Source organism: Candidatus Zixiibacteriota bacterium (assembly GCA_040752815.1).
In the GTDB taxonomy this organism is placed as follows: domain Bacteria; phylum Zixibacteria; class MSB-5A5; order GN15; family FEB-12; genus JAGGTI01.
The window spans coordinates 1-57671 of sequence record JBFMGC010000015.1; the positions used below are offsets into that span (position 1 = coordinate 1).

At 57.7% G+C, this 57671-nt stretch carries 45 protein-coding genes (1 of these 45 running past the window's edge); 8 read left to right on the forward strand and 37 right to left on the reverse strand.

Annotation, left to right across the window (positions count from 1 at the left end; all coding sequences use genetic code 11):
- The coding region (gene rdgB / locus AB1772_05675) for an RdgB/HAM1 family non-canonical purine NTP pyrophosphatase (GenBank protein ID MEW5795831.1) at positions 1-568 on the forward strand (568 nt) is incomplete at its 5' end.
- A 198-nt stretch (positions 569-766) separates the two neighbouring features.
- On the opposite strand, the gene AB1772_05680 is transcribed toward rdgB, so the two are convergent.
- Genes AB1772_05680 through AB1772_05695 form a run of 4 tightly spaced genes read right to left on the reverse strand, consistent with a single transcriptional unit; the run spans position 767 to position 6410 of the window.
- Entirely contained in the window at positions 767-1885 is a 1119-nt protein-coding gene (locus AB1772_05680) for an isocitrate/isopropylmalate dehydrogenase family protein (protein ID MEW5795832.1), read from the reverse strand.
- Between the two features lie 20 nt (positions 1886-1905).
- On the reverse strand, positions 1906-2805 hold the full coding sequence (locus AB1772_05685) for a PorV/PorQ family protein (protein ID MEW5795833.1): 900 nt from the start codon (positions 2803-2805) through the stop codon (positions 1906-1908).
- Between the two features lie 9 nt (positions 2806-2814).
- Complete coding sequence (locus AB1772_05690; protein ID MEW5795834.1) at positions 2815-3795, reverse strand: PorV/PorQ family protein; 981 nt, start codon at positions 3793-3795, stop codon at positions 2815-2817.
- A gap of 11 nt (positions 3796-3806) precedes the next feature.
- Entirely contained in the window at positions 3807-6410 is a 2604-nt protein-coding gene (locus AB1772_05695) for a hypothetical protein (protein MEW5795835.1), read from the reverse strand.
- Between the two features lie 324 nt (positions 6411-6734).
- Between AB1772_05695 and AB1772_05700 the strand changes: the two genes are divergently transcribed.
- Entirely contained in the window at positions 6735-8156 is a 1422-nt protein-coding gene (locus AB1772_05700; GenBank protein ID MEW5795836.1) for a PKD domain-containing protein, read from the forward strand.
- Between the two features lie 295 nt (positions 8157-8451).
- Here AB1772_05700 and AB1772_05705 read toward each other — a convergent pair whose 3' ends face one another.
- Entirely contained in the window at positions 8452-9414 is a 963-nt protein-coding gene (locus tag AB1772_05705) for an electron transfer flavoprotein subunit alpha/FixB family protein (protein MEW5795837.1), read from the reverse strand.
- Positions 9415-9648: 234 nt separating this feature from the next.
- Between AB1772_05705 and AB1772_05710 the strand changes: the two genes are divergently transcribed.
- The 3 genes from AB1772_05710 to AB1772_05720 are packed head-to-tail and all read left to right on the forward strand — an operon-like array spanning position 9649 to position 13529.
- Complete coding sequence (locus tag AB1772_05710) at positions 9649-10344, forward strand: FHA domain-containing protein (protein ID MEW5795838.1); 696 nt, start codon at positions 9649-9651, stop codon at positions 10342-10344.
- The gene (locus AB1772_05715) at positions 10344-11072 is read left to right on the forward strand and encodes a metallophosphoesterase family protein (GenBank protein ID MEW5795839.1); all 729 of its coding nucleotides are present in this window, start codon (positions 10344-10346) and stop codon (positions 11070-11072) included. Before AB1772_05710 ends, AB1772_05715 begins: the two co-directional genes overlap by 1 nt.
- Positions 11073-11084: 12 nt before the next feature.
- Complete coding sequence (locus AB1772_05720; GenBank protein MEW5795840.1) at positions 11085-13529, forward strand: serine/threonine-protein kinase; 2445 nt, start codon at positions 11085-11087, stop codon at positions 13527-13529.
- Positions 13530-13768: 239 nt separating this feature from the next.
- Here AB1772_05720 and AB1772_05725 read toward each other — a convergent pair whose 3' ends face one another.
- From AB1772_05725 to AB1772_05800, 16 genes are all read right to left on the reverse strand, one after another.
- A complete protein-coding gene (locus AB1772_05725; protein ID MEW5795841.1) occupies positions 13769-14227 on the reverse strand; it encodes a hypothetical protein in 459 nt (152 codons plus the stop codon).
- 16 nt (positions 14228-14243) lie between these two features.
- Positions 14244-14471, reverse strand: a complete 228-nt coding sequence (locus AB1772_05730; GenBank protein MEW5795842.1) for a twin-arginine translocase TatA/TatE family subunit — start codon at positions 14469-14471, stop codon at positions 14244-14246.
- Positions 14472-14499: 28 nt separating this feature from the next.
- Complete coding sequence (locus AB1772_05735; GenBank protein MEW5795843.1) at positions 14500-14769, reverse strand: hypothetical protein; 270 nt, start codon at positions 14767-14769, stop codon at positions 14500-14502.
- Positions 14766-15479: a phosphoribosylformylglycinamidine synthase subunit PurQ gene (gene purQ / locus AB1772_05740; protein MEW5795844.1), complete on the reverse strand. Its 714-nt coding sequence runs from the start codon at positions 15477-15479 to the stop codon at positions 14766-14768. Before purQ ends, AB1772_05735 begins: the two co-directional genes overlap by 4 nt.
- Positions 15476-15727 (reverse strand): phosphoribosylformylglycinamidine synthase subunit PurS, encoded by a 252-nt coding sequence (gene purS, locus AB1772_05745; protein ID MEW5795845.1) that lies wholly within the window; start codon positions 15725-15727, stop codon positions 15476-15478. The genes purQ and purS overlap by 4 nt, the downstream gene beginning before the upstream one ends.
- Positions 15714-16478: a CDP-diacylglycerol--serine O-phosphatidyltransferase gene (gene pssA / locus AB1772_05750; GenBank protein ID MEW5795846.1), complete on the reverse strand. Its 765-nt coding sequence runs from the start codon at positions 16476-16478 to the stop codon at positions 15714-15716. Before pssA ends, purS begins: the two co-directional genes overlap by 14 nt.
- Positions 16465-17169, reverse strand: coding sequence for a phosphatidylserine decarboxylase family protein (locus AB1772_05755; protein ID MEW5795847.1), 705 nt, complete (start codon positions 17167-17169; stop codon positions 16465-16467). The genes pssA and AB1772_05755 overlap by 14 nt, the downstream gene beginning before the upstream one ends.
- Complete coding sequence (purB, locus tag AB1772_05760; GenBank protein ID MEW5795848.1) at positions 17166-18461, reverse strand: adenylosuccinate lyase; 1296 nt, start codon at positions 18459-18461, stop codon at positions 17166-17168. Before purB ends, AB1772_05755 begins: the two co-directional genes overlap by 4 nt.
- Positions 18458-19108, reverse strand: a complete 651-nt coding sequence (gene fsa / locus AB1772_05765) for a fructose-6-phosphate aldolase (GenBank protein ID MEW5795849.1) — start codon at positions 19106-19108, stop codon at positions 18458-18460. Before fsa ends, purB begins: the two co-directional genes overlap by 4 nt.
- 14 nt (positions 19109-19122) lie before the next feature.
- The gene (gene truA / locus AB1772_05770) at positions 19123-19881 is read right to left on the reverse strand and encodes a tRNA pseudouridine(38-40) synthase TruA (GenBank protein ID MEW5795850.1); all 759 of its coding nucleotides are present in this window, start codon (positions 19879-19881) and stop codon (positions 19123-19125) included.
- Complete coding sequence (locus AB1772_05775) at positions 19878-20684, reverse strand: energy-coupling factor transporter transmembrane component T (protein ID MEW5795851.1); 807 nt, start codon at positions 20682-20684, stop codon at positions 19878-19880. Before AB1772_05775 ends, truA begins: the two co-directional genes overlap by 4 nt.
- Positions 20685-21152: 468 nt before the next feature.
- Positions 21153-23387, reverse strand: a complete 2235-nt coding sequence (gene feoB / locus AB1772_05780) for a ferrous iron transport protein B (GenBank protein MEW5795852.1) — start codon at positions 23385-23387, stop codon at positions 21153-21155.
- 24 nt (positions 23388-23411) lie between these two features.
- On the reverse strand, positions 23412-23645 hold the full coding sequence (locus AB1772_05785) for a FeoA family protein (protein ID MEW5795853.1): 234 nt from the start codon (positions 23643-23645) through the stop codon (positions 23412-23414).
- Positions 23642-24091 carry a transcriptional repressor gene (locus AB1772_05790; GenBank protein ID MEW5795854.1) on the reverse strand — a complete coding sequence of 150 codons (450 nt, stop codon included), beginning with the start codon at positions 24089-24091 and terminating at the stop codon, positions 23642-23644. Before AB1772_05790 ends, AB1772_05785 begins: the two co-directional genes overlap by 4 nt.
- Positions 24092-24353: 262 nt before the next feature.
- Positions 24354-27173, reverse strand: a complete 2820-nt coding sequence (locus AB1772_05795; GenBank protein MEW5795855.1) for a M6 family metalloprotease domain-containing protein — start codon at positions 27171-27173, stop codon at positions 24354-24356.
- A 102-nt stretch (positions 27174-27275) separates the two neighbouring features.
- Positions 27276-30182: a S8 family serine peptidase gene (locus AB1772_05800; GenBank protein MEW5795856.1), complete on the reverse strand. Its 2907-nt coding sequence runs from the start codon at positions 30180-30182 to the stop codon at positions 27276-27278.
- A gap of 280 nt (positions 30183-30462) precedes the next feature.
- On the opposite strand from AB1772_05800, the gene AB1772_05805 reads away from it, so the two are divergent.
- Positions 30463-32664 carry a glycosyltransferase family 39 protein gene (locus tag AB1772_05805; protein MEW5795857.1) on the forward strand — a complete coding sequence of 734 codons (2202 nt, stop codon included), beginning with the start codon at positions 30463-30465 and terminating at the stop codon, positions 32662-32664.
- Between the two features lie 220 nt (positions 32665-32884).
- Here AB1772_05805 and AB1772_05810 read toward each other — a convergent pair whose 3' ends face one another.
- The 16 genes from AB1772_05810 to hutU form a co-directional block, all read right to left on the reverse strand.
- Positions 32885-35167, reverse strand: a complete 2283-nt coding sequence (locus AB1772_05810; GenBank protein MEW5795858.1) for a hypothetical protein — start codon at positions 35165-35167, stop codon at positions 32885-32887.
- Positions 35168-35185: 18 nt separating this feature from the next.
- Positions 35186-36196 (reverse strand): PorV/PorQ family protein, encoded by a 1011-nt coding sequence (locus AB1772_05815; GenBank protein MEW5795859.1) that lies wholly within the window; start codon positions 36194-36196, stop codon positions 35186-35188.
- Between the two features lie 38 nt (positions 36197-36234).
- Positions 36235-39585 carry a TonB-dependent receptor gene (locus AB1772_05820; protein MEW5795860.1) on the reverse strand — a complete coding sequence of 1117 codons (3351 nt, stop codon included), beginning with the start codon at positions 39583-39585 and terminating at the stop codon, positions 36235-36237.
- A 300-nt stretch (positions 39586-39885) separates the two neighbouring features.
- A complete protein-coding gene (locus tag AB1772_05825) occupies positions 39886-40725 on the reverse strand; it encodes a hypothetical protein (protein MEW5795861.1) in 840 nt (279 codons plus the stop codon).
- Between the two features lie 48 nt (positions 40726-40773).
- Positions 40774-43707, reverse strand: coding sequence for a sigma 54-interacting transcriptional regulator (locus tag AB1772_05830; protein ID MEW5795862.1), 2934 nt, complete (start codon positions 43705-43707; stop codon positions 40774-40776).
- Positions 43708-43811: 104 nt separating this feature from the next.
- A complete protein-coding gene (locus AB1772_05835; GenBank protein ID MEW5795863.1) occupies positions 43812-44087 on the reverse strand; it encodes a hypothetical protein in 276 nt (91 codons plus the stop codon).
- Positions 44088-44269: 182 nt separating this feature from the next.
- A complete protein-coding gene (locus tag AB1772_05840) occupies positions 44270-45538 on the reverse strand; it encodes a hemolysin family protein (GenBank protein MEW5795864.1) in 1269 nt (422 codons plus the stop codon).
- Positions 45535-45975 carry an rRNA maturation RNase YbeY gene (ybeY, locus tag AB1772_05845; protein ID MEW5795865.1) on the reverse strand — a complete coding sequence of 147 codons (441 nt, stop codon included), beginning with the start codon at positions 45973-45975 and terminating at the stop codon, positions 45535-45537. The genes AB1772_05840 and ybeY overlap by 4 nt, the downstream gene beginning before the upstream one ends.
- A 3-nt stretch (positions 45976-45978) precedes the next feature.
- Complete coding sequence (locus AB1772_05850; GenBank protein ID MEW5795866.1) at positions 45979-48222, reverse strand: HDIG domain-containing metalloprotein; 2244 nt, start codon at positions 48220-48222, stop codon at positions 45979-45981.
- Between the two features lie 21 nt (positions 48223-48243).
- Positions 48244-49227: a PhoH family protein gene (locus AB1772_05855; GenBank protein ID MEW5795867.1), complete on the reverse strand. Its 984-nt coding sequence runs from the start codon at positions 49225-49227 to the stop codon at positions 48244-48246.
- Positions 49228-49231: 4 nt separating this feature from the next.
- Positions 49232-51064, reverse strand: coding sequence for an aspartate--tRNA ligase (gene aspS / locus AB1772_05860; protein MEW5795868.1), 1833 nt, complete (start codon positions 51062-51064; stop codon positions 49232-49234).
- A 213-nt stretch (positions 51065-51277) separates the two neighbouring features.
- Entirely contained in the window at positions 51278-51739 is a 462-nt protein-coding gene (locus tag AB1772_05865) for a hypothetical protein (GenBank protein ID MEW5795869.1), read from the reverse strand.
- A gap of 3 nt (positions 51740-51742) precedes the next feature.
- The gene (locus tag AB1772_05870; protein MEW5795870.1) at positions 51743-52699 is read right to left on the reverse strand and encodes a PorV/PorQ family protein; all 957 of its coding nucleotides are present in this window, start codon (positions 52697-52699) and stop codon (positions 51743-51745) included.
- Between the two features lie 195 nt (positions 52700-52894).
- A complete protein-coding gene (gene lptE / locus AB1772_05875) occupies positions 52895-53395 on the reverse strand; it encodes an LPS assembly lipoprotein LptE (GenBank protein MEW5795871.1) in 501 nt (166 codons plus the stop codon).
- Positions 53396-53437: 42 nt separating this feature from the next.
- On the reverse strand, positions 53438-54706 hold the full coding sequence (hutI, locus tag AB1772_05880) for an imidazolonepropionase (GenBank protein MEW5795872.1): 1269 nt from the start codon (positions 54704-54706) through the stop codon (positions 53438-53440).
- Positions 54707-54966: 260 nt separating this feature from the next.
- Positions 54967-56622, reverse strand: a complete 1656-nt coding sequence (gene hutU, locus AB1772_05885) for a urocanate hydratase (GenBank protein ID MEW5795873.1) — start codon at positions 56620-56622, stop codon at positions 54967-54969.
- 114 nt (positions 56623-56736) lie between these two features.
- On the opposite strand from hutU, the gene AB1772_05890 reads away from it, so the two are divergent.
- Positions 56737-57279: a GNAT family protein gene (locus tag AB1772_05890; protein ID MEW5795874.1), complete on the forward strand. Its 543-nt coding sequence runs from the start codon at positions 56737-56739 to the stop codon at positions 57277-57279.
- A 166-nt stretch (positions 57280-57445) separates the two neighbouring features.
- A protein-coding gene (locus AB1772_05895) for a site-specific DNA-methyltransferase (GenBank protein ID MEW5795875.1) crosses the window boundary here: on the forward strand, positions 57446-57671 show its start. The gene runs 644 nt beyond the window's last position; the window shows 226 of its 870 coding nt (coding positions 1-226); it begins with the start codon at positions 57446-57448; its stop codon lies beyond the right edge, outside the window.

Consider the following 57671-nt stretch of genomic DNA (forward strand, 5'->3'; position numbering starts at 1 on the left):
GATAAGGCATCTACTCGACGATCTCCCGGTCACTATCCTCACCGCCGACGACTTTCTCGAATTCCCCGATCCCGAAGAAACCGGCGCGACACTCGAAGCGAACTCGATGCTCAAAGCAAAGGCGATCTCGGAGTTTTGCGATCTGCCGGCGCTGGCCGACGATTCCGGGCTGGAGGTCGATGCCCTCGGCGGCGCGCCGGGAGTATTTTCATCGCGATACGCAGGCGATAACGTCACCTACCGCGACAACAACGAGAAGCTCCTGCGCGAATTGAAAGGCGTTCCGCAAGACAAGCGCTCCGCCCGGTTCCGGTGCGTCATTGCGATAGCCTGGGACAAGGACCATATCGAAACAGCCGAGGGCGTGGCTGAGGGGTATATCGCCGAGGACATTGTCGGCGACAAGGGGTTCGGATACGACCCGGTCTTCTTCTATCCGCCGAAGGGAAAACGCTTCTCCGAGATGACGCTTGAAGAGAAGAACCTGATCTCGCATCGCGGCCTCGCGTTACAGGAGGCGCGGAAGCTGATCATTAAACATCTGAGTCGGAAGATCGAGTCAAGGTAGGGCGGGTCCGCTTCGAACCCGCCATTACTCCGCACCGGTACACGCGCCCGTGGTGCGACATTCCGTGCGCGGCCCGCCGACGGCGGGTCCTCGTCTACCCGTGTATCGAAGATGGACCTGGAAGGGGCAGACCGGGAGATCTGCCGTCCACGGATGTACGTTTCATGGTCGAAACCACAGGGGTCCCGACCTACAATGCTATAGTCTCGCTGCCACCGCCTCGGCGACTTCGAGAGTCGTGTTCTTGCCGCCCATGTCATAAGTGCGGACCTTGCCCTCATTCACCACGGCTGCAATGGCATCCTCCAGCGCTTTTGCCTTCGCTCCCTCGTTCAGCCAGTCGAGCATCAGCTTGACAGACAGCAGCATCGCCATCGGATTGACCTTGTACTGTCCGGCGTACTTGGGCGCAGAGCCGTGGGTCGGTTCGAACACGGCCAGCTTGTCGCCGATATTGCCCGACGCCGCGAAGCCCAGCCCGCCGACCAACTGCGCACACAAATCCGACACGATATCGCCGAACATATTCGACGTAACAATGACGCTGTAATCAAGTGGATTCTTGATCAGCCACATGCACATGGCATCGATATTCGTCTCCCAGAACTGAATACCGGGATAGTTCTTCGCCACTTCGCGGGCGGTGCGCACCATCAGGCCCGACGTTTCTCGGATGACATTTGGCTTCTCCACGATCGTGACGCTCTTGTACCCATGTTTCTTCGCGTACTCGAAGGCATCGGTCACGATATTGCGGCAGGCCTGGCGCGTGTTGATGCGCAAGGAAATCGCCATGTCCTTGCCGTCGACATCGTCAAATCGCGCCATCTTCTTATGATGTTTCTTGATGGTTGCGCGCAGTTCGTCCGGCACGGGGTGGAACTCGATCCCGACATATAAGTCCTCGGTGTTTTCGCGGAAAACCACGAGATCGATTCCCTCTTTGAAGTTCAGCGGATTGCCCGGGTAGGCTTTGCAGGGGCGAAGATTGGTGCGAAGGTTGAATTCCTGACGCATGCGCACGATCGGCGAATTGTAGACCAGACCCTTGCCGCGAAACTGGGGCGCCAGCTCGCGTTCCGCCTCTTCTTTGGGCAGCGACGTAATCGCGCCGAACAAGGCGCAGTCGCTGTTCTTGAGCAATTCAATCGTGCGATCCGGCAGCGGGTTGGCCTCGCTTTTCCAGAACTCCCAGCCGATGTCGCCGTGGGTGTACTCCGCATCGAGCCTGACCTTGTCGAGAACGATTCGAGCCGCTTCCATCACATCGTTGCCGACTCCGTCGCCCGGTAGCCAGGCAATCTTATGCTTCGCCATTGAAGGAAAACTCCTGTCTATTAGAGGGTAAATGTCAGATTGATCATGTGCGAGGTGCCGAGCTCGCCGGAGTGCGGTACGAACGCGTAATCCACGGTGACGTTTCGCCGCCTGAAGGATGCCCCGGCGGTGAAATCCTTCGTGTCATAGTTGACCATGTATCCGGCGCGCACAGCGAACATCTCGTGCAGCTCGGCCCGAGCGCCGAGAACCAGGTGCGTCTCGTCATCGGCATAAACTACGTCCAGGGCCCCCAGGTACCGGTCGAACCGGTATGAGCCGCCGACACGGTAGGTTGTCGGCAGCGTGATATCATCGGTGCCATGCTGTCCCGAGGCGGTCAGCGCAAGGGCGGAACCGAGGTTGGTCACCGATGCGCCGACGTACAACTGATCGCTCGCCCGGTAGAGACCACCGAGATCAATATTGAACGCCGAGCCGCGGTAGATATCGATCTTCTCGATAAACCAGCCCAGCGCTGCACCGAGTGCGAGACGATCATCGATTTCGTAGCTCAGGCCGCCCTTGAATGAGATATCGTAGGCCGAGAAGATGGCGTCGGGTTCGCTCGACGGAATCAGGCGGCTCTCGATATCGTCCACCGCCGCATACCGGATGCCTCCGTGCACGGCAGTGCGTTTGGTCAAGTTGGCCATGAAGTAGCCGGTTTCGAGGCGGATGTTTTCCCAGTAGGTATTGTGCCCGAACGAGAACGTGAACTTCTCCGTTCCCACCGCAGCGGCCGGATTGTAGAAAGTGGCATTTGGTTCGCCGGGGACAGAGACGGCGGCTCCGCCCATACCGGCCTGGCGCGCGCCGCTTTCCACTTTCATCAGGGCCAGACCGTCCTGTGCAAAAGAACCGGATGAAAGCGCAGTCACCAAACACATATAGGCAGTTACGATTCGACAAACAGTCATTATTTCCTCTTAGAACAGCAGATCGAACGAGAAGATGTGCTCGGAGCCTTCATCTACTTTGTCTGTCGAGAAGGCGTAATCGACCGAGAGCGCTTTCTTGCCCAAATGAAACAGATAACCGGTGCCGGCGGTCAGCCGCTTGTCCGAGTATCCCCCCCGCAGCATGAACTCGGGGGTAACGAAGTACTCTGCCCCGGCGTGGAATTCGGCGTTCTGTTTTTCGTTCTTGCGAAAATCTGACGCCACCAGCAGGTGGCGGTCGAGCAGCCGACCCGAAACGCCGATGCCCACTTCGACAGGCACTTTGTCTTCCTGCTGCGTGCCGACATCGCTGGTAGTATATTTCAGATTATATTCATCGCTGACAAAACGGAACTGCTTGGAGATGTTCTTGGCGGTGATCCCCACCTGCAGATCACGAATAGGGAGAGCGTCGCGCTTCTCCCGATCAAAAAAGTGCTCGATGTAGAGCATTGCTCCAAAATCGAACCCGACCGAGTTGGCGTCGATATCAGGCATATCCACGAGAATATAGTTCAAGTTAGCTCCTGCCGCGAGATACGGCGTCAACAGCTTGGCAAACACGACGTCGACATGGTGCGCATTCATGGAAAGGTCGTGCCCGGTCAGGTAACCATCCGAATCGCGCGCTTCCACCGAGCCTGACCCCGCATACAGCCAGTGAACACCCAGAGTAGACTGACCGCGGACCGGAAACACTGCCGTAACATAACCGAGCTTGCGATCGAGTTTCATCGCCCGATACGATGACGCGAGCATGGGCCGCTTCCGCCGGGCCAGGCCGGCCGGGTTGAACAGGGGCGCGGCGCCGTCATCGGACACCGCCAGGTACGCGCCGCCCATCGCGGTGGGCCTTGCGCCCGCCGGCACCTGGAGCCACGGGGCGGCGTAGCCGCCGTCACCGTCGCCGGCCACAACTCCACTCGCGAGAGACAATGCCAGGACAAAACAACCGAGAGCTCGTAACATTTGCGGTTCCTTTACGGTATGACGGCCAGTTTTCCCCAGCGCGGCTCGCCGGAGTCTATTTCGACCTTGAAGTAGTAAATGCCGACCGCAACCAGGTCGCCTTTGTCGTTGCGGCCGTCCCAGGTGACCCCCTGCGCTCCCTGAGCAGGGTAGATCCCGGCCGCATAGGCGACATTATCGATCGGCGTGGCCACCAGGTTCATGGCAAAGTCATAGACTTCCAGGGTGACATTCCCGGCCGTTTCAACCGTGAAGTGAAAATCGACCACCTGCCCCTGCCCCGGCCGGAACGGCACCGGGAAGGCGTAGACTTCGCCCGCGGCGGCGGCAGAATCGACGCGCTGGAAGAGCTCTTGCTTGCCGAGGTCGCTTCGGTTGAGCCTGACTATTCCGTCATCGGTTCCAACCCAGAGAGTCGAATCAACCAGTCCGACGCTATAAACTGGCGTGCCCGGCGCCACAAGAACCTGACCGGAAGAAACATCGGTGAAATCCACGGTCCCCCACACGGTGTTGAGGCTATCCAAAGGTCCCTCGTTGAGCAAGAGGCCGCGATTTGATGCCGATAGAATCGTGTCGCCGACGAACTCGAAATTCCAGGCGAAGTCGGCATCGTAAACCGTCTCCCAACGCAGCACCCCGCCCGGGTAGTAATCGCCGACCGATATCCCCTGCCCGCCGAAACCGGCCGGTCTGGCTCCGGCCCAGATACGCGCCACCGAATCCGCCTCACGATATTGAACCGCCAGAGCGGGAATAAAATCACCGGCCAGCCCACCGAACGAATTGAGATATGAGTGATTGACCACGAAATCGGCGGAAAGCGTATCGGTGTTGGCGCGATAGATCTTGAAAGTCCGGCCCCGGTTGTGCGAGATGGCGATACCATCGGAGGTACCGAATATCACCGTGTCCTGGCGCACCTCCATGACCGTGACAGAATCCTGATCGAGATTGTCGATAACGGTGCTGTCGGGATCATCGTTCACATACTGCCGGGCGGAGAAGAAATTGGTCATCTCCTGGCCGCGCGGGCTGAACCAGATAGCGGTCGCGCCCACCGCAAACACAGTATCGCTAAAGAAGCTGACATCGTAAACGTCTATGCCACGCCGCAGGTAAGTCCACCCGCCGGAGGCGTTTCGTCGACCCACCATTGGACGGCCGCTTACTGTGCGGGGGCGGTTGACAGTCCACACTATGGTTGAGTCATAGGTCCCCGGCACAGTGGCATTCTCGAACCGCTGCACTTTCACACGGACAATCCGGGTCGACGTGGAGTCGGTGTCCGGAAAATCATCATGAGTCGCCGACAAAATGTTTCCATCGCCGTCCAGGGCCAAGGTGATCAGACCCGAGTCCGTGCCAACAAGGAGCGTATCTTCGAAGACGGTTAGGGCGTTGGCAGTGCGCAGGGCAGGCTCGGAGAAATACAGATCGAGCGCAACCCCTGACCAGAATTGCCCCGTATCGGCCGACACAAACAGTCCCGCCACCTGCACGGCGGCGTAAATCCGTCCGTTCATCTGGGCAAAGTCGGATACTACTCGCCCAACCCCGGTCGCCCAGGGACCGATCCTCTGAGCGAAGCTCTCGCCTCGGTCATCGGATACATACAGGCCTGTGGACCCGCCGGTGTTAGGATTCACCGTACCGACAAACAGACGATCCCCGACACTGAGTATCGAGGCCGCCCGCGGACCTGAGACCGGAAGTCCGTCCACGGCGAATCGCGACACGATCGGCCCGCCGGCAGCAGAACCGAGGCTTACACCGGTTTCCCCGGCGATATACAAGCGCGATCCACCACCCGTAGAGCACGTATCACATAAGGCGATATCATGAATCCAGTGTGAATACAGCTTGTTCCGCGGAGGCGCAAAAACATATTGGAATACTCCTGACGCTGTGCCGGCCCACAGAAATATCGAGTCACCATGCGAGGTATCCGCCACGCACGAGAAGTACCGGTTGCGCAGCGACGGCGGCTCGTTGGGAAGATAGTACTGGATGGAATCGACCCGGGACGCGAAAATCCGTCGCCAGTGAATTCCGCCGTCCTGCGAGGCCAGAAGGCCGCCTGCGAACGCGGCGGCAAACAGCCAGTCGGTCGTGTCATCGACGCGGTTGTTCAAAAAGCCGGGATCATAGTGGCCGGTGATGTCGAAAATGGTGCGGTCTCCGCCGATCACGTACGGGATATTGAGGCCGTTCGGCCCGAAATCGAGTGTCGTCCAGGTCAGACCGTCATCGTCGGAATAACTGAGGCCGTCGGACAGGGTCATTAGCTGCCCCTGAATGTAGTCGTTGTGATTGCTGGCTATCCAGACGCGCCGTCCGATGGAAAAGATGGCTGAGAGGTTGTCCGAGGGAAGTCCGCTGGCCGAGTTATTGACGGACCAATGGGCGCCGTTATCGAAACTGTAATTGACCCCTCTGCCGGTCGCCAGCCATACGCCAAGGGAGTCGGTGCCATGCGCGATAACGTCGACAGCCACTTTGGATGCCACGCCGGCGAGACGACCGGCCTCGACATCAAAGGTCTCGGCAACTTCAGCGAGAAGCGGCACGGCGGACACCACAAGTATCACGAATAAATTGTAGATCAGTTTCACCTGGAACCTCGGTATGTGTCGGCCGCAATGCCCACCACATCGATGACCGGGCGGCGCGGCCGTTACGTCGAGACCGGACACCGGAAACACCCAGAACCCAATCCCGCTTCAAACTTCAGGAACCGAACATAACGAAATGCCCCGAGCGAGGCAACTTCTACTTCCCGCATGACCTTATATCGTTTCGACCGTCGCAAAGTTCTACCCTCGCAACGGGCTGTACGGGGAACCACGGGGACAATCGCCGTTTATAATTTGACACCGGTGTCCGCGTCGGGTATATACCCTTCTGCGACAGCGTTTCAGATACCCGAAAAGGCCGAAATGCCCAGAATATACCTGCTTATCCTCCTGCTTGCCGCCGCCATCGTAGTGTTTTCACCTGGCTGCGATGAACTGGTCACGGAAACGATCGAGGTCACAATCGCCGGACATCCGACTGCAGAATTCACTCCCAACCCGGATTCCGGATGTGTTCCCCTGATGGTAAATTTCGATGATGCCTCCACCGGTCCGGTGCGAACCTGGATCTGGAATTTCGGCGATGGAACACTGGATACGCTGAGGGCGTCCAGCGGCGATATCGGCGACGTTTCCCATACGTACCAGACTAGCGGTGTCTTTAACGTGACTTTGTCGGTCTTCGATAGCGCCGACGGCAGCGACGCCGAGACCAAGAAGCGGGCTGTGATTGTGGGCCACAACGTGGATAGTGTCAAGCTGTCGGACACGGTCGGCTGCCCGGGCGAGGAATTCACCTTCCAAGCGTTCAATCCGTACGGGGTGTCCACCTGGTTGTGGAATTTTGGCGACAATGATTCAACATCCGACACTTCCGTCATCCAGACCCACACCTATGCCGAGCCCGGCACCTACGAATTCAAGCTGCGGGTCACGGGCGCCTGCGGGCAGAAAGTCATGGTCGACACCGTGCGTATCATGATATGCGCCGAGCCGTATTTCACGGTGGATCCCGATGAGACCTGTCTTGGTTCGCCGCTATATTTCGTGGACGCCACGCCGCCGGCGATTGATACCATGGGTGGTGTTGAGGATACGGCTGTGGTGGTCAAATGGCACTGGAATTTCGGCAACGGCATCACGCAAGAGTACACAGTCGCCACAGACACGGTTGAGTACACGTATCCAGCCGCGGGCACCTTCCCGGTCACGCTCACCCTGACCACGGATGAGGGCGGCGTGACATCTTTTGTCGATACGGTGACGGTAGTCGCGGCCACCGACGCAGTATTTACCGCGGCGCCGTCGCAGGCCTGCCAGCTCGCCGGGCGCCAGTTTGTGACCCGGTTTACCGACAATTCCACCGGGGCGACATCGTGGCTGTGGGATTTCGGCGATGGGTATACATCGACCGACCAGCACCCGGCGCATGCGTACCTCGACCCCGGGGTGTACACGGTCAGACTCGATGTAACCGGTCCGTGCGGAGTCGACAGCTCCCTGCGGGCAGACCTAATCGAGTACTCCGATCAGCTTGATCCCACGATCGATTTTGTGCTTGACGACACCGTGGTTACCGTGAACATACCTATTACCGCTACCGATACCTCTCCGGCCGCGGCGGTCGTACACCGCATCTGGAACTATGGCGATGGCAGCACGCCGTCGACCTCCGAAACAGGGTTCCATGCCTACGAGGCCGCAGGCACTTATTGGTTCAAGCTTACACGGTATAACGTCTGCGACACGCTTTCAGACAGCATCCAGGTGACTGTGGAGCCCTAATTAGATCGGAAAACGCAGGGTGGGTTGGCTACAAACCTGGCCCAGGAGATCAGATTTTACGATACCAAAGTGTACGGACACTGAGGTCACCCTGAGCTTGTCGCAGGGTGACCCTGTGAGTTTCTGCATCGCTCTTCTCTCAACCCCATCCGCAATCAAGTGGGCCACCTAACCGAAATCAATGGCGGGCTTCGGCCTCAGCGGTCAGACGAAGCAGACCTACCCTCCCAGCCTTGTACCATCGACGGTCCGCGGTAGACGTCGCCGTCCACCACGATCATCCTCGCCGCGGCGACTACCCCAGCTCCGCTCGAAACTTCTTCGTCAGCGCCGGAACAATCTCGAACAGGTCCCCCACGATGCCGTAGTTGGCCACGTTGAAAATCGGCGCGTCCTTGTCCTTATTGATGGCGACTATCTGCTGTGACGAGCGCATGCCCACCAGGTGCTGAATCGCGCCGGAAATGCCGACTGCCACATACAACTTCGGGTTGACCGTACGACCAGTCTGCCCCACCTGGGTCGGATACTCGGTCCAGCCGGCGTCGACCACCGCGCGCGACGCGCCGAAAGCAGCCCCGAGAGCGTCGGCGAGCTCTCTTACCATCGGGATATTCTCGGGGCCCCGAACTCCGCGACCGGCGGAAACAATCCGATCGGCCTCGGCCAGATTTCGTGTCCCGCTGGATTCGGATTTCACTTCCTTGACCGTAGTCCCGGAATCGAAACAGGCAGCGGCCACGTTCTCAGCCACGACGTTGCCCGCCCCGTTTGAGGACTCAGCAAAAATCTTGGGTCTAACAGTGACGAAAAACGGCTTGGCGCCCTCTTTGGCCGAGTGCGTCGCGATTACCGAGCCCCCATAGCAGGGGCGAGAGACAGTCACCCGACCACCTTCGACAGTTATTCCAGTGATATCAGAGATCATCGTGCCGCCGACCATGGCGGCCAGTCTGGCAAACAAGGCCTTGCCGTAGGAGTTGGCCGGCCCGAGCACTAAGTGGGGCGTATGGCGGCCGACAAGCTCGGTCAGCGCTTTCGCATAAACCTCATCGTTAAAGTGCTGCAGCGCCGGATTGGAAACCGCCAACACCTTGCCACCACCTTTGGCGGCCAAGTGGGCGGCCAGAGCCGGGGCATCGGCGGCTAGGATCGCGGTCGCGATGTCACCGCCCAGTTGTTGGGCGGCATTCAAAAGCTCGAACGAAACCGGCATCAGTTGGGAGTTCTTGTGGAGGGCTACTACAAGTATGTTCATCGACTCACCTCGAAATGGGCAACATTTTGGCCGCCAATATATTGGCCGTGCGGCCAGGCGGCAACCGGAAACTGTGGCGGGCCCGGCCACGGTTCAGAAAAAAAGCGCGGTTGCCGACAATCATAGTCAGATCAGAGCCTTACCACCGTTATACAAGATAAGGCTGGTCCTTAAATTGTCTGCCGGCTGAAGGCTTAAGAGCAGCATTCTGTAAATAACCGAAAGGGCTCGGGTATGGCCGAAATCATAGTAAAGTTCGACGACAAGGTGATTGAACGGGTGGTTACCGAAAAGAAGCGGATTTCGATCGGACGCACCAATGATAACGACATCGTCCTTGAAAACCGGGGCGTCTCCCGCAAACATGCCACGATCGAGTTCAACAACAACGCTGCCGTTATCATGGACAACGAATCGCTCAACGGCACATTCGTGAACAACCGCAAGATCAGCGAGGAAGTCCTCCGGGACGAGGACACGATCACGATCGGCAAATACACCCTGGTCTATCACACCGAATCCAAGGCGTCCGACGACAAGATGACCGCGATGGACGGAACCATGGTGCTCAACACCAAGAAACAGAAAGACCTGATCGAACAGGATCGAGTGGAACGGCAGATTGTGGCCAAGTTCGGCGGCTCCGTTCTGATCGGCGAGGAAAACGCCGATTTCGCCGAGTACAAACTCGACCGTGAGGTCACCACGATCGGCAAAGCCAAGTTCGTCCATGTGCGGGCGAAAGGCTTCACCCTAGCCGGAATCCAAGCCAAGATTGTCAAAGAGGCCGACGGCTTTTATCTGGCCAATCTCGGCAAGTCGGGTAAAGTGAGCGTCAACGGTGAGCCGACCGACCGGGCCGTGCTGAAAAACGGTGACCTGATCCAGGTGGGCAAATCCATATTCAAGTTTGTCGAGGGTAAGGACTGATGCGCCTGGCCCTGATATCGGATATCCATGGCAACCTGGAGGCGCTTGAGGCGGTGCTCCGTGATGTCGCGGGCCAGAAGGCCGATCAGGTTCACTGCCTTGGCGATGTTGTCGGCTACGGCTGCGACCCGGTCGCCTGTCTGCACCTGGTAGGAGACAGTTGCGATATCAAGCTGATGGGAAACCACGAGTATGCCGCAATCGGCGTGCTTCCCACCGGGGCCATGAATCCCACGGCCCGGCAGTCCATGATATGGACAATGGCCCAGTTGACCGACCGCGAAATCTCTCTGATTTCCGGGTTTGAGATGACCGCCGAAAGAGAAAACTGCCTGCTCGTGCACGCGTCGCCGTTCGATCCGGACGAGTGGCACTATATTTTGTCACCGCAGGACGCTGTCGAGGCGTTCGCACATTCCGAACACCGGCTGATATTCCACGGCCATACCCATCTGCCGGTGATCTACTGCCGGCCTCCGGTCGGAAAAGTGCGGACCATCACGGCGCATGATTTTGACCCCGATGAAAACTCGCGGTACTTGGTCAACATCGGTTCGGTCGGCCAGCCCCGTGACAATGACCCCCGCGCCTGCTATGTCATCTATGATTCCAGCGAGGACACGGTCTATTTCCGCCGTGTCGAATACGATATCCAGGCGGCTCAGGCCAAGATGTGCCGGGCCGACATGCCCCAGATGCTCATCGATCGTCTCCAAGTGGGTAGATAGAGTGATGTTGATATGAACAAATACTCGCCTTACATTCTGTACCTGGTGATCGCCCTTTTGATGGTAGTCCTGGCGGTCAGCGACTTCGGCCCGGTGCAAAGTCTCCAGCGGTCGCTGGACGATTTCCTGTGCCGAATAACGGCGCCCGGCGGGCCCCGTCCCAACGTGACGCTGGTCGATATCGACCAATCGTCGCTCGATACCTACGGCCACTGGCCCTGGGATCATGACCTGATCGCCGATCTGACCGCCGCGGTAGCCGCCGGAGAACCCAAAGCGATCCTGATCAATCTTGATCTGTACGAAGACGCCGCCCAGGAAGCGGCCGGGCGCACCGATGTCCTTGCCGGACAGCTCGCCTGGATAAAACAAGCGGTTCTGCCCTACGATATCGCCGAGGCCTCGTTCCGAAGCAACAAGACCAGCAGCCCGGATTTTCTTTTCAACAATTCGGTGGCAATAGACAACCCGTTGGGCGTGATGGACGAGCAATCCAGCCTGCCGGTGCGGAAGGTCTTCCTGCCGGCCCAGAAACTGCTGCAGCATCACCCGCTTCTGGGATTCGATTACTTCCGCCCGGATGATGACCGCCTGGTGAGACACCAGCCGCTCATCATGAACTACGACGGGTATTACTATCCGTCCAACAGCCTGCTCGCAGCAGCCACCTATCTTGGGGTGGCGCCGGGCGAGATCAAAGTGGTGGAGGACGAGCGGATCCAGCTCGGGCCGGGTCGTTCTATACCGATCAATGAGCGGGGCGAATTCTACGTACGCTTTTCCGAGAACGTCCCTTTCGCCCGATACACCGCCGCGCAGATTCTCTCTGATGACTTCAAGCGTGACGTTCTGAAAAACAAGGCGGTGGTGATCGGACAACTGAGCGGCAGTGAGACGGAATACTTCAATACTCCCGTGCAGGAACGTGTCGCCGATGTGCTTATAAATGCTGCGGTAATCGAAAACATCATCAATGGCAGCATCCTCGCGCCGCGGACCGATCTCGTCAACATCTTCCTGATGATTCTGGTGGGGCTGGGCGTGGTGTGCGCCCTGGTTCTGCCCCGCGTCACCCTGATGTACCGGATGATCATTCTCGTCGGCGCCCTGTTTGTCCTGGCCAATGTTTCGTACCTCATGTTTTCGTCGTACGGAATGATGCTTCCCATCGCGTTTGTGGCGATCGAACTGGTGCTGTTCATGATCGCGTCGCCGTTCCTCGATACGGCGCTGCTTTCCGCCGGGCGAAGCGAGGAAAAGAAACCGTCGGCCAGGGCAGAAACGACCAAAGTTTCCCGGAAGACTCAGCAGGAGACACCTGTTCGCGAGATCCGGGCGACCGCTCATGACCCCGAGAATGTCGCGACCACCGCTTTGACTACCGACAGCGGCCGAACGGCATCGGCAGCGGCGATTGATCATCAGACCGTCAGCCTCGAAGAATCCTCGGATCGCCCGGTGTCGCGCCGGATCGAGCGCTCCGATTCGCCCGCGCCTGAACAAACCGCGCAACTTTCCGACAGCGATGCGGCCGCGCTCAAACGCGCACGCGAAAAGGATACGGAATACGATCCGGACAGGCAGTCCGATTCCGGCGACAGTTCGGGCGCCATGCTGACCGCGACCGACCTCAAGAGTCTCGGCCGGTACCAGATTCACGGAATACTCGGCAAGGGGGCCATGGGCACGGTATATCGGGGAGTCGACCCGGCGATCAATCGACCCGTCGCGCTCAAGACAATTCGTTTAGACTTTGTCAGCGATCCCGAGGAGCTCGCCGAACTGAAAGAGAGGCTGCACCGCGAGGCCCAGGCGGCCGGGAAACTCTCACATCCCAATATCGTGACGATCTATGATGTCGGCTCCGAGGGCAGCCTGCAGTATATCGCCATGGAGTACCTCGAAGGTCAGACCCTCGAGACGATGATCAAGAAGAAGACCCGCTTCAATTACCGGATTATCGCCCAGATGATCACGCAGATCTGCTCGGCGCTCCAGTACGCCCACGATCAGGGAATCGTCCATCGCGACATCAAGCCAGCCAATATCATGGTCCTGGGCGACTACCGAGTGAAGGTCATGGATTTTGGAATCGCGCGTGTTGATTCGAACTCGATGACCAAAACCGGTATCGCCATGGGTACGCCCAATTACATTTCGCCTGAACAGCTCCGTGGCCGGGAAATTGACCGCCGCGCAGATCTATTTTCGCTCGGCGTGATGATGTACGAGATGCTCCTGGGCAAACGGCCGTTCAAGGGCGAAAACCTGACCTCGCTGATGTACGCCATCCTCAACCACGAGCCGGAGAAGCCATCGAGCGTCAAACCGCAGATCCCGCTGCTGTTCGACCATATTATCGCCAAGGCGCTGAAGAAAGAGCCGGCCGAGCGGTATCAGAAGGCGTCAGAGATAATTGTCGATCTTCATGATTTCGTAGAATCGTTCGTTCACTGAGGGGAGAATGCAAAGCCGCCGTGCTTTCGGGCGCGGCGGCTTTTTTTGGTTACTCGTCCGAAGAAGCAACCGTCAAAAGCGTAGGGCAGAACCCAAGTAAAATCGTAGGGCAGAACCCGAGCGGAGCGAGCGTTAGCGAGCGACAGCTGTGGTTCTGCCACTCGCCCGCTTCACCGCACAAGGAGAAAACACCATCGGGCAGGGTCGCCCAACGGAGCGAGCTCCCTTTTTACTTTCTCTTATTTCTCCGCGTCGCCCTTATCGCCGCCGAGCACGTCCTCGGCCAGCGACATAGCCACCCCCGAAAGCATCACTTCGACACCCAGGGTTGTAAAGTCAGAGGAGATTAATTCCCGATTGATGGCGGCGTAGAGCGAGCACGAAGCCCCTTTTTCGACCACCAGCCCGGAAAGCTTGTTGGCGGTTTCGGCGACAAAAGTAACTTCACCGAGCTCTTCGGAGACCACATATCCGGAGCAATTGTGAAGCTGCAAGTGGGAGTTGCCGGTATAGACTACGACGAGCATGCCGCGCGTTTTACCCAGATCAACTTCCGGATATACCTCGAGAATGAGAATCCGCTTCTCTTCCTGATTGGCAACCTTGAGGCGGAAATGGTCTTTCTCGTCGGTAGCTTTCTCAGCCCCAAGCAGTCTGCTGATCCGATCCAGATCGTCGCGAGTGAATACAGCGCCCATATCCGGTCCGCTTTTGTCAATGCTTGTCGTTAGGTTTGTGAGGCAATTGCGACGAGTCCTCCGGCGGCTTGTTCTGCATATCGATCGGGCTTTTGATCTCGTCGCCGGTGTCTTTCATCGCTCTCTTGAATTCCCTGATACCCTTGCCCAATCCCTGCGCCAGCTCCGGCAGGCGCTTGGCGCCGAACAGGAGCAGAATCGCAAGGAATATCAGCAACAGTTCCCATGGTCCTAATCCGAACATATCTCAGACCTCCGTAGGCATATCTCGCCTACAAGTACCACCATCTAAAGTAAATGATCACTAATAAAATTATCAGCAGAGACATAAAGTTAACCTTGAAGTGGAAGCCCAGCGTAAACGAAATCGTATAAAAGTGGAACTCGCTGGGACCGATGCCGAGCTGGATCGACTTGGCGAAAACCGTTTTGGCGGCACCTTCGGGTAAAAATGTCCCGATAATGTCGCCCAGCAGTCCGCCAAGGACCGCCCCTAGAATCAGTGCCGTGGTCAGAAACACGACCTCACGTCGCTTCATCATATCGTTTGCCCCAGACTTGCGGTTCGGCACCGGCTTCGCAGTGATCGAAACACTTTGAGACCGTCTACCGAGCCGAGTATCTCTTCGACCGCCCGTTCGGGATGCGGCATCATACCGAGCACGTTGCCTTCGGCGTTGCGGATGCCGGCGATATTATTGAGCGAGCCGTTTGGATTGGCCGTCCCGGTTACTCGGCCGCTCGAGTCGACATAGCGAAACACTACCTGGCCGGCGTCTTCCAGTCTCCGGATATCTTCATCTAAATGACAGTAGCTACCTTCACCGTGGGCGATAGGAACCTTCAACACTTCTCCCTTGCGGCACTCACAGGTGAACGGCGTACTGTCATCCTCTACTCGGATGCAGACAAACTTCCCGCTGAAGCGAAGGTGGGCGTTGCGAATGAGCGCTCCGGGCAGAAGGCCGGCCTCGGTCAAAACCTGGAATCCGTTACAGATGCCCGCTACGATTCCGCCCGAGTTGGCAAACCGGACGACCTCCTGCATGATCGGCGAGAAGCGGGCTATAGCTCCGGCCCTTAGATAATCACCGTAGGAGAATCCCCCGGGGAGGATGATCACATCGCAGCCGAGTAAGTCCGATGATCTGTGCCAGAGAAACTCGACCTCTTCGCCGAGCACGTGCCTGACGGCGGCGTACGCGTCGTAGTCGCAGTTCGATCCCGGAAACGTGACGATGCCGAATTTCATGAAATGTGCTCGATCTCGAATTTCTCAATCACCGGGTTAGCCAGAAGCTTGGAGCAGACTTCCTGTATTTGCCGGTCGACACCGTCGGCTCCGGGCTGGATTTCCAGCTCGAAAAACTTCCCGGAGCGCACCGACACGAAATCGTGGTACCCCATCTGATTCAGGGCCTTTTGAATCGTAACGCCCTGGGGGTCGAGAACACCGTCTTTCAGTTTCACATAAACAATGGCGCGTTTATTCTGACTCATCAATGATCTTTCTATCGGTTTTGCGTCGCCCATACGGCCGCCCGGTCACTTTGCCGACACCGACATAAAAAAGCCGGTAGGCCTCGCGAGCCAACCCGAACAATATATATGCGGCCACCATCGGAAACAACAGCAGTCTTGGCCGGATCACCAGTCCAATTACCGCCACAACCAGGGCAAGAGCTTTGATGCGTTCCCAGCGCGTGGAGAAGGTCTCCGGCCAGGTGTCGTATTGTATCTGCGAAACCATCACAAACGAGAACACCGCAATCATGGTCACCAGTACGTCTTCGTAGCGAAGCTCACCCCAAAGGTTGTAGCTGAAGATGATATAGGAGACAAGTCCGAAAGCGGCCAGCGGAACCGGCATGCCCACAAAATCACGCTTCTCCTCGCTATCGGCCATGATATTGTACCGGGCGAGGCGGTATGCGGCGGCCATTATGTACATGATGGAAATGATCAGTCCCAGCTTTCCGAGCGCATTGAGACGAACCGAGTACACCAGCACCGCCGGAGCGGCGCCGAACGACAGAAAATCGGCTAACGAATCAAGTTCGACACCGAACTGCGAGGTCGCTCCGGCGATACGCGCCGCCTTGCCGTCGAGCACATCGGCCACTCCAGCCAGCACCACAAACCAGCAAGCCGCAGTGACATGACCTTCGAGCGCAGACAGAATAGACAGAAAGCCACAGACCACATTCCCCATCGTGAAAACACCGGGGAATATGCCTTTATAATTGTGCACGATCCCTCCCGGGGGGTTCCGGAGAAGCCGACGCTGGGGTGGCTGTGCCGAGGCAGCCCATTATGGTCGTACCGCCTTGTACATGGTCGCCGACCTTAACCGTGACTTTTGTGTCCGCGGGCAGAAGCAGATCGGCGCGCGAGCCGAACTTGATCATTCCGAACCGGTCGCCGCTGCTGACCAGAGTCCCCTCTGATAATCGGCAGACAATGCGCCGGGCAATAACGCCGGCAATCTGCTTGAAGGCGATACGCCTGCCCGTCTGGGTCAACATCCCAATCTCAGTCTGCTCGTTTTCTTCGGAGGCTTTGTCCTTGAAGGCCGCGATAAACTTACCGGGATTCCGCTTTACATATTCGATCCTGCCCGAACAGGGAACTCGATTGACATGAACATCGAAAACCGACAGAAAGATCGATACCTGTATTGTCCGCTCACCGACAAATTGATGATTCGCCAGCGTATCGATCTTTACCACACGGCCGTCCGCGGGCGCAACCAGCAGGTTCGACCCGGACGGAATAGCGCGTTCCGGATCGCGAAAGAAATATACCGTGAACAGTGTTGCGATGGCCAGAACCACGCTCGCGGCAAAAAGGCCGCGGCTGTCCCATCGCGTGGCCGCCCAGAGCGCGACAATCGTGAGCAGGAACCCAACCAGGATGAGCGTCCAGCCATCGCGGGCGATCATCGGCCGAACACCCTTCTGAAAATCTGCTCGACATGCCGAGTGTAATACTTAAGGTCAAAACATTCATCGATGTCCGGCTGGTTCAGGTACGACATCACCTCGGCGTCTTTCAAGAGCAGATCACGGAACAGCCCGTGGCCGCTTTGCGCGGCCATGGCGTTGCGCTGGACCATACGATATGCCTTCTCGCGCGAGCCCACCGGCCCGGTCAGTTTCAACAACACTCGCTGTGAGAACACCAATCCGCCGCGATAGTAGATATTCTCCAGCATCCGTTTCTCGTCCACTACCAGACCTTTAAGTACATCGGAGAATTTCTGAAGTCCGTAGTCAAGGATGATCGTCGCGTCGGGGATTATCACACGTTCGACCGACGAATGCGCAATGTCTCTCTCGTGCCACAGCGGTACGTTTTCCATCGCCGGCACCGCGTACCCGCGCAGAAGACGCGCAATCCCGCAAATCCGCTCAGCAGTGATCGGATTCCGTTTGTGCGGCATGGCCGAGGAGCCTTTTTGGCCCCTGGCAAAACCCTCGGAGAGTTCACCGATTTCAGTTCGCTGCAGATTGCGGATCTCCGTGGCGAATTTCTCCAGCGATGATCCAATCAGAGCCAGCGAACATATGTATTCCGCATGGCGGTCGCGCTGGATCACCTGCGTGGACACCGGGGCCGGTTTCAGGCCGAGCCGCTTGCAGACATCCTGTTCGACTTTGGGATCAAGATTCGCATAATTGCCCACCGCGCCTGAAATGGCGCCTACCGATATGGTTTCAACAGCTTTGAGGAAGTGTTCGCGTCGACGCTGCAATTCGGCGTACCAGACGGCGAACTTCAGGCCAAGCGTAGTCGGCTCTGCCAGTACCCCGTGAGTTCTGCCGATACAGGATGTGTATTCGTATCGCCTCGCGAGTCGTTTGATTTGCCGAAGCACGGCCACAAGTTTCTTATCGATCAGCGCCGAGGCCCGCTTCAACTGCAGAGAGAGAGCGGTGTCGAGCACGTCGGACGATGTCATCCCGAAATGAAGATACTTGGCCGGTTCGCCGACGAATTCCGAGACGGAAGTGAGGAACGCGATCACGTCGTGGTTGACTTCGGCCTCGATCTCATTTATTCGCTTTACATCGAACTTCGCTTTCGCGGCGATGGTCTTAGCCGCTGCGGCAGGAATAATCTTGTAACGTGCCATCGCGCGGGCCGCGGCCACCTCCACATCAAGCCAGGTCTGAAACTTGGACTGCTCGGCCCAGACCGCCCCCATTTCCGGTAGTGTGTATCGCTCTATCATCTTGCTTTGGGCGCTTTCTTGAAATCGTCCAAAAACTTTTGAAGTCCGATATCGGTCAGCGGATGCTGGATGAGCTGTCTGATCACACCAAGAGGCATGGTGCACACGTCGGCGCCGATACGGGCCGCCTCGACCACGTGCATCGGATTCCGCACCGAGGCTACCAGCACTTCGGTCTGAAAGACGTAGTTGGAATATATCTGCACGATGTCGGCGATAAGCGCCATGCCGTCCGATGAAACGTCATCGAGACGCCCCACGAACGGCGAAACATACGACGCGCCGGCCTTGGCGACAAGCAGGGCCTGCGACGGAGAAAACACAAGGGTGGCGTTGGTCTTTATGCCCCGATCATGAAGCGTCTTGATTGCCGTCAGGCCGTCCAGAATAGTTGGAATCTTGACAACGATGTTATCCGCGATCCTGACCAGCTCTTCGGCCTCACGGATCATTCCGGCGGCGTCAGTGGCGATGACCTCGGCAGAGACGGGGCCGTCGACGATCCTGCAGATCTCCGAGAGCAGCTCGCGGTACGGCCGCGTTTCTTTGGCGGCCAGCGACGGATTCGTGGTCACGCCGTCGAGAATGCCCATGGCGGCGGCTTCTCTGATTTCGTCGAGGTTGGCAGTGTCAATGAAGAATTTCAAAGCGTCTCCTTCGCTCAGTAGATCACCCTTACCAAGTACAGCCCGCAGGCCGGAGCGGTAAAGGCCACTCGTCGTCCGTTCGGAGTGGACAACATATCCGAAAACGTCTCGGGTGTCAAGTTGAGCTCGTTGTCGTCGGGATCAAGCGTCGTCTGGTTGAGCATCGCGCCGACCAGCGAACGGACCATGCCGTGCAGAAACCGATTCGCCCTGATTTCATACACCATGAGCGGACCATATCGATACCAGCGGGAATGCTCCACCCGGCAGACATTGTTTTCCTTGCGCGACGCTACCACACAAAAGGGCGAGAAATCGCGCTCTCCGAGCACTTTCGCCGCCGCATCCTGAAGACGCCCGAAGTCAACATGCTGCCGAAACTGGTACCGAAGATTCCGGTACAGGGCGGAAACTTCGTGCGACACGAGATAGCGATACTGTCTCGATTTGGCGCTGAAACGGGCATGAAAACCTTCCGGGACTTCGGCGGATGAAAGCACGCGTATATCGCCACGCAGGTAGTAATTCAGCGCGGGCGCATAGCGCTCCGGCTCGAGACGATGATCAATCAGGAAATTAGCAACTTGTCCCAGCGCGTGCACGCCGGCGTCGGTGCGCCCGGCTCCAATCAGGTTGACCCGTTGACCGGTGGTCCTGAAGATCGCGTCGGTGAGACGTCCCTGTATCGTGTCGCCGTTATCCTGAATTTGCCACCCGGAATACGCCGTGCCCTCGTACTCGATCAGGAGGCGGATGTTTTTGAGATCGCTCACGCGCGGGTTGCCCCAAAAAGGATCAGCAAAGCTACGGTGGTGCCCAGCGCAAAGAGGGCTGAACTCAGATCAAACCGGGTGCGCGTGAAGAACGTGCGCGGTTCGCCGCTCCGATAGCCGCGAGCTTCCATCGCCAGCGCCAGTTCATCGGCTCGGCTGATCGCGGCCACTAAAACCGGGATGATAATTGACGTCGTTTTTCGGGCGCGGGCGAGGAGGTTACCGCTGAAATCGACGCCTCGTATAATCTGCGCGTTGCGGATTGTGAGAAACTCCTGGTGCAGTATCGGTATGAAGCGAATCGCAATGAAAAGCACCAGGCCGATATCGTCCGCGGGCACGCGGAGTTTTTTCAAAGGCCGAAGTAGTTTCGCGACCGCCTCGGCCAGGTCCGACGGCGAACTGGTCAGCGTAACGAGAAACACCACACTGACAAATAACAGCAGGCGGAGCGAAAAGAAGGCCGCTCTGGAGAGCGCCTCCTCCCGCACTGTCCAGCCGAATAGCTCGAAAACGGGACGGCTGTCGTGTCCGGAAAAGATCAGATGATATACAAAAGTAATTGCCACGAGAATGAGCACGGGCCGGAAGTTTCGACCAATTACGCCGGGAGCAATTCCTGAGGCCATCAACCCGGCCAGCAAGGCAGACAACACCACAAGATAGAACAGGATCGAGTCGGTGAGCAGACCGAGAATCATGACTGCGACCACCGGCGCCAGCTTGGCGCGGGCATCGAGGCGGTGCAAGTACGAATCGAGCGGCCGGTAATGGCCGAGGAGCATGGGTGTGGCGCTAATCATGACTGGTGTCTAATGACGGTGCGCGGCAGACCTCCCGAGGCTGCCCGGTTGTATGAGACGGCGAAGAAGCTGGTCGGGACCCTTGTGGTCCCGACAAGAAGTCGTCGAGACCCCGGCGTTGCAACGCACCGTATCGACCCACGTTGCTCCCCGCAACGGTGAAAAGGCGCCAGGGACGGAACCCTGCCGGTCAGAGTTTGAGACGGAGTCACGACGGCCAGCAATCGGGCCTGATCCCGGGCGATCAGGGTCATTTCCATGCTGCGAATATAGCGGAGATTCAATTACGAAGTCAATTCGAGGACTGACTCGATCCGGACCCTTGGTCCCTAGGCGGCACCGCCTGCACCAGGCGGCACTCGGAACAGGCACGACGCCTCCTGTGCCAGGTGACAAAGCGGTGCCCCAGGTAGACCACAGCCCCTGCCAGCAAGGCCATCACCATAATGTTCTGCCAGAAATCTGCCATCACAGCCCCGCTCTGCTGAAAAGCTGATAGGTTGCCATCGCCGCCAGATACGCCAGCCCGGTCATATAAACAAACGCAATGACCGGGTACCTCCATCGTCCTGTCTCATGGCGGATAGTCACGAGCGTCGCGCCGCACTGTGCGCACAGCGCGAAGAAGACCATGACCGACAGCGCCACAGCCGGGCCAAACACCGGCATGCCCTCGCGCGGGCCTGATTCCCACCGCGCCTGACGCATCTTCTCGGTCAGCGGCGACGAAGTCTCGTCTTGCTCGGTCCCCAGATTGTAAATCGTGCCGAGCGTAGCAATAATCACCTCTCTGGCAGGAAACGACGCCAGCGTGGCCATGGTGATCTTCCAGTCCCAGCCCAGCGGCTCAAAAGCCGGCGCGACCAGTCTGCCCGCCCGGCCAAAGTATGAATTCCGGATGTAAGCTCCGGCCTGTTCGTCTTTCAGGGCAGCCAGTTCAGCCTGCTCGGCGGCGCTGCCCGCCTGACCCTGCGTGGCATAGACCTGTCGGACGGTCTCCGCGCGAGCCTCAAATGCCGGCGTGAGAGCTTCGGAACGCGGGTAATAGCTCAAAGCCCAGATGACAATTGTGATTGCCAGGATTACCGTCCCGGCCCGCTCCAGGAACGACTTCACGCGATTCGTGATGCGAATGAGTATCGAGCGCGGAGTGGGAATCGTGTACGACGGCATCGCCATCATAAAGGTTGCACGCTCCTGGTGATAAATCACCCGATTGAGAATAAACGCGACTATGATGGCTGTTACCATACCCAGGGCATACAACCCTGTCAGTACCAGGCCACGGGAATTAAATATGCCGAGGTAGGCTTCGTGCGGGATGAATGCCGCTATCATAATAGCGTACACCGGCAAGCGCGCGGAGCAACTCATGAGCGGCGCGACCAGGATCGTCATGATGCGCAGCTTGCGGTTTTCGATAGTGCGGGTGGCCATGATTCCCGGCACCGCGCAGGCAAATGATGAAAGGAGCGGCACGAACGACTTCCCGGACAGTCCGCACCATCCGAACAGACGGTCGACCAGAAATGCTGCCCGGGGCATGTAACCGGAATCTTCGAGAATGGCGATAAACAGAAAGAGAATGATTATCTGAGGAAGGAAGACCAGCACCGAACCGACTCCGCCAATTACGCCATCGACCAGCAGCGAGCGAATCGGCCCATCAGCCATCAACCCGCTCACATAGGCGCCGAGAGCGCCAAACTGAGAGTCGATCAGATTCATCGCCGGTTCGGCCCAACTAAAGACCGACTGAAACATGAACACCATGACCGCGAGCAGAATCAGCGGACCCAACAGGGGGTGCAGAAGGAACCGGTCCACCCGCTCCGATCGAGTAAGTCGCACAACCGCCGCTTCGCTTATTACCTCATGGGCAATCTGCGAGGCCCGCTCTGTCAGGGGGCGGGTCTCTCCCACCGACAGCGCACCAAACCGGGCGGTGACTTCGCTCCGGTATCCTTCAAGCACAGAGCGCTTGCCATCTCCCTCCGCGCTCAAAAACGACTTCTCAGCCGGGCCGCCGCGATCAAACAGTACCCGTATCCACTGGGCCTCCGTGCGATTGCCGTCGGTTGCAACCTCGCGGAGGCGGCTTGCCACGCGGAGAACTACTTCGTCGTAGGCATTCAGAGGGAGAGGTGTCTGTTCGGGGATGATCGACGCGATGACTGCCTTTAGTCGATCAATCCCCTGCTCTCTGCTGGCCACTACCGGCACAATCGGGATGCCGGGGAGCAACTGGCCCAGGCGAGTAGTATCAATCCGGGTGCCGTGGCGCTCGGCCAGGTCCATCATGTTCAGCGCCACCACCACCGGACGGCCGACTTTGACAACTTGAAACAACAAGTACAGGCCGCGTTCCAGATTGGTGGCGTCAATTACGCACAGGATAATATCCGGGCGGGCATCGCCTTCGATGTCGCCACTCAATACTCGGGTGGCGATATACTCGTCGGGTGAGAAAGCGGAAAGTGAGTAGCTGCCGGGTGTATCAACCAGGTTGAAGCGGCGGACGATCTGCCCCGGCACTTCAAACGCGCCGATTGTGCGTTCGACCGTTACACCCGGATAATTGCCGACCCGTTGGCTGAGGCCGGTCAGAGCGTTAAAAAGCGTAGTCTTGCCGCAATTGGGATTGCCGCAAATGGCAACCGTCGTCTCCCGGGACATGATATCTGGGGAAAGCCGGTGGCTCATGGCCGAAACGGCAGCGCCGGAGCGCTACTTCTCATCCAGTTCGACCATCACGAGCGCCGCCTGCTCGTGGCGAAGCGAAAGACTGCCCCGGCCGATCTGAATCTGGAGCGGGTCTTTGAGCGGGGCATCGCGCAGGTACTTAATCTCACGACCGGGGGTCAGACCGAGTTCCGCGAGGCGACGGCACACCGGGCCATCGGTAACATAGCCGATCACACGGGCGCTCTGGCCGGGGGCGAGTTTGTCAAGATATGTCATAGCTGTCCACTCTTTTCTACCGATGATCTCTTTCCAGCACGTACAGGAGCGCCGAGTTCATTCCTTCGGCGCTGCGTATCGCGGCACGCGGCACAATACCCCTGAATTTCGATCTTAAACCCCTCGGCAACAAAACTATGATTGCTGGCGGTTGTGGACAGGAAGTCGAGCACCTGGGCAGCATCGAACTCCACGAGACTTCGGCAGCCGAGGCAGTACAGATGGCCGTGTGGGGCGTCGCTGACCCGATCATAGCGGGTGACCCCGTCGCCGACATTCACCTCCGATGCCAGCCCCACCTGGCAGATCAACTTCATGTTGCGCCAGACTGTGCTGTAGCCGACCGACGCATCTTTCTTCCGCACCCTGTCATACAGCTCGTCAACCGAGACATGTTTGTCCATCTCGAAAAACGAGCGGAAGATGAGCTCTCTCTGGGAAGTCATCTTGTAGCCTTTGGTTCGGAGAAACTCTCGCATCTAACTCGGTCCGTCGCTAGTTGAATTCCGATTTCATCTCTTCTACCTAAATGAAAACGAAATTCATTTTCACTTAGCTCAAGATATATGGATCGGCGGGTTTGTCAAGACCTTGAGGGGAGATTTTATCCGGAGTTTTGCTAGGGAGATAAGAAAATGCTGCTCAATAGATTACGGCCGGCCAACTATCGGTTGACCGGCCGCTGTGAATACGTAGACCGGAAGGTAATTATTTCACAAGCATCATCTTCTTTGTCTGCGAATCCGCGCCGTAGGTAAGCCGGTAAAAGTAGACCCCCGACGCCACTTGCGAGCCACGGTCGTCTCTCCCCCGCCACTCGACTCGATACTGGCCCGGCCCCTGAACCTGATCCAGCAGCGTGGCAACACGCTGTCCGAGCACGTTGTAAACAGTAAGCGTCGTACTCCCCACTTCACTCAGTTGGTAACTGATAGTTGTGCTCGGGTTGAACGGATTCGGATAATTCTGATCAAGGGTGAACCCGGACGGCAGGAGGTTGTCGGTGGGCTGGTCGTCGACCGCGGTCGCCGCACCGCGCACGAAAAAGCGCACAACCCGGTTGATCAGCGAATCCGGCGGGGCCCATCCAGAGGCCATCAGGGCGCTGTCGAGATACTCGACCGCGAACGACAGAAACACGCTGCGATAACTGCCGTCGTAGATGATGCCGCAGTTGCCGAAGTTACCCGTACCGGTCTGCCCGATAAGCGTGAACACGGCCTGGCCGCCGTTCATCGGCTGCATTATCGGCGTGGTTTCATCCCATATGATTCCGTTGCGCGTGGTATATTTCAGGCCCCCGCCAACGATATTATTCACCGCACCGAGGAAAGTACGGGTGGTCACCGAACCGGCCGAGCCGGTCACATTTGCATGCAGGTAGTCGGCCATGAACGCCGAATCAAGCGTGCGGAGCTGCACCGGCGCCGCGGGACTGGCCATTAGAAGATTGCCGCCGTTGTCCAGCAGAGCTTTCAAATAAGTGACATCGGCGCTTGTCAGCGTCCCACCGTAGCTTTGCCCCGGCCAATACGATCCGGTCATCCAAAAGACTACCGGATACTGAGTCAGACTCGCATACACCGGTGAGCCCTGTACCTTTTTGTCCCACCGATCATACAACAAACCCATACGATCCAGCGCATCACGATAGGAACGGTCGATTCCATCACCGTTGTCATCATCCACCAAGAGCACCTGGGCGCCGGCGCCAATCCGGATTTCAAACTCAAATGTATTCCTAAATGTGTTGTCGTTGGTGCTCAGCGTGCTGTCCGAAATCACCGTTAACGTGAACGTGACCAACGATGAGATAAACTCATCGGGAATGCGCACCCGAATCGGCTCGAAGTTGCGGTTCGTTACGGTTGCCGGATTCAGTGCGACACCCATGTTCTTGTCGTTCGTCAGAATCTCCAGATCGGGATTGCTCACATCCAGATGAAGTGTTGGCCAGTAAGTCTCCTTCATGATGTTCCGGACTTCGAGATAGATGTCAAGCGTCTCGCCCTGACCGTAGATCCCGTCGCCGTTGCCGCCGGGGGAGTCGAATACGTCGAGCGAGTCACCGTCCAGAAGCAGCCAGGGTATGGCGTGATAAATATTGAGATCGGCGCGCATGTTCGGGCCGGAGTCGGAGATGTTCAGCACGCTGACCTGGGTGGCGCCGCTGTCGTTCGTTTTCGAATTCGGGGTTGTGTAATTGTGGAAATTCCGATTGTTGGTCGGAAACCCCGGAAACGGATCGCTTGCCTGGCCGCCGCTGCCGCCAAACGCCAGATCGCGGCGTCCATCGGCTTCCTCCACCGCCAGACGATACCGGTCCGGTGTCGACTGGCTGCCGTCGACATCGTAATGATAAATCAACAGTCCGCCCCCTGGCAGGAACGAGTCAAATCCGACCCGCTGGCGGTTTTCGACAATCCAGAATTGAGGATTTGGCCCGCTCGGGTTCATCTTGAGCATGAACACAGTCGGGGAGGTTTCCACCTGCGGGATCTCCGCCTGCCGGATGTTTTGAAGAAGTACCTGCAAGTTGGCAAAGCCGAAATCCTGAGTTCTCACCCAGCCGTTGGGGTGAGCCGGCCGGCGCCCGCCGTTGTTCCAGCTTCCGCCGGCCATAAGACACCAACTGCCGAGACCTTCGGAGCCGAGGTTGTAAGCCGGGTCGTAGTAATCCGCCGCCCCCAGCACGTGTCCCCATTCGTGGCAAAACACGCCCACACTGGAGATTTCGTCGCTGCCGACTGTTTCCTCCGGCTGCATGGCGTAACGGCTCAGACTTACGCCGTCGACTGACACGCCGGGGCTCATGCTCGAACTGTGCGACCAGATACCATAAGCGCGCTGCTCAGCTCCCGGTCCGGCATGGATGATTATTAGGCCACGAACGCTCGACCCACCGTTGCCGTAGGGCTGAAAGTTGACACCGGCATCGTCGGCTGCGATGACGGCATCGTGGGCCAGACGCGCGCCGCCACCACCGAGACCGCTACCGGAGCCGACATATGAGGCATACGTATCCGGCGCTTCTACCCACGGCTGCACGTCGCCCACGATGTAGTAGTTGCCGTAGGAGATTTCCAGATAGTATTCGGTCATGGAGCCGGTAGGGTTGAAGACTGAGTCCGTGGCCTGCTCCGAAAACAATAGAGAGTCAAAACGAAACGGAGTGCCGACGGTGTAGCAGGGTTGCGATCCACCGCCGGGGATGAAGTATTGGGCATCATCGTGTTTGAAATCGGGAAACTCGACCAGCAGCACGCAAACGCGAAAAGTTACCGGGTTGTCCGGACTGGCGACCGCGTTGGCGCGGAACATTTCTTTATGCGCGGCTGAACCGGATTCGTACCAATCCGGTGGGATTGACGTCTGAAAGGCACGCAGGATGGCCGCTTTCTCCTCCCAAGTACCTTCCGCAATGAACTTAGCTTTGGCCTCGGGTGACGGCGGCACGACCCCTTTGGCGGGGGCAGCCAGAATTGCAGCCATAGCTGCTAAACCGACGATGTGAATCCTGGACGACATAGTCAATTCCTTGGTCCGGCGGTATTTCTTCTCATCTTATTAACGAGATTAGAACCGCACCGTAGCAAAAATGTTCTGACGGCAAATATACCCGAGGGGCGCTTAGCGCAAAAGAACCATTTTGCGGCTCTGGACGTATTGCTCGGCCACAAGGCGATAGAAATAGACTCCAGACGCCACCTCGCCTCCGTGAGCCGCTCGACCGTCCCACTCAGCGCGATGGGTTCCCGCAGCCAGCCATCCGGAATGAAGCGTCCTCACCTGCTGTCCGAGGATGTTGAAAATCTCAAGTGAAACCTGGCCGGAGAGAGGAAGATCAAAGGCGATTGTCGTGTTCGGATTGAACGGGTTAGGATAGTTCTGGTGGAGCATAAACCCGCCGGGTAAACCATCACCGGGGTAGTCGACAATAGTCGGCGACAGATATATGTCGCGCGCTCGCACCGCCCGTTCGCGCAGCTCTGAGGACGACGCGGCCGCGACCAGCGCCAGCGCCACCTCGACCGAATCGCCCGGCGCCAGTCGGAACGGGCCGCTGTTCAGTATTGTCAGCAGGTCCCCTGCCCCTGAATAGTCGGTGTTAACAGGCGCGGAGATCAAACCGTAAAGCTGAGTCCGGGTAAAGCCCAGTTTGGATTGTCCGTTGGCCATAGTCGTATAGCGAAATGAATCCGAGACACCCACCAGTCCGACAAGCGGTCCCGAACCACCCGACTGAGTCAGCAGCCTGAGGGAGGCGTCGTATACCACTGTTTCGGAGCCGCCCGCCAGATCAAAATCCGACATGAAGCCGAAATACAGGTCTGTCAGAGTTGTCAGCGATGTGTTCACGAGCCGGTACCTGATGATGATAATGCCGTCCTCACCGACCGAGGCATAATCGGCCGTGTGCTGGGTGATAGCCACCGGGATCGACACTTCGGCGTAATCATCGACATACCGCGCCGAGCGATACAATGCGCCATCGGGGCCGGTCCACTCATCGGTGAGGGGCGTGGTCGGGGCAAAGTCGGACGGTGTGAATTCACCGCTTTGGTTGCGGATCGAAGACGACAACTGCAGGGCGTTCCGCCCGATAATGATGCCCGCTTCGTACAGCAGATTCTCGCTGCCGTCATAACGAAAACCCGCACGACCCAGGTTGTACACGGAGCCCGGCGCGAATCCGTATTGACCAAAGTCGGAGACCGTGAATCGCAGCGATCCGGCCTCATGAACGGCGGTCGCGCCGTGCGGAGGATAGCCTATCGGCAGGGCAAACGGCAGGTTGTCATAGATCTCACCGAATACGCCGGTGATTTGCAGCCCGAGGTGGGCGGTATCGCCGTGTATGAGCGACGGGTCAAACCTCAGCGTGAATGAGCCTGAACCTATCGACGTCGTCCCAGAAACGCCGAAGTAGAAGGTCACCGAATTGCTCAGCATGGTGACACCCGAACCGCTCGGAGCGATCACCGCTGCGTCCACGCTTTCCACCGAACCGGTCGTTCGGGTGAGGGTGAAACGAAGATCGAAAGTCTCGCCCGGCAGCCCGACCCCATCGCCGCCAATGGCATACCCGGCGAGACGGAAATGAGGGGCCACCGGATCAGTAAGATAATTGAGTATACGTGACGCGTCCGGCAGGCCGAAACCGTAGGCGTTGTCTTCACCGGCCGGTCCCAAGTCCTCGGCTGAATTGATGATGGCCCACTTGATCTCTTCCACCGTGGCATCGGGATTATACTGGCGGCAGAGCGCCACCAGCCCGGCGATAAACGGCGCGGCCATCGAGGTGCCGCTCATCAGCTTGTAACCGCCCGCTTTTGAGGCCGACCGCACGTTGACTCCCGGCGCGACAATCTCCGGCTTGACCTCGGTTAACCCGCAGCCGCCGGGACCGCGTGACGAGAAACTGGCGATGACCTTGGAGTTGTCCACCGCACCCACGGCGAATGCGTTCAGCGGCGATGAGGCGCGTGATGCCGGGTTACGTAGCGATGAACCCGCCGGGCCTTCGTTACCCGCCGAGAAGACACAGACGATCCCGGCCGCTTCGACGTTGTCAATCGCCGCAAAGAAAGTCTGATCGCAGGGGCTGAAGAGCGACGCCGGTACGCCCCAACTATTGAGGATGACGTCGGGGACATCGTCGGTAGTCGCCGGGTTGCCATCGGGATCCAGTGCCCACTGATAGGCGCTCAGAATGTCGGCGAAAGTTCCGGAGAGCGATTTCCCCTGATCGATCACTCCCGCGGTAATCCACTCGGCGCCCGGCGCGACGCCGATAGTGTCGGTGCCTTCGATACCGACCATCGTGCCCATAGTGTGCGTGCCGTGGTCAGCTTTGTCATAAGGGGTGTCATCGGGAGATATGGTCGAAAACCAGGCCGAGGAGAGCGGCGCGTGATTGCCACGCCAGTTGCCTGATAAGGCCGGATGGTCTTTTTCGACACCCGTGTCAAACGAACATACGAGCCGCCCAAGGCCGGTGATACCGCGACCCCAAAGGTACGGAATATTCATCAGGCGAACGTGCACAGAACTGGTCATTGCGGCCGACTGGGCCGACTTTATCTCGACAGGCTCAATCAAGTCAACAGGTTGATCCGGGACAATGTTCGCCACGTCCGGCATTGCGGCCAGCGTTTTGATGTCGCCTGGACTTAGAGTGACCTGATAGGCCGGGACGATCCAGAAGCGGCGGCTTTCCCCTTGCGACTTCTGACGGACAAAGTCAACGACAGCTTGTCCCTCATGTGTAACGAACGACTTGAGCCGTTCGCTGACCGATTTGATCCTCAGATCACGAGTCATCCGGGGCGAAGACAGTTTCTGTACCTGATCCGTGAGCCCTCGGTCGTCAAGAAAGACGAGAACAGTGATAGACGACGATGATGTATACTCCGGCTCGCCCAGCCAGGCCAGGTCGGGCGCTGCATCGACGCTTGCCCCTGAGCCAAAACAGAAAACGATCGTGGCGAGAGCCGTTATCCCAAAGCTGTTGATCGGCCGGCTGAAGAGTGTCATCGGGGCTCCTTTATCTTTTCCGGCCCTCCTCAGTGCAAAGGTGGTGCCGCCGGCGGCGGCGAGACAGTGCCCGCAAAGCGCTGCGCATGATGCCCGCGGTCTGCTCATATCTCGCTGTATGGCAACGCGATACAGCGCTGCGCGCCTCCCCATGTCTCACTACGTCCCCGTAACCGGATTGCAGCCCTATGCAAACCGCCGACTCTGGCGTCCGGCGCGCTTCACCCCTATGCTAACTTTTTGCGGATACAGACTCGGTGGAGAATCTATATTTGCAGTGATGGCGAATCTTCCCGGGAAAAGCTCACGAATCGGTTATTGGCTGGCCACCGTGCTTATACTAGCGGTGGCGCTTCGGCTCCTCTACCTCTTTCAGTATCACGAATCGCCGTACTGGGATCAGCTAACAGTCGATAACTGGTATCATCACCATTGGGCGCAGTCACTGGCCGACCGTAACGTTGTTGGCGACACCACGTATTTTCGCGCGCCGCTCTATGTTTACGGTCTGGGATTGCTATACGCGCTGTTCGGGACATCGCTCTGGGTGGGGCGTCTCTTCGGACTGGCGATCGGGCTTGCGTCGGTAACGATGACTTACCTACTGGGGCGGCGCCTGTTCGGCGGGACGGTTGCGCTCATCGGATCTCTACTCCACTCAGTTTTGCCGATAGCCATCTACTTCGAATCGGAGCTGCTACTCGATCCACTGTTCACGTTGCTGCTGCAAGTCGCCCTGTGGCGGTTTCTTATCTGGCTCGAAACCGAGAGTCCACGAGGCCTGTTCTTCACGGGGCTGGCCTTGGGACTGGCGTCAGTCTGCCGCCCGACGGCCCTCGCTGTTGCCGCCGCGACGATCGTTTGGGTGGTTCTGAAACAGCCGTATCATCGCCAGAGGCACCGTTCCTGGTGGCGGCTCAGGCGAACGATCGTGCTTGTGTCAGGTATAGCCGTGTGTATCGCACCGGTGTTCCTGCGAAACATCGCCGTAGCCGGTGATCCGGTGCTGGTCGCGTCGCAGGGGGGGATCAACTTGTATATCGGCAACAACGAGAGCGCCGATGGCCTTTCCGCGGTGCTGCCTGAACCTCTCGGTCATAACTGGCAAATCCGGCAGATCACACATCTGGCTGAGCAGGACCTTGGCCGCAAGTTGAAGCCGGGTGAGGTCTCGGCTTACTGGCGACAAAAAGCGGTCGACTGGATACTCGCCCATCCGAGTAGCTTCCTCTCGCTTTACGCACGCAAGCTGGTATACCTCATGGCCAATCGTGAGGTACCCAACGAACGCTCGCTTGAGGTCCACTTCGCCGCGTTTCCGCTGTTGGGCCGAAACCCGCTCGTGTTCGGCGTGATTCTTCCCCTCGCGCTGTGCGGAATCGCGCTTCGCTGGCGGCGGCAGCCCCTCGTGCGATTCGTGGCGGCGGCGATGCTTGTCTTCATGCTCGCGGTCGCGCTGTTCTTCGTCAACAGCCGCTTCCGGCTCCCATTAATGCCCCTTTACTGCATACTGGCTGCCGCCGGGCTCGTGCAAATCACAGTCTTAGCGAGAGCACGGCCGCTGGTTGCCTCAGTGCTGACAATGGGTATGGTCGGGGCGGGCTGGTTTACGTTCAATCCACCAGTAGATTATCCAGGGCACTGGACCGCACAGAGTCTGACCTCACGCGGACTGTACCTCTATTCGAACAGCGATTACGCCGGGGCGCTTGAACACTTCCGTAAGTCTGCCGCTATTGAGCCAGAATTCCCCGACGTCAATCTGAACCTTGGCGCAGCGTATTTGCGCCTGGGTATGGCCGATTCTGCCGCCCAGAGCTTCGAGCGTGAAGCCGATCTTCACCCGACGCGCCACAAGGCGTATCAGAACCTGGCGTCTCTTCGTCTGCTTTCCGGCGATACTCGTCAGGCATTGCTTATGGCCGATCGGTCGCTGAGCTTCGCTCCGTATGACCTGCTCTCCAATCTCGTCAAACTGCGGGCGCTTGGTTTCGACCCGCACATCGGTACCGCAACCGTGGTGAGCGAAGTCGGCCTGGCAGCAGTTCGCACGGACGATAATCTCGAAGTGCTTAACCAGGGCGCGGCGATACTGGTCAATCGCGGCGATATCGCAGGGGCGCTGGATCTGCTCTATCGCGCGGAAGTTGCGTCCCCGCCGCCGATCGAGACCGATGACGACGCATTCGGCCCGGGATTCAGGCATGGATATAAGGAATTCGAGCGCACGCGCGCCCAGACATTCTACCTGATAGGCTTCAGCTACGCGCTCCTGAACCGTCTGAACGACGCGATCGATTATACGATTCGGGCGATAATCGCCGACAGCCTGATGGTGGAAGCGTATCTCAATCTGCGCGCCGGTTACCTGGCTCAGGGTCGGCTGATGGAGGCGGACTCAGTGCTGCGCGAAGCCACCAAGCGATTTCCGGATCATGAGTTGGTCCGCGCGGCGGTTTCCACCGGTCACGGCACGAAGTAATGGACAAAAAAAAGAGGCTGGTTACCCGGCCTCTTTCGATTCAGTTCTAGTGCCCCAACAACTAATACCTGCTGATTCCGTGCGCGGCCCGCCGATGGCGGGTCCTCGTCTGCCCGTGCATCGAAGAAGGATGTGGAAGGGGCAGACCGGGAGGTCTGCCGCCCACGATTAAAAGAGGCCGGTTGCCCGGCCTCTTTCGATTCCAATTCAGAACGAGAAATCAGTAGGCGTTTTCGAGAAGTTCGTAGAACTTCTCCTTGTCGCCGTCAGCTTTCCAGTAGCACTCCCAGTAACGGTTGCCCAGCTCTTCGGCGAGGGCCGCCTCCTGACCCGACTTCTTGGCCACCTCAAGATCCTTCCAACTGTCGTACAGCCAGCTCAGCACGTCATTGACCATGGGCTGCATAGTGGCGCGTTTGAGCGCAAGGGGCGTGAAGTTGAAGTGGACCGTGCGGAAGAGGCCGCGATTCAGCCTGATTCCGACAGGGCGTCCCTGGAATGAGAGCTTACGGTCGAGAGCGTGCTCATTGCCGTAAAGCGACCGGTAAAGATACATCACTTCAGAATCAAAGGAACGCACAACCCAGCCTACCTGCGGTATGGACCCCAGGTTCGCCATGTAGGGTTGGAATGGGAACTGGGTCGGCGGGTTGAAGCAGTTTCGACCCTGCCAGCGATACCTAATTCGGAGAAGGCTCGTGTCGACCGCCAGTTCCGGCCATCGATCCTCGTCAAGAGACAATGTCCCGATGAAATCCTCAGTGCGCGGACAGCCGAAGTTGGTCGAATCGCGATAGAAAGGGCTGCTCCAGCCGGGAAAAGTGTACTGCAGCACACCAAAGTAGAATTGGTATTGCGAATTAGCCGGCACCTCACGGTAAGGTGATCCCGTCGGAAAGTTGCCAAAAGGCACGCGAGCGGTCACCCAGACCCTCATGCCGGTCTGCAGTGCGGTCAATACGTCTCGGTACTTCTGGCCTTGGTTGCTCCATGTTCCTGAAACTTCTGCGTCCTGGAAAACGACGATCAACTTGTACCGCAGGAGGTCAGCGAGGAATTCCCGCGGATATGAACCGCCGTAATCGCCGTGGTTATGAAAATCCTGGCCAGTAACGAAATCCAGCGTGTCGTGCCCCGTTTGCACCTTGAAGCTGTCAACAGCCTCTTGCCAAAACGCCAATGTTGAAGTCAACCGGGCGTTGTTTTCGGCGGCTGAAGCCTGGAAGTCGACAACCAGGATATCTCGCTCATGGCGCGGATTAATCACGGTAAACCCTCTCCAGGCCGGTGTCAAGTCGGGCACGAGTGCATCATCACGGCAGCGCACTACAAATAGGAACTTCGCGGCCTGGGTAGTATCGGAAGGGTAGTTCCGATACACATCGTATATGGAGTCCCGTGTCTCCGTGGTCCAGACATTGCCGAACTCATCGTGTGAACTATCCGCCACTCTGTACAAAGGGCTGCTTATGAAGTCATTGTCATATACACGCAGCAGCGTGTCCATGTTGCCGTAGATGTTGTTCCCCTTGAGCGTATCAATAAGGATAGTATCGCAGGTTTCCACCTCCTGGCCGTTTTCATACGTAGTGTCACACACGATCAGAGCCGTTCCCAAGACGATTGTGTCAATCGAGTCAATCTGACCAGGGTTGTCCGGATTCCAGAAAGTGTCATAGTACGTCTGAGGCGGAAGGCCGAAGCGAAACACACGGGCATCTGTGGTTATAAACACCTTAGCCAGGAATGAATCCAGCAGGCCAGTGTACTCAGCGTTGCTGTACGGCCCGAAAAGCTTCCATTCGAATTCGAACGGCGGCGGATCGGTGGGGTAATCGAGTACGTCAGTTCCCTGCCACCGAATGCGAATACCGGTGGCCTCGCCGGTCGGCAGGACTGAGTTGATAAACGGGACGCCATCAATGAAGCCGACTATTCGCGTAGCCGGCGGGTTGTCGTTGCGCAGGAAGCGCCTGTAGACCACATCGGACCCGAGGCCTTCCTCGTCGAAAGCCTGCACGAAGACAAACTGGGGAACATAAACCAGAACCGGATTGTCCATCTGGGCCGACATGGGAATGATGTTGCTGGTGTGTGGATCGGTGTAGTCCGCCCTCACCAGGAGCTTGGTCCAGAGCGAGTCATGCATGTTCATGAGATACCGACTCATGAATTGCTGGATTTCACCCGGCGTCAGCTCCTGCCCCGGCTCAGTGGGATCCCAATCGGACGGTTTGCCGAGCGAATCACCCATGACATCTTCGCGAACGACCATATATCGATAGAAGTCGATCTGACCGTCGCGGTCCTGTCCGTACCAGTTGACGATCGGGTTCACCGATGAGCGGGCGTTCTCCGGCGGGACGTTTACGAACCAGACAATCGGCTTTTCGTTGGCATAGACGCTGCCTTCCATCTTCTTGGCACAACTGCCAAGCCAGAATAAAAGCGCCGCCAGACCGGCCAGGATGGAGAATACTATGCTTGCTTTAACCTGTTTCATGTTACCGCCTTCAGCCCGTCAAAAAGCAAATCCGATGGTGAACCGATGAACTTCAGTGAGAATGCCGAAATCCTGGTAGGCGTAGTCAACGCTTATCTGGCCCTCTTCACCGTACGGCAGACGCATTCCGGCGCCGGCCGTCAAACCATCGGTATCGTAATTAAACCGCCCCCCCACGCGCAGGGCGAATCTTTCCATAAAGACATATTCCGCGCCGGCATTGTACTTCTCAAGGTTGTCCGACGGGTGCGATCCTTCGGCCACCACCGTGAGTACATGATTGGCGCCATCGAGCACGTTGATCGATCCCCCGAACTTGAAGTTGATCGGCAGCGGGGCGGCTTTCTCGATAAACTTCAAGTCGGGGCCGAAATTCGAGATCGCCATCGCCAGTTTGAAGTCACGATAGCCGGTGTTGTAGCTGGTACCGACATCCGCCGACCAACTGCTCGCCGAATAGTCGTGCACGAATTCGCCGATATAGCGGACGGTGAAGCCTATCGAGAAGCGATCGGTGAGATAACGGCCGTAGCCCACCGAGACGGCCAGGTCGTTCCAGGCGAACTTGCGCCCAGTGCCGTAGATGCCTTCGTCGGGGTAGTCCACACCGCGGGCGTAGGTACGCTCGATCATCGACCCGGATGTCAGAGCGTAGACACCGACTCCGAGCACGCCTCCGACCGATTCGAGCGGGAAGCCGATGGCGGCAAAGCCGTATTCGACGCCCGCCGGCATATCGATGTAGGTGGCCATGATCTCAGTGCCGAGAAGCGATGTCAAACCGGCCGGGTTGTAGTACACGGCCGAAACGTCGTTGGAAATCGCCGTAAAAGCGTCGGCCATCCCCATCGAGCGTGCCGATACTCCCAGCTCGAGGAACTGCGCCCCGGTGGTGCCGACTTTAGCCTGCGCAGCAGCCTGACCCGGCGCCAGAATGACAGTTGTCACCGCCAGGAGAAGTGACAGGACCGTTGCAATTCCCGGTCCGGAGCGATGCTGTCGGATCAACCGACTTGGATGTGTATGCATGTCTGCCTCGTATATCTTCATCAACTGACTTCCCCGTCTTAGATGCTCACCTCAAGCCCGAAGCGAATCTGACGGCCGTAGTCCCAGTTGTACGGGTTGTTGTCATAGTCGGTACCACCCAGGATGACTCCGTTCTGATTCTGCCGCGTGTCGGGGCGACCGGTGGAGCTTGGATCGTCAGCCATCGAAACTACGTTGCGACGGTTGAACAGATTCTCGACCCACAGGATGAACTGCCAGTCAAGACCGACCAGGCTGTACTCTTTAGTGAACCGGATATCGAACACCGCGGTCATGGGGAACCGAAGCGAGTTGCGCTCGGGATCGGTGGTAGACCCGGCCAGACCGGGATACCTGTTTGACGGCGTGAACGGAGCCCCGCTCTGGATGATGCTCTCGATCGAAAGGCTCCAGCCATTCGGAATCGGAACACCAAACATGCGCGGTTTGACCGTCTGCGGCATTACAATACCGATGCCGGCTTTGAATGTGTGGCGGTAATCGTTGTCCAGAGGCGCCTCAGTCAGAGGCTCGCGCGACTCCAGATCACGCTCAAACTGCTCCGCCGACTTGGAGTCTTTACCGAACGCGAACGCATACGCGTAGCTGACCTGCCCGTTGACATACCCGCTGCCACGGCGCTCAAGAGTAATCTCAAACCCGCGGCTGCGACCGTAGTCCTTGTTCAGGTACTGCTGGCGAGTCAATTCGCCCTCAAAGACGTTTCCGGAATTGATCTTGTCGAATTCGTCTTTAAAGTACCCTTCGACATCAACCGTGTAGTTCTCGTTCATGGCATACTTGATACCGAACGAATACTGAATGGTCTTCTGATAGTTTAGATTCGGGTTGCCGAGAACGTCGTTCTGGTCGGCGCTCGTGGTATTACGACGATACATGGCGTAGTACGACGGCAACTGGAAGAAGTGGCCGTAGTTGAAATACACCTTGGCCTTGTCCGAAATCGGGTACGAGAAGCCGATACGCGGAGCAAAGCGATGGCGATCGCCGAGAATCAGACCGCCGCGGTCGTCCCCCTTAAGCACACGAGCGAGGTCCTCGGTGTCCTGGAGGAAGAAGTCCCAGCGCAGACCGAGCGATGCCACCATCGAACCATACTCGATCTTATCACGGATATAGATCGCGCCCGAGACCGGCTCGTACTTGTAGAAATCGCGGAAGAGACCTCGGGTAGGATAAGCGTTGAGGGTATCAGCTCGGCCGTTATAAGATAGGTACGGTCTTTCAATCTCGCCGAAATACAGGTTTTCTCTTTGGAAGAAGAACCCGGCCTTGACCTCGTGACGGTTCATCTGCCGCACCAGCTTGACCTCACCCCGGTACCGCCTAACAGTGCGTTCGTTCCACAACGCGCTCTCGTCGTGCGTCCCCGGTTCAAGGAAGGTACTGGCGCCGCCACGGTCATATTTGCCGTTGCCGTTCACGTCGGTAAATGGCTCCCCTGGATCATAGACGTTATTTGGTGGGTCGTACAGGCCGTCGCCGTCACGATCGAGAAACGGCACACCCGGCGTCCACGTCGAACCCGGCCCGTCGTAGATACCGTTGTGGTTTAGGTCCTGGTTGGATGGTCCAATCCCGATGAAGAACACGTCGATGCCGGCATCATAGACGCCGTTTGCGTTCAGATTAACAAACGGCTCCCCCACCACCGAGTCACCGTCGACAAACGGCTCCTGACGGGGTGTCTGGACCGTGGGGATACGATCGGCATCCAGGATGCCGTTGCCGTTGCGGTCGTTCAGATAATCACCCTGATCCCAAACGCCATTGCCGTTCAAATCGACATACGGCTCCCCTTCGAGCGAATCGATCATCCCGTTGTCATTGAAACGGAAGTTGCTGATTATGGGCACACCGCCCTGCTGGTTGGTGTGGTAATTATATTCTCCGAAAGTGTACGCCGGTCCGTTGAATTCATTACCATAGTTGGCGGTGTCGCCGTAAAGGTTTATCAGCGGCTCGGGGGCGTCGTAGACTCCGTTACCGTTTCTGTCAGTAAAGGTCTCCCATTCGGATTCGAGGTAGGATTTGTCCGGATCGCGGGTCTTCCCAGGATTGTTCGGATCCCCCGGTTTCTCATTGTAGTCGTAATCGTAGACCGAGAGGATAACCTCATAGTTCATGTTGCGGGAAACCGTATGAGTGGTCTCCAGGGAAATGCTGGACTCGTCGATCCCGACAACCGGCGCCGTCAGGTTGGAATAGCGATACGCCCAGTTATCACGATTGAACAACGTTACTTTGGTGTACCACTTCTTGTAGGAGAGTACAAACTTCAGGTTCTGGCGCGGGCGAAACCGGAAATTGGATTCCAGGTGATATCGGTTAGCCAGGCGCTCCGGGACATCGAAACCGAGAATGCCGAACGACGGCCATTCGCGCGTGGTGGTCGGGGTGTTGAAATCCTGCATCTGATAGATGCCGTCGTGCTTGTCCACATCGGCATAGAGGAAGTACGTGAACTCCTGATCCTTCAGAAAGTTCAGCCCGATCGCCGGGAGCAACCGGTTGCTGATCAGCGGATCCGGCCCCGACAGGGTAAAGCGCATATAATCGTTATTGCGCGAGTATTTATTTAGATCCTGATTGCCGAAATCGTCAGTCAAGTAATACAGGTTTGCACGGGTGTTGGTCTTGTCGCCGGTGAATGAACGGATGTTGACAATGCCGGAGAGGGCGTTGCCATACTCCGGATCGAAACCGTCCTTGATGATCTGGATTTCCTGAATTGACCCTGACACGAGCGACAGATTCGCACCCACCTGGCCGCGTCCGCTTCCGAGCGGATCGCCGATCGGCACGCCGTCCACGATGTACGCCACCTCGCCCGCACGGCCGCCGCGCACAAACACTTCGCCTTCGGCGGTCGTCTGAACTCCCGCTACCTGCGACAGGAGGTGATCGACCGACTGCACCGGCCTCTGTTTGATCGTCTCGGCGCTGATGGTAACGCGGCTGTCGACTACGAATTTGTCCAGGATGTCCTGTGTGCCCACCACGGTGATGGTCTCGTCCAGATCGGTAATCTTTGGGGTCATTTTCTGGTTGGCCTCGAAAGTCTCGTCTATCTTTACGATCACATCAGACACTTCGACCGTAACAAATTCCAGGTGGGAAATACGCAGAGTATAGTTGCCGGGATCGACCCGGAGGATCTGGAAATACCCTTCCAGGTCGGTCATAGCGCCCTGAGTGGTACCCACAACCAGCACGGATGCGCCGATTACCGGCTCACCGGTGTCTTTGTGGGTCACACGCCCCTTAATCTGCCCGGTGGTCGCAGCAAAAGAATGTATGGGCAGTAGGAGCAGGCCTACCGCCGCCAACAACACACATGCAAGCAGCCTTTTGCCAATCCCAGCCATTATTCCTTCCTCCTAACGCGGCTATCACTCAAGTTGCAGGGTGCTCAGAGTGCCTGCGGGCAATACCCGGTGCCACCGCAACCTGGAATTGTAACTTTCTATCCTGCGATTCGTAACCAGTTGTATAAAGAGGGAGGCGGTGTGCTGAAACGATCCGTGAAGTCATGCCAACCTCTACATCCACATGCGGTTACGCCAAAGCATTGGGCCAACCATCGTATCATTGAAAAATAGTTGCGCCCGAACGGCCAAGTCAAGCGATTTCTTGAACTAATCCCGCGTGATACGCCTTTGTCCGTCTCACACCAATAGACTGTCCTTCCCAGTGTGGTGTTCAATGAGATCACGCCGCATCAGAGGGGCCTCCCTGATGGACCGCCACCGGTCCGTTAGCCCGACAAAAGCCTCCAAATCGTTTGCAGCACACATTTGTCCTTCAGCTGCCACCCCGAGGACGGCTGCCACCTCTCGTGCGAACTGTTCCGCCTTCCGCTCAACGTCTGATCTATCATGCGATTGCGGCAACCCTCCAAACGCTTTGGACATCGTGGGCAAGGCCGGGTGAAAAGCCACCCCGCGCAGTTTGATCGAACCGTGCTGAAGCACGGCTGACCCGATCTGGCGTTGTGCCGAGGCAAGTATCTTCTTCCCTTTGGCGAGCAGTTCATACCTCGCCGCCGAGACAAAACAGGGATGTTCAGCGTCCCACACTCGACTTACCGGGGCCAGGCCGGTGCGGCGCACGATCTGCGCCGAAACACCGATCTTCTCGAGAAACGAGCGCAAGCCCTCCGCGAGCCTCAGGTACACTGTGTTTACCGAGCGTGATTGACTCGGCAACGCTACTTCGTCGAGATTCAGCGCTACACAATAAGTGAGTTCGGACTCGTCGTGATAGACTGCCCTCCCTCCGGTGATCCGTCGAATAAGGGGCGTACCTCCGAGTGCCTCGATCCTCACTGCGCGCTCCAGCGATTGATTCACGCCGATTGTAATCGCGCCCGGCTGCCAGGTATACAGCCGAAGCAGTATCTGATCGGGCTGCCGGTTGACATGCTCAAGCATGCACTCGTCGAAGGCCATGTTGAAAAACGGATCGGCCGCGTGATGACAGAACCAGAAAGCAGTAGGCATATGCATAAAAAAAAACGCCCCGCAGGGCGGGGCGCAATCGGTTTCCTGATTCACTCAATGGACCGCGTCAAGCCGATCCAGATCGATATTGTATTCTTTGATTTTCAACCGAAGGGTGGATTCAGGGATATTCAGCATCGCCGCCGCATGTTTCTTAACCCCGTGGCGTTCCCTCAGCGCCCTGACTATGAACTGCCGCTCATGGCTGGCGAGATAGTCATATAAGGAATACCCGCTGCCGAACTCCACAGGGCGTGCATACGGCATCACCTGATCCACACCCGCCGGCAGCCTGCTGTCGGAGAGAATCTTGGTGGAGAGCAGTTCCGGCCCGATTGTATCGTTTGTCCCGGCAAGGAGAATCAGTTTCTTGATTTCATTGTCGAGCTCACGGACATTTCCCGGCCAGGCATACGCCACCAGGTGTTTCATCGTGTCTGATGAAATCCTCTTGCCCGATCCGGCGAGAAAATGCTCCACCAGCAGGGGAATATCCTCACGTCGGTCGGCCAGGGCCGGTAGCTTGAAAGTCAGCGCGGCCAGACGATAGTACAAGTCCTGGCGGAAACGCCGCTCGCTCATCTCGGCCTTGAGGTCCTTGTTAGTCGCCGAGACAATACGCACGTCGACTTTGCGCGGAGTACTCTCGCCAAGGCGGACCAGTTCCTTCTCTTCGAGCACCCGCAGTATCTTGGCCTGCACACTGAGCGGCATGTCGGCGATCTCGTCGAGGAAAAACGTGCCGCCGTCGGCCTCCTCGAACAAACCCGGCTTGTCTCTGTCCGCTCCAGTGAACGCGCCGCGGCGATATCCGAATAACTCGGACTCCAAAAGCGTCTCCGGCAGCGCGGCGCAGTTGACTGAGATGTAGCGCTTGTCCCGCCTCTTCGAATTGTAGTGAATTGCGCGAGCCAGCAGATCTTTGCCGCTGCCGGTCGGTCCCTGGATATTGATGGAGATGTCGGAATCGATCACCTGGCGGACCTGATCGAGAATCTGCAGCAGCTCATGATTGCGCGTGATGATGTTCGGAAATGCGGCTGATTCCATCAGTTGCGCTTTGAGACGACGGTTGTCCTCAAGCAGCTTTCGCCGCTGCAGCTCGGCCGATTTGAACGCTACCACATCGGAGAATCCGACCGCAAAATTGAGCGCTTCCTGATTGAACGGATTCAGGCGACCGTCTTTCGAGAGCCGGTCGAGATAGACGTAGCTTACCGTGCCATCGCCCATGCGGAACGGCACCACTAATACACTGGCGATGACCTCGGCCCTGTCCGGAAACAGGTCGGCCACGTAGGGATCACGACGGCAGTCAAGCAACAGCGTGGGCTTGGTGGTAGATATCTCCTCACCGAGCAGGCGACGGAAACTGTCCACGAAGTGCGGTAATTGGCGATCGGAGAACACTACGGTGCTCATCGTGGTCGAGATATCCAGGTCCGGCGACACCAAAACCACCCGGTCAGCGCCGGTGCGCCGGCGAAGCACCTCGATTACCGTGTCCATCTGGGTCGTATCGAGATCACCCAAATCACCCTGGTTGATCAGTTTGCCAAATAGCTTGAACTCGTTGTCGTCGGAGACAGACAGCGCCACCGCTTGATCGGCGATCGTGGCGAGGAACTGGGTCACCCGCCTCACCCTGGCCGTATCGGACAACTCTGAAAACAGCTTCTCCGCCCGGCTCAACTGCTTGAACCCGTGATGCAGCTTGCCTTGCCGGCAAGCCCATACGCCGGCCTGGTAGCTGGCCTCGGCGACCCAATGATCGAGATCGAGTCGGCGGAACAGGCGGACAGCCTCGTCATAGTGCTGATCGATCACGGTAGTTTCCTCGGAGCCGGCCTGAACCATCAGGTCGGCGAGGGCGAGAATGGTTCGCGCAAGATCGACAGGATCGCCGGCATTGCGGGCCGCGCTGAGCGCTTCACGACCGTTACGAATTGCTTCAGCAAACTCGGACCTCGCCGCGAATACCAGCGCGATTACGCGGCGCGACTGGCTGATCTCGGCAGCCTCCCCTATCCTTACCGCCAGATCGAGGGCCTTCTGTGCATATTTCATTGCGGCATCGAGGTTATCGAGCGCCAGCTCGACTTCAGCCAGCCGCCGCCCTGCCTGTGTGACCAGGGCGGACTCCGGCGCCAGCCTCGACGCATCCTTATAGGCTTCATTCAGCAGAGCCTTGGCCTTGTAGTAATCGCCTTTCTCAAAGGCCAGTTCGCCGGCGAATTCGCGTTGGTGAACTTTCGACCGCTTCAGGCCCAGCCGTTCAACTATTCCCCGCGCTTTCTCAAACGAGTTTTCGGCAAAGACGAATTCGCGCTTTCTCAGATAGAGATAACCGAGTGATATTAGAGTGCCCGCCGCAGAGGCTTCATCGCCATTCGACGTGTAGTAAGCGAGGGCGCTCTTGAGCCCCTGCTCGGCACGAGGCCATTCGCCAAGTAGCGTGCGGACGCGCCCCAGGTTTCCGGAAAGCATCGCGGCCTTGGCCGGATACCCATCCGTCAGAGTGACTGCTTCGTCGAGAAATCCGGTGGCCGCCTTAAAATCGGAGCGCATAAAGGCGATATGAGCCAGCTCGTTGAGGCTGCTTACCTGGCCGGCGGAGTCGGCGGCCCGGCGATACGAGGCGAGAGCATCGTACGATTTCTCCTCAGCCTTCTTGAGGTCCCCTTCGGCCCAGTAGGTCTTGGACAGCACGTGCAGCGTCCGGCCATACTGTCTATGATGAGGGGATCCGGCCAGCAGCTTGGCCGCTTTCTGCCCCTTTTCCAAGGCATTGACATAATCACCGTCAAGGAAGGCCACGTCAGCCGACAGGGACAGAAAGAAACCCATCTGCACGGAGTCCCCGACAAAATCTGTTTCGGTGAGGCTTTGAAGGTCCTTCTTCGCTGCTTCGTGCTTCCTCTGATGAAGCAACTCTTCAATTAGCAGCAAGCGCTGATCCAGGACATAGGTTAGTGAGGTTGTTGCCATGTCTTATGGTACCTTTAAGGTCCCTGGGTTGCAGCTATCGAACGGCTGCCGCGCGGTCAAGGGCGCGCGAGTGGGTCGCCCTCGAACCGAACTACTGAGCCGGATTAGATAGCCATCATCGCCGACCAGACGACCGTAACCACTTCGTACCAGGTCGGCACCGTGCTCGTAGGTTGGCCGGACACCAAAATCTGGGTGTTCGTATCATGTATGATCACCGTGGTGTCGCTTCCGGGAATTCCATTGCCGCCGGCTCTGCCGCCGCCGTGAGTGCGATCCGAATCCCAGGGCTGTTCACCCGAGAGAGCCGGTCCGCTGAACATCCCGATGCACACAAGAGCCAATCCTACGAAGAGTGCTGTTAGCGTTTTACTCTGCATACACAATCCTCCGAAAAGCCAGCACTTCACCTTGAAATCCAAACCTTACGCTATGTGCCGGTTGAAAGAGATGAAAAGTGCAAGCTATCCAAGTCGCATTTTCTGCTACCATCAGAATAGACAAACCGTATCGTCGTGTCAAGCATTATTTTACGTGGCGCATAAATTGCGCCGGGGCAGGGCTATGGGGTGGGCTGGAAGGGCTTCACACGCACCGAAAGAATCCGCTGCCCGTCAAGTCCGAGCACGCGAAGTCTCAGGCTGTGCCAGGCCACTTCCTGGTTGATAGTCGGCACCGACCCCACCAGGTCGTAAATAAGCCCACCGACGGTGGCGTTTTCGTCTTGCGGGTACTCAGTTTCGAGGAGTTCCTGAAGTTTTTCGAGCCGCAGATTGGCATCCACAACCAGGCTGCCATCGGATTGACGCCTGATATCTTCGTCTTCGGTGTCGTGTTCGTCCTGGATTTCTCCGACGATTTCCTCGAGGATATCCTCGAGCGTAACCAGACCGGAAACGCCGCCATAGTCGTCAACGACCACTGCCACGTGAAGCTTGCGGGAGCGGAATTCGCGAAGCAGGTCGCCGATGACCTTGGTTTCCGGCACGAAGTAGGGACGCCGCAGGTAATCGGTTATTACAAACTCCTCCCCCGGCCGGGGCAGATTGTTAAAGAGGTCTTTGACATACAATATGCCGATAATCTTATCGATTGTGCCTTCATATACCGGATAGCGGGAGTGGCCGTCACGACGCACCAAATCCTGGATGTCCGCAAAGCGGGTGGACTTTTCGATGCCTACAAGATCAATGCGCGGCGACATAATCTCTTCAACGGTGGTTTGGTCAAGCCGGAATATCTGGCCGATCATCTCCTTCTCATCGGCCTCCACTATTGTCTCACCGATTCCGGCTTGTTCAGCGAGCGTTTCTATGGCACGCTCGACAATCTCTTCTTTCTCATCTTCGGTCACATGTCGTTCGACGCCGCCGCCACGAAGGCCCCTTCGGTAGGCCGTCACCACCGGATGGAGCAGCCACCGGAGCAAGCCGATAAGCCAAAGCCATCCGACTATGCCGCGTCTCACCGCGCGCCTCGAGGCCCGTCGCGGCAGGAACTCAGCCACCAGAACGAAGAGCACCCAGACCATAAGCAGGTTGAACCAGGCGACATAGCCGGAGTGGCGGCCCACTATCTCGTCAGTCAGCAGAATAGTGCACACCACAATCGCGATTAGAGCGAAGTAGCGATAGATGGTGGCCACCTGAAGGAAAGCGCGCGGATCACTCACCAGACGCACCAGCGCTTGCCTGCGCCGCTGGGAGAGACCCGGAAACCGGCGCGAGAGCTCTTCGGGATCGATATAGATAGCCGCTGCGTACACCGAAACCACGTAGGCAGATACGTAGCACCAGATGATTGCGGCCAGGTAGAAGAGCGACATCATCATCGCGGCCTCCTGCTTTCGATCGCGAGGAGATATCTCTTCTGACGAGCGAACATCGCCCGCTCTCGAGCCGGCGTGTCGTGATCGTGGCCGAACAGATGCAAAAGGCCGTGGCAAAACAGCAGCAGAAACTCATCTGCAAGCGATCGTCCCAGGCGTTCGGCCTGACGGCGGACGTATGGCATCGCGATATAGATTTCTCCGAACACGCTCTCGCTCGCGTTGATAGGGTCGAGATTGAAAGAGAGTACGTCAGTGGGCCGATCAATCGAGCGATAGCGACGATTGAGGCTGCGCACGCGTGCGTCGGAGCAGACGATCAGGTTGACCGTAGCGTCGCGCCCCGTCCCAGTCTCGCCGCGCACTACAATATCGAACAGGCGGCCGAGGCGAGATGACGGAAGTCGAACGGGGATTTCTTTACACACTACCAGCCTCATCAGTCACACTTTCGGCTCAGCCGGGTACTTTACACGATGATGGAAAGCGGCAATAAGCACCTGGGCGAATGCCTTCTTGATACCGGCCAGGTCCCGCAAGGTCAGCGGGCACTCCTCAAGCTCGCCCGATTGGAAGCGAGCATTGATTATTCTCTGAATCAGAGCGTCTATACGCGCCGGCTTGGGATCGTCGAGCGTGCGGCTGGCCGCCTCGACCGCGTCCGCCAGCATGGCGATACCGGTTTCCCGGGTCTGCGGTCGCGGGCCGGGATAGCGGAACTTGTTTATGTCGACCGAGTCGCCTTCGTGCTCCTTCGCTTTATTGTAAAAGTACTCCATTACAATCGTGCCATGGTGCTCTTCGATAAAATTCAGGACATCATCGGGAATATCCGCCTCCTCGCCGAGCAACCGTCCTTTCTTGACGTGCGATGAGAGGACAATCGCCGACATCGACGGCGTCAATCCCTCGTGCTTGGAGCGGACGCTGAACTGGTTTTCAACAAAGTACTCAGGCACTTCGATCTTCCCGATATCGTGATAGTACGCCCCCACCCGGGCCAGCAGCGCATTGGCGCCGATAGCCTCGGCGGCCGCCTCACACAGGTTGCCCACCGAGATCGAATGATGGTAGGTACCCGGCGCCTCAGTGGATAAGCGCTTCAGCAGAGGGTGATTCAGGTCTGAGAGCTCCAGCAAAGTGGTGTCGGTGGTGATGCCAAATAGAGATTCGAAAACGGGCAGCACGCCGGTTACAATAAGTATTGACAGGGCGCTGGTTACCAGGCCATAAAGCATCTCGATCAGGATTTCGTCGTTAGGCGTCAGCTTCAGCTTCTCCACCACCAGAATCAGCAGCACATACGAAAGCACTACCGAAAGCATGATGCGATAGAAGTGCGATCTCTTCTGCACGTGCTGTGAGGTCAGGCAGCCGACAAAGCCAACGACAGAGGTGAGCAGTGTGAGAGAGAAACTGAAGCGGTGCATCACTCCCAGCAGGAGCGCCAGTATGAATGTCGAGAGAGCTCCTATTTGGGCATCGAACAGAATCGTAACCATAACCGGCAGCACGGCTACCGGGTAGACGTAAATCGATTCGGGGCCTGTGAGATCCAGCAAGTAAACGAGAAGCATCTGAAGGCAGAAGACCAGGAACAAAGCCAGCAGCTTGGGATTGGAGCGCGCCATGTCCGGCCGAAAGAACTTGAGAAAGAGGTAAAGGGCGAGAAACGCCGCAAAAACGAGCACGAACCGGGCGAGCATCGGGAGCAGTGCAATCCACCACCCCCGGCCGGCGGCCTCGCGGCGCATGATGCGCACCATCTCCGATAGCACCTCTTCCTGCTCAACCGTCACTTTTTGGCGAGCGGAAACGATCGCATCGCCCGCGTTAATCTCCTTCTTGACTGTGGAGACCTGTGCGAGCGCCTCGTCTACCCGACGGCTGTACTCCACCGGGTTCGGCCTGAGGCTGGGCAGGATAAACGTCTTGCCGACATTGTAGTAGAAATCGACGTCGACAGGCTCAGACACCGCCATCTGATTCAACACCGTGGTCAGGCGAGCGTTTGCCAGGCTGATGTCGCGGATGCGGCCGCGGTCCTGCAGGCTCTCCACCTCACCGCAGCGGATCAGCACCGAGGGGTTGCCGTACCGGGGAAGTTCTTCGAGTCTGTCCAGGACACCAATCCGGTAGATCTGCTCACGATAAATGTTCGCAAGCCTCTCTTGAACCTGAGGGATATTGATGTCGCCGGTCAGGGCCTTGGCAATCGCGCCCTGGCTCAAGCCGGGAAACAGGGTCGCCAGGGAATCGATAAAGTCACCCTGACGGCGCACCTGTGCGGCCTGATCGAGGCGGCGGAATGAGCCGACCACACCCGCAAAACGGTTGAGGCGGCTTAGTGCCTCGGTTACGACAGCGGTATCGCAGTCGAGCACATACGGCGTGTACCGCCTGATTTGCTCCTGCTCCTCGAGAATCTCCTGCTCGCTTTTGAAAACAGTGATCGGGAAGGGCGCGACGATATCTTCACGCGCGATTTCGCCGTGCCGGGGCATGTCCAGGGGATCGTAGATAACCTCACCCGGGTAGAAGACGCCAATCACAACCGCGGTGACGATTAGGATCAGCAGGCGCACCAGTCGGGCGCGTCCGGTGACCACCTGGGTCTGGCGCGACTCGCTCTGAACCTTGAGCAGCCGGCGTATCCGCCTTTTGAACCTGAGCAGAAATCTGAACATGGGGCGATCGTCCTTATCGCCTTAAGCCTTGCGCTTCGATTTCTCGTACCGCTCGTACGCCTTGATGATCTTCTGCACGAGGTGATGGCGCACGACATCCTTCTCGGTCAGGTAGACATACTCAATCCCGGGGATGCCTTTCAATATGCCCTGGACTTTAACCAGACCGGAATCGCGGCGATCCGCCAGGTCGATCTGAGTAATGTCGCCGGTAATGACCGCCTTGGACTCCTCGCCGATTCGGGTCAAAAACATCTTCATCTGAGCCTGCGTGCAATTCTGGGCTTCGTCCAGTACGACGAAGGCCTGATTCAGCGTGCGCCCCCGCATGAACGCCAGCGGCGCGATCTCGATTACGCCCATCTCCAAAAGGTTGCGAATCTTGTCCGGCTGGAGCATATCATACAGGGCGTCATAAACAGGCCGCAGATAAGGATCGACCTTGGCACGCACGTCGCCCGGCAGAAAGCCGAGCGATTCGCCCGCCTCGACCGCCGGACGAGTGAACACCACTCGATTTACCCGTTTGGTCTTTAGGGCCGCAACTGCCATAGCACACGCCAGGTAGGTTTTGCCGGTGCCGGCCGGACCGATCGCGAAAACGATGTCATTGCGATCCACCGTATCGACATATTTCGTCTGCCCTATTGTTTTCGGCTTGATGACTTTTTTCAGGGCGCTGGTCAGGAGCGCCTCAGTAGAAATATCGCCCGCCGGGCCGCGCCCATTCTCTCGAACCATCGCTATCGCGTAGTTCAGGTACTGCTCAGTAATGAAATCGCCCTGCTTGGTGCGGGTGAGCAAATCCTGAAACAGCCGCACCACCAGGTCGACCTCGCGAGGATCCCCCTCCACTATGACCCGGTCCCCCCGGGCGACGATCTTGGCGACAAACCGGGTTTCTATCACCCGCAGGTAAGCGTCGTTCTGACCGAAAATCAAACGCTGGTCGACCCCGTGAAGATCGACCACGACTGATTTCTTATCGTTTATATCCTCGTTCATCTATCTAATGCACCGCTCCGTCATCCTTGATGATCAACCCGAGTTCCTCTAACTGCTCCGGATCGAGATACGAGGGGGCGTCGTCCATGAGCGACGAGGCGTTGGTTGTCTTGGGGAAGGCGATAACATCGCGAATGGAACTCCGCCCGCAGATCAGCGCCACCAGGCGATCGAGGCCGAGCGCAACACCGGCGTGAGGCGGCGCGCCATACTCCAACGCCCGCAGGAGAAAGCCAAACATCCGATCGGCGCGCCCGCGATCGATACCCAGAATCTCCAGAATCTTCTCTTGCAGATCGCGACGGTTGATACGCTGGCCGCCGGAGCCGATCTCCCAGCCGTTGGTGACTAAATCGTACTGCAGCGCCCGGGCGCGGCGCCAGGGGTGGTCAGGATCGGAGCCGTGCATACTTGTGGTGAAGCCCTCGTCTATAAGATGTAGATCGCTTTCGACCGGATGAGAAACTATGTTATGCATGGCGTTGAAGCGCCCGACAGACTCATCGAATTCGAACAGCGGAAAGTGCGTCACCCACAGCAGGCGGTACTGGTCCGGAAGCATGAGACCGTGCTGCCGCCCAAGATGCAACCGGAGCTGACCGAGGACCATCTCGGTCCTGAGTTTCTTGTCGGAAACGATGAAAAGTGCATCGCCGACTGCCGCTCCGGCTCTCTCTATCAGACGGTGTTTGACCGCGTCGCCTATGAACTTCAGAATCGGCGATTTGTCGCCATCTGGCGCGCGTAGGATATACGCCAGCCCGCCTGCGCCGTTTTCTTTGGCAAGTTCGGTTAGTTCGTCAAGCTGCTTACGGCTGTACCCGGCGCCCCCTTCAAGAACTATCCCCTTGACTACTCCGCCTGACTTGACGTTTTCGGCGAACACCTTGAATTCGCTGGTCCCGGCGATGTCAGTGAGATCGACTAATTCCATGCCGAAGCGAAGGTCGGGCTTGTCGATACCCCAGCGCGCCATCACCTCGGCGTAGTCGTAACGGGGGAACGGCCGGCTGAGCTTGACACCGAGCAGCTTGTCGTACAGCTCAACCATCAACCCCTCGATTACATCCCAAACGTCCTCTGGGGTAACATAAGACATCTCGAGATCAAGCTGGGTGTGCTCGGGCTGGCGATCCGAGCGAAGGTCCTCGTCGCGAAGGCATCGCGCCAGTTGGAAATAGCGGTCAAAGCCGGAGATCATCAGTATCTGTTTGAGCAACTGCGGCGACTGCGGCAGGGCGTAGAACTTCCCTTTCTGAATCCGGCTCGGGACGACATAGTCACGCGCGCCCTCGGGCGTAGAGCGAATCAGAAGCGGGGTTTCGATTTCATAGAACCCGGCCCGGTCCATGTACTCACGGATGATCATCGTTACCCGGTGGCGCACTTTGAGCGCTTCCTGAAGCGGGCGGCGTCTCAAATCAAGATAGCGGTATTCGAGTCGCAGCAGCTCCTTGGCGCTGGTTTCGTCTTCGATCTCAAACGGTGGGGTCTTGGATTCGGAGAGAATATGAAACTGCCGGCAGAGTATTTCGATTTCGCCGGTCGGCATCTTGGGATTCACCGTACCTTCAGGCCGTAAACGTACCGTCCCGTAGACCGCAACGACGAATTCATGGCGAGCACGTTCCGCTTCGGCCAACATCGCCGGCTCAAAGTCACTCGGGTCAATCAGCACCTGGGTAAGCCCGTAGCGATCCCGCAGATCAATGAAGAGAAGGCCTCCGAGATGGCGATATCCGTTCACCCAACCATTCAAACGGACCTGCGTACCGACATCGGCGGCCCGAAGCTGGCCGCAGGTGTGAGTACGCTTGAGTTCAGTATAAGCAGGCACTATCTTGTCTTAACTTCCTGTTACTTATAGGCTTATCGGCCGAAAAAGCCAAGGGTTGAGGCCCCGAAACGTCCGCTCATCGCGATACATTGTAGAGAATAGGAGAGGGGAAGTCAATAGCCCTGACCGCCCGGCGATGTCGACCCGGTTCGACCTTGGCACTCGCGGCCGCCCCGACTGCTCACCCGGATCGATCGGTCAGTCGTGAATCGCCTACTCCCGAACGGTTTTGAACGAATAGATCCGCCACTCACCGTGGACCCGGTGCAGCCCGAATGTGGTCCGATAACCGCGCGACTGCTCTTTATCGACAAAAGTCACCTCCACGGTGGCCGTCTCGCCGGCGATCTCGGCATTAGCCACAATTCTCTGGAGCGCAAACCAGGTCTTCTTGGTCTCCCCGTCGCCGGTGAGGTCCTTGAGAACGTCCTCGGGAGTCGTGAAAACGCGCGCCCGGTCGGTCTGAAGGGCGTAGTCTTCCTGTTTGGCCCTCATGAGTTCCGGTAAATCGAGAATGTGTGTCAGCGTGGCTTCGTCGTTCTTCTCCATTGCGCCGAAGAGCGCGATAACGACCTGGCGCGGCTCATCGAGCTTGGTTTCGCCGCAGCCGAATAACATGACGGCTGACAGTGCCGTTAGAGAGTAGATGATCGCAGCGAGGTTCTTCAGATACATCTCTCAGATACCCCCGGTTATAGTGACGCGATGCGATTCGCCCAGATCTGCCGCCGGCGAGTAGGCATAAGAAAACTGCATGGAATGATAGCCTAGGCCGACACCGAGCGAGAGACCGGCGAGTCCGTTTTCGGAATAGCCGGTGCGGAAGTTCGACCCGAAGCTATTCCATCCGATGCGCAGGAACAGGGGATCGAATCTGTAGTACTCGGCTCCCACGGCGACCTCAATATCATTATCGAAGGGGACGATAAGATCAGAGGTCAGAACCGCGTTGAGCCCTTTGGGATGAGCCGCTCCGCCGATTCGTACTAAAGTGGGCAGGCCGTCTTTCTCGCCCTCGCCCAGGCTGGAAAGTTGGGTGCCCAGGTTCTGGATCAGCAGCCCACCGGCATACCGGCTGCGATCGCTGGTGTAGCGGAGACCGAGGTCAAGCGCGAGACCGGTCGCTGCATAATCCTGGATCTTTTCATAGATGAACTTGGCGGTGGCGCCCAGAGCAAAGCGATACCCTCTTCGCACGGCGAAACTGCCGGCGACCATCAAGTCCCCGCCGCCAAATGTGCCCTCGATATTGCCGGCGCGATCGGTCTGGATGAACTCACCGTAATTGAGATACGAGAACTGTACTCCGATTACTTCTTCTTCGGACAACGGGTGAATGTACCCTGCGAAGCCAGACTGAAGATCGGTAAAGTAGTTATGATACTCGGCGATAAAGCGCTTCTGTTCCAGCGATGCCAGTCCGGCGGGGTTGTAGTACAGCGCGGCTTCGTCGTCCGCTAAACCGGTAAAAGCGCCGCCCATCGCCACCGCCCGTCCGCCGACATTTATCTTGAGAAACGAAAAGGCACTCGTGCCCGCGCTGGAATTGATATCCACTGCCGAAACTGCCGGGGACAAAAAGACAATGCACAGGATTGCGATTACCGCCTGAATCGATCTTCTTTGAACCTGCATGATCTAAGTTCGCTCCTTCGGGTCCGGTGACTAAGTCCTTCGTACGGTTTAGTGCCGGACGATTCTGTCCGACACCTTGAAAGGCGATGCTGTCAGGCAGGATCGCCAGGCGCTACCTTGGGGCTTCACCGCTAACCCCGGACAAGGATATTAAGTTGTTTCAGCGATAGCAAACAGAATCAGTCAGGCCTCACCTTACCAGGACTTGGTGGTTTTGTTAAGGACCGCTTCGACCAGCTGCTCGCCGACGGAGCGCTGACCATCCTCTTCGACCTGAGTTTCAGCGTCGTAATATCCGTCCAGCGTCAGTTGAATTGCCCAAATATCACTGCGATCGTCAGGCTTCTTGAGAGCCACGTCGACACCCACCAGCACTTTATATCGCGACACCTGGTCGAACTCATCGAATTCGTGGGCAACCCGTTCGTAGCGGGTAAGCGTCGCGACGAGCAGAGCCTGCGCGACATCAGGTGCAACCACCTTCATCGTGCCGTCGGCAATGAACGCATCCACCACCGACTCGGTCATCAGATCAGCCAGGCCGTATTGATTTGTTTTGTTCTCGAACGGCTCGACTGCAATCGTCGCTATCTCCGATTTCCCGCGGGGATTGAAAGTATAGACCCCGCAGCCCGACAACAAGAGCGCGATACCGCCAAACAATAATGCTGTACTGTGAATCCGGTCGCTTGACATCGCTACCACTTAAACCCGCCCAACAGGGACATGTTCCGAGCCCTAATTCTCGGCTACCACCTTGCCGCGCTTAATCACTTTAGAGACCAGGTTGACCCCATAATGATAGGGCAATTCACGATAGTCCTGCATATTCCAAATCAAGAGGTCTCCGAGCAGCCCCGGCACGAGCCGCCCGATCTTGCCGGCCCGGTCGAGCGCCGCGGCGGCGTTGACCGTAACCGCACTGAGGGCCTCTGCGGTGGACATTTTAAGCTGAAGCACCGCGAGCGAGATGATGATCCCCAAAGATTCAGTGTAACTTGAGCCGGGATTGCAATCGGTGGCGAGGGCCACGATGACCCCGGCGTCAATCAGTTTACGGCCCGGGGCGTACCTGCGTCCCCCCAGCGAGAAAGTCGTTCCGGGCAATAAGACAGCAACCGTGCCCGACTGCGCCAGCGCCTTTACACCGGCGTCCGAGATATACACCAAATGATCCGCCGAGGTTGCCCCCATTTCGGCAGCCAGCTCCGAGCCACCACTCGAGGTAAGCTCGTCGGCGTGGAACCTGAGCTTCAGGCCGGCGTCGCGCGCCGCCCCCTGAATACGCCGTGATTCGTCGAGCGAAAAGACACCCTCTTCACAGAAAACGTCGGAGTATTCCGCCAGCTCCTGCTTCGCGACCAAAGGGATCATCTCTTCGATAACGAGGTCTATGTATGCTTCACGATCTTCTCGGAATTCGTCAGGAATTTCATGGGCCCCAAGAAATGTTGGCACCAGATCGATTGGGTGCACCGAGTTCAGATCACGGATGACCTCGAGAGACTTGGTCTCCGCTTCGAGCGACAGGCCATAGCCTGACTTGGCTTCGATTGTAGTCGTACCGTAGGCCAACATGGTGTCCAGCACCAGGCGCGTACGTTTTTTGAGCTCTTCCCGGTCGGCGGCGCGGAGGTCTCGCACCGAGGAGCGAATGCCACCACCGCTGCGGGCAATCTCCATATACGATTTACCCTGCGCCCGTAATTCGAATTCACGCTCGCGCGTGCGAGCGAACACCGGATGAGTGTGCGGATCGATAAGCCCGGGCGTAACCACCGCGCCGCCGGCGTCTATCACCTCGCAGACTTCTGACAAGCTGGCCTTACCCTGAACTTCGGTCCACGGTCCGACCGCGAGAATCTCCTCGCCCGCAACCGCGACACCCCCGTTTTCAACCATGCCCAGATCGTCCATGGCATCGCCGGTGCGCGGCACCGACCCGGCCATGGTGATTAGTTGGCCGATGTTTTTGATTAGCAGGGTGGCTTTTTTTTCGCGCGGCATCGCCCGAATATACCCCCGCGGAGCGAGGGGTCAATTAGAATATGTTGTTTGGAGACTCGTTAACCCGGCTTCGACAAGCTCGGCCTGACACCTGCTGCGGGGCGAAGCGAAAACTCGGTGGGCGATCAGCCGACTGCGGATCGTCGCCAGTTCCATTTCGTGGGCGGCCCGCCGCGGCGGGTCCTCGTCTGCCCCTTGAACCGTACTCGACGTAGACCGGGCAGACCAGGAGGTCAGCCGCGCACAACACTAGCGGAGCATCATTTCCCCAACATCGGGATCTTGATCTTATGCTTTCGCGCGAAGGCTTTGGCGTCTTTGTAACCGGCATCGGCGTGGCGCGCGATTCCAATTCCCGGATCATTGGTGAGCACACGATTCAACCGTTCAGACATCTCTTTCGTGCCGTCGGCGACTATGACCATACCGGCATGAATCGCGAGACCGATCCCCACTCCTCCACCGTGGTGAATTGACACCCAGCTCGCGCCGGACACCGCGTTAAGCAACCCGTTCAGCAGCGGCCAGTCAGCAATAGCGTCGGACCCGTCGAGCATCGCCTCGGTCTCGCGATACGGCGACGCCACCGAGCCGCAGTCGAGATGATCGCGCCCGATCACGACAGGCGCGGATATCTTGCCCTTCTTGATATAGGTGTTCAGAATCTCGCCGAACTGCGCCCGCTCGCCATAGCCCAGCCAACACACTCGTGCCGGCAGACCCTGAAACGGAATCCGCTCACGCGCTTTGGTGATCCAGCGCACGAGCGACTTGTTCTGTTTGAACGTTGCGAGAATTATATCATCGGTGACGGCAATGTCTTTCGGATCACCGGAGAGAGCCGCCCAACGGAACGGCCCACGTCCCTCACAAAACAACGGCCGCACATATGCAGGCACAAATCCGGGATAGGAAAACGCGGTCTTGAGTCCGCCTGTCTCAGCTTGCCCGCGAAGGTTGTTGCCGTAGTCGAACACGATCGAACCGGCGCGCAGAAACTTCACCATAGCGTCGCAATGCTTAACCATCGACTCATACGATCGCTGGATATACGCCTTGGGGTCGTTCTTGCGAAGCTGGCCTGCTTCCTGCATTGTCAGCCGTTCGGGGATGTAGCCGTTTAACTCGTCATGGGCCGATGTCTGATCGGTGACAATATCCGGCACAATGCCCCGGCGATAAACTTCCGGGAACACCTCCGCGCAGTTGCCGATCAGGCCAACTGAAATCGGCTCGCCCGATTTTTGGTGCTCTTTGATCAGCTTGAGCGCCTTGTCCAGCGCTTTCACTTTGACATCGCAGTAACCGATCTTGACCCGACGATCAATCCGCGCCTCATCGATTTCGACTACCAGTATCGATGCCCCCGCCATGGTGCCGGCCAGCGGCTGCGCGCCGCCCATCCCCCCCATGCCACCGGTCAGAATCCATCGGCCGGTTAAATCGCCCTTGAAATGCTGATCACCGGTGGCCGCGAATGTTTCGTAGGTCCCCTGGATGATCCCCTGCGCGCCGATATAAATCCAGCTTCCGGCAGTCATCTGCCCAAACATGGTCAGGCCACGGTCTTCGAGATCACGGAAATTCTCCCAGGTCGCCCATTTCGGCACCAAATGGGCGTTGGCGATCAGAACGCGCGGGGCATACTCGTGAGTACGGAAAATGCCCACCGGTTTGCCCGACTGCACTAACAGGGTTTCATCGTTGCCCAGTGATTTGAGCGACTTGACAATGGCGTCATAGCACCGCCAGTTGCGGGCCGCCTTGCCGGAACCGCCGTAGATGATAAGCTCTTTGGGCTTCTCGGCGACTTCAGCGTCGAGGTTGTTGTTGAGCATGCGGAGGGCGGCTTCCTGCGCCCAGCCTTTGCAGGACAGAGTTGTACCGTGGGCGGCCTTGACAACTTTTGGGGGCATTAGTAACTCCTTGGTAACCTTCGTGCCGGTGGGAATATACGCGACACAAGCCGGAGTAGTCAAACATTGGATTCCGGCTTGCGGCAAGGGCGTTTTCGGCGTATTATGGACGCCATGATCGAGAAAATCGCGGGGCGGCAGATCAATCTTCGGCGGATCAGACGTGCCGATGCACCGTCGCTGGTCAAACACATCAACGACATCACGGTCGCCCGCAACACGTTCATTCCGCATCCCTACGGCCTGAAAGACGCGCATGCTTTCATTCGCACCAATCACCTGAATTGGCGCAAGGGCGAACGGTATGGTTTCGGGATCGAAGACCCCGCGACCGGCGAGATTATCGGCGGGATTGGTTTGGAGATGATCAGCCGGAAGCATCGATGTTTCGAGCTTGGGTATTGGCTGAGTCGGAAGTATCGCGGGAGAGGGATGGCGACCGAGGCGGTACGGCTGGCGGTTGGATTTGGATTCAAGGAGCTTAAACTGGTTCGGATTCAGGCGCATGTGTTCACCGGCAACGATGTCTCGGTGCGGGTGCTGGAGAAATGCGGCTTCACCTTTGAGGGGACGGCGCGCAAGCGAATCAAACACCGGGGCCGCTGGCGGGATTTGATGATGTATTCGATATTGCGGGGGGAGTGGCGCCCACAGTGAAAGCGACGTGCCTTTTCAGTCAAATGCGATATCTTCCCTGTTGACAAGCGCTATTCCAAGCTGGCATACTGAGTTGTTAGAAAATGCGGCAAGAGCGAGCGGAAAACCGGGCATTCACGCCGGTCGCACTTGCAGGGAATTGCCACGCTAAGAATTCGGGTGCACATTGAAGAAACTCGGAGCGAACAACCAAGAGCTCTTCCACAGAGATACACCGATTAAGAGGAGGACTGCCAGCAACGCTTCCCGAGCCAATTCACTCGACGGTAAGACTTGGACGCGCTATTCGATCTCCGTTTGGAGCGACATACGAAAGACACGCGAAGAGACTGCTCTAGGTCATCCAGCAATGTTTCCAGCGGAATTGCCTTCGCGCCTCATTCAAATGTTGA

Excerpts from the sequence above, each read along its gene's own strand:
- AB1772_05830 (MEW5795862.1), bottom strand. The coding sequence starts at position 43,707 with ATGGCAACAACCTCACTAACCTATGTCCTGGATCAGCGCTTGCTGCTA.
- AB1772_05735 (MEW5795843.1), bottom strand. The coding sequence starts at position 14,769 with ATGATGAAGCGACGTGAGGTCGTGTTTCTGACCACGGCACTGATTCTA.
- AB1772_05835 (MEW5795863.1), bottom strand. The coding sequence starts at position 44,087 with ATGCAGAGTAAAACGCTAACAGCACTCTTCGTAGGATTGGCTCTTGTG.
- AB1772_05785 (MEW5795853.1), bottom strand. The coding sequence starts at position 23,645 with ATGACATATCTTGACAAACTCGCCCCCGGCCAGAGCGCCCGTGTGATC.
- AB1772_05805 (MEW5795857.1), top strand. The coding sequence starts at position 30,463 with ATGGCGAATCTTCCCGGGAAAAGCTCACGAATCGGTTATTGGCTGGCC.
- AB1772_05870 (MEW5795870.1), bottom strand. The coding sequence starts at position 52,699 with ATGCAGGTTCAAAGAAGATCGATTCAGGCGGTAATCGCAATCCTGTGC.
- AB1772_05795 (MEW5795855.1), bottom strand. The coding sequence starts at position 27,173 with ATGTCGTCCAGGATTCACATCGTCGGTTTAGCAGCTATGGCTGCAATT.
- AB1772_05730 (MEW5795842.1), bottom strand. The coding sequence starts at position 14,471 with ATGTTCGGATTAGGACCATGGGAACTGTTGCTGATATTCCTTGCGATT.
- AB1772_05820 (MEW5795860.1), bottom strand. The coding sequence starts at position 39,585 with ATGGCTGGGATTGGCAAAAGGCTGCTTGCATGTGTGTTGTTGGCGGCG.
- AB1772_05680 (MEW5795832.1), bottom strand. The coding sequence starts at position 1,885 with ATGGCGAAGCATAAGATTGCCTGGCTACCGGGCGACGGAGTCGGCAAC.
- AB1772_05815 (MEW5795859.1), bottom strand. The coding sequence starts at position 36,196 with ATGCATACACATCCAAGTCGGTTGATCCGACAGCATCGCTCCGGACCG.
- purQ (MEW5795844.1), bottom strand. The coding sequence starts at position 15,479 with ATGAAATTCGGCATCGTCACGTTTCCGGGATCGAACTGCGACTACGAC.
- lptE (MEW5795871.1), bottom strand. The coding sequence starts at position 53,395 with ATGTCAAGCGACCGGATTCACAGTACAGCATTATTGTTTGGCGGTATC.
- AB1772_05800 (MEW5795856.1), bottom strand. The coding sequence starts at position 30,182 with ATGACACTCTTCAGCCGGCCGATCAACAGCTTTGGGATAACGGCTCTC.
- purB (MEW5795848.1), bottom strand. The coding sequence starts at position 18,461 with ATGATAGAGCGATACACACTACCGGAAATGGGGGCGGTCTGGGCCGAG.
- AB1772_05725 (MEW5795841.1), bottom strand. The coding sequence starts at position 14,227 with ATGGGCGCTGTATTCACTCGCGACGATCTGGATCGGATCAGCAGACTG.
- AB1772_05840 (MEW5795864.1), bottom strand. The coding sequence starts at position 45,538 with ATGATGATGTCGCTCTTCTACCTGGCCGCAATCATCTGGTGCTACGTA.
- AB1772_05825 (MEW5795861.1), bottom strand. The coding sequence starts at position 40,725 with ATGCATATGCCTACTGCTTTCTGGTTCTGTCATCACGCGGCCGATCCG.
- AB1772_05710 (MEW5795838.1), top strand. The coding sequence starts at position 9,649 with ATGGCCGAAATCATAGTAAAGTTCGACGACAAGGTGATTGAACGGGTG.
- AB1772_05790 (MEW5795854.1), bottom strand. The coding sequence starts at position 24,091 with ATGACTTCCCAGAGAGAGCTCATCTTCCGCTCGTTTTTCGAGATGGAC.
- AB1772_05705 (MEW5795837.1), bottom strand. The coding sequence starts at position 9,414 with ATGAACATACTTGTAGTAGCCCTCCACAAGAACTCCCAACTGATGCCG.
- AB1772_05810 (MEW5795858.1), bottom strand. The coding sequence starts at position 35,167 with ATGAAACAGGTTAAAGCAAGCATAGTATTCTCCATCCTGGCCGGTCTG.
- AB1772_05700 (MEW5795836.1), top strand. The coding sequence starts at position 6,735 with ATGCCCAGAATATACCTGCTTATCCTCCTGCTTGCCGCCGCCATCGTA.
- feoB (MEW5795852.1), bottom strand. The coding sequence starts at position 23,387 with ATGAGCCACCGGCTTTCCCCAGATATCATGTCCCGGGAGACGACGGTT.
- AB1772_05775 (MEW5795851.1), bottom strand. The coding sequence starts at position 20,684 with ATGATTAGCGCCACACCCATGCTCCTCGGCCATTACCGGCCGCTCGAT.
- AB1772_05720 (MEW5795840.1), top strand. The coding sequence starts at position 11,085 with ATGAACAAATACTCGCCTTACATTCTGTACCTGGTGATCGCCCTTTTG.
- AB1772_05755 (MEW5795847.1), bottom strand. The coding sequence starts at position 17,169 with ATGATCGCCCGCGATGGCTGGACGCTCATCCTGGTTGGGTTCCTGCTC.
- hutU (MEW5795873.1), bottom strand. The coding sequence starts at position 56,622 with ATGCCCCCAAAAGTTGTCAAGGCCGCCCACGGTACAACTCTGTCCTGC.
- AB1772_05890 (MEW5795874.1), top strand. The coding sequence starts at position 56,737 with ATGATCGAGAAAATCGCGGGGCGGCAGATCAATCTTCGGCGGATCAGA.
- AB1772_05715 (MEW5795839.1), top strand. The coding sequence starts at position 10,344 with ATGCGCCTGGCCCTGATATCGGATATCCATGGCAACCTGGAGGCGCTT.
- AB1772_05865 (MEW5795869.1), bottom strand. The coding sequence starts at position 51,739 with ATGTATCTGAAGAACCTCGCTGCGATCATCTACTCTCTAACGGCACTG.
- AB1772_05685 (MEW5795833.1), bottom strand. The coding sequence starts at position 2,805 with ATGACTGTTTGTCGAATCGTAACTGCCTATATGTGTTTGGTGACTGCG.
- AB1772_05855 (MEW5795867.1), bottom strand. The coding sequence starts at position 49,227 with ATGAACGAGGATATAAACGATAAGAAATCAGTCGTGGTCGATCTTCAC.
- hutI (MEW5795872.1), bottom strand. The coding sequence starts at position 54,706 with ATGCCGCGCGAAAAAAAAGCCACCCTGCTAATCAAAAACATCGGCCAA.
- ybeY (MEW5795865.1), bottom strand. The coding sequence starts at position 45,975 with ATGAGGCTGGTAGTGTGTAAAGAAATCCCCGTTCGACTTCCGTCATCT.
- AB1772_05690 (MEW5795834.1), bottom strand. The coding sequence starts at position 3,795 with ATGTTACGAGCTCTCGGTTGTTTTGTCCTGGCATTGTCTCTCGCGAGT.
- AB1772_05850 (MEW5795866.1), bottom strand. The coding sequence starts at position 48,222 with ATGTTCAGATTTCTGCTCAGGTTCAAAAGGCGGATACGCCGGCTGCTC.
- purS (MEW5795845.1), bottom strand. The coding sequence starts at position 15,727 with ATGAGTCAGAATAAACGCGCCATTGTTTATGTGAAACTGAAAGACGGT.